This window comes from Photobacterium sp. SKA34 (genome assembly GCF_000153325.1).
Taxonomy (GTDB): Bacteria; Pseudomonadota; Gammaproteobacteria; order Enterobacterales; family Vibrionaceae; genus Photobacterium.
In genome coordinates this window covers 318,465-376,135 of the sequence record NZ_CH724144.1, presented here as the reverse complement: position 1 = coordinate 376,135, position 57,671 = coordinate 318,465, and the positions used below count along the sequence as shown (strand labels likewise).

Below are 57,671 nucleotides of genomic sequence, written 5' to 3'. Positions count from 1 at the left end.
TCCCTCACTACAAGCAGATGGTAAAACATATCAAAGACGTAGTAACCGATGTTGAAAAAGAGACCGGCTTAGCGCCTGAGTTCTTAGCTTCTAAAAAGCAGATCCACCAAGTATTATCTTGGGCATGGAAATATCAACGTCAAGATGAAAAACGACCTGAGATGTTGAAAAACTGGCGTCGTGATTTATTTGAACAACGTGTATTAACGCTATTAGACGAAAAAGCATAATTGTTTATTAGCATGCACTGGAAAAGAAAAAACCCGCTATTGCGGGTTTTTCTTTATTAACGTTCTTCGTCTGGTAACGTCACGTTAAGTTCGAGTACTGATAAATCTTCTTCTTTATGATCAAGGTTTACAGATACTTGATTTGGGTCGATTTGAACGTACTTACTGATCACATCTAAAATATCTTGCTTTAATTGAGGCAAGTAGGCTGGAGCCGGTTGTCCAGCACTACGACGTTCAGCGACGATAATTTGTAGTCTTTCCTTCGCTACGTTCGCCGTTTTCGTCTTTTTCGGGCGGAAAAACTCGAGCAGTGCCATATAAAGTTAGCCTCTAAATAAGCGTTTTAGGAAGCCTTTCTTCTCTTCCTCTAAGAATTTAAACGGGCGTTCCTCACCCAATAAACGAGCAACAGTATCTTCATAAGCAATACCTGCGTCAGATTCATTATCGAAAATAACGGGTTCGCCCTTATTAGACGCGTTTAGCACTGCTTGGCTTTCAGGAATAACACCTAAAAGAGGGATATGCAAAATTTCTTCAACATCTTGAACGCTTAGCATTTCACCTTGTGTTACACGTGTCGGGTTATAGCGTGTTAGTAGCAAGTGTTGTTTAACTGCGTCTTTGCCTTGCTCTGCACGGCGTGACTTAGAATCTAGAATACCTAGGATACGGTCAGAGTCACGAACAGAAGATACTTCAGGGTTAGTTGTTACAATAGCTTCATCAGCAAAGTAAAGCGCCATTAAAGCACCGGTTTCAATACCTGCTGGAGAGTCACAGATAATGAAATCAAAATTCATTTTATCCAAGTCATTAAACACACGCTCAACGCCTTCACGAGAGAGTGCGTCTTTATCACGAGTCTGAGATGCAGGTAAAACAAAAAGGTTGTTAACACGCTTATCTTTAATTAATGCTTGGTTCAGATTCGCTTCGCCGTTGATAACGTTTACGAAGTCATAAACGACGCGTCGCTCACAACCCATAATGAGATCAAGGTTACGTAGACCAATATCAAAATCAATAACCGCCGTTTTTTTACCGCATAAAGCTAGACCAGACGCAATGGCTGCGCTTGAAGTTGTTTTACCAACGCCGCCTTTACCTGAAGTAACAACGATAATTCGTGCCATTTACTAAATTCCTTATTAAAACTTTTATAAAGCAAGGTGCTCGATGTTAAGCGTATTATCAGTAATTGAAATTACAACACCCTTGCCCCAGAACTCATCCTGAATGTTATCACTTAGCCAGTAGTTTCCTGCAACTGATATTAGTTCAGATTGCAAGTTCTGACAGAAAATTGTCGCTTCTTGGTCTCCGTTCGCTCCAGCTAATGCTCGACCACGTAACGTACCGTAAATATGAATACAACCATCAGCAATAATTTCAGCACCCGCACTTACATGGTTGAGAATAATAAGATCACGATTTTTAGCATAAATCTGCTGACCAGAACGAACAGGAGTGCGAATGATAAGTGCGGATTCTCGGCCTTGCACTTGCTGAGAAGAGGGCTCTGCTTCAATAGATTCTGCTGTTGTTTTTTCTTTCACCGTGCGTGCGGCATTCATAATAGCAAATCCAGCAGATTTTGCTTGATTTTGTAACGCTTGTTCTTTACAACCGCTGATACCTACAGGGATCATGCCCGCGTCGACAATTGCTACTTTTAATTGCTCAAAATTAATATCTTTGCCTGCATTAGAGATATCGATAACAACGGGAGCTGATGCAAAGAAATTAGGTGCGAGTTCAATTTTTTCTTTTAGGTGATTGGTCGCTTTTTTGATATCACCATCAATTAAATGAAGTGCAGAGAGCGTAAATGAGCTCCCTTTAAGTTCAGTTGTCTTGGTCATGGCATTATTATGGTTAATATTTAAATTAACCATTCTTGTTGATTATCACAAAGGTACTAACATGGTATATTCCCTAGCAGTAAGGGGCAAGTTATCCTTGCTTTGACTTTGGAAATTCAGACAAAAGTCTCATCCTGTATGGTGAAAAATAAAACAATAGGGAATGATACGTTAAAATAGCTGTCTGAAAGAATAAGCTTTAACAAATAGGTGAATTGAAATGTTGTGTGCAATCTATAAAAGCTTAAAAAAAGATAACACATATTTATATGTAAATAAGAAAGATGATTTCTCCGATGTGCCTGAAGTATTAATGAATACATTTGGTAAACCGCAATTTGTTATGGTGATAAAGTTAGAAGATAGAAAATTAGCCTTGGCCGATGTTGAAAAAGTAAAAGAAGCATTAAATACTGTTGGCTTCTATCTTCAGGTTCCACCGCCAGTAACAAATTTATTGGATCAATATAAAGCCGAAAAAGCCGGCAGAGCTAATTAAGGTTATTATGCATAAGCGTTTTATATCGGCCGTTGTGGCCTTAGGATTAGGGATTTCCTCAACAGCTTATGCTGCTGATGAAGGGTTTAACGCATATATAAATAAACTAAAAGCAGAAGCGCGCAGTAATGGTATTTCTGAGCCTATTCTCGATTCTGCTTTTAAAGGCATTACATTTACTCATCGTGCAGTAAAAGCGGATAAAAACCAACCTGAGAAAAAATTAACATTAGATCAATATATTCCACGGGCTGTCACTGATTGGAAAGTCAAACAAGCACGTCGTTTATATCAAGAGAATAAAACAACGTTAGATCGTATTGGTAAAGAATACGGCGTACAGCCACGTTTTATTGTCGCGTTGTGGGGTGTTGAAAGTAACTTTGGCAAATTACAAGGTAATTATCATGTTGTTGAAGCATTAACCACGTTAGCTTATGAAGGCCGTCGTGAAGCTTTATTTCGAAAACAAGTGATGGCAGCATTACAAATCCTTCAAGAAGGTCATATTACAATTGATGAGATGAAAGGATCATGGGCAGGGGCGATGGGTCAATGTCAATTTATGCCAACATCTTATTTAACCTTTGCCGTCGATGGAAATAATGACGGTAGAGCGGATATTTGGAACACTAAAGCGGATGTTTTTGCATCTGCAGCAAATTACCTAAAAAAATCAGGTTGGAACGACAAATATACTTGGGGACGTCAAGTTAAGATCCCATCATCATTATCGGCTGATTTAAAAGGTACGGGTGTAGAAAAAACCAAAACACTAGCGCAATGGCAAACACTGGGTGTTCGTACTATGAGTGGTGGGAATTTACCAAAAGAAGACATTGATGCGTGGTTAATTCAACCTGATGATGAACATGGGCGTACTTACCTTGTTTATGGTAATTACCAAACATTAATGAAATGGAACCGTTCTCACTATTTTGCATTAGCTGTCAGTCACCTCGCTGATCGTATTTAATAGCTCTAACCAATAATAGATTAGGTTATCTGCATTGAAAGTCAGGCCCTGTTGCCTGGCTTTTTTATTTAAGGATGTTTTATCTATATTTAAAAATTAATAAAGATTTGCTTAGATATACCTATAAGCAATGTTAAAATTTATTTTTTAGATTGATGTCTGTAATTTTTGGTTTATGAAAGTATAAAAAAAGCCCAACTAAGTTGAGCTTTTTAAATATATGGCAGTAAATTAGATTTCAAATTCTTCTAAAGATTTACCATTTTCAAGTGCTAGCTTAAGCGCGCTTGGTGTACGGCCTTGGCCTGTCCACGTTTTTTCTTCACCGTTTTCATCGATGAATTTATATTTAGCTGGACGTGCAGCGCGTTTTGCTTTTGGTGCTTTTGAAAGGCTTGCTAACAATTCTTCAGGGTCGATACCATCAGCTAATAGCATTTCACGATATTGAGCTAATTTTTCATTACGCTCATTTTCTTTTGCTTGTTCTTCTTCTTCAGCTTCAGCACGTTCTTGAACAACGGTAGTTAATTTCTCTAAAGCTTCTTCTAGTTGCTCTAAAGTATATTCACGAGAAAGCGCACGAAGACTACGAAGGTTTAAAAGTGCTTTCATTGCATCAGACATTTTATATTTCCTGTTATTTTTAACTAACTGTAAATAATAATAGCAGTGTCGAATCATTTATTACAATAGTAATGCTTTTATTCTTTATGTCAAAACACTTTAAACATTCTTTATTCTTTATTGTTAATAAATCCGACATTCGTATTTTTATAAAAATACGAATGTCGGATTTATGCTTAATAGATGTTTACATAGTTACAAAATGAAACATATCTGCTCATAGGTTCATACTATTTAATGAATGAAGCTATACAGAGATAAAATTTATTTATAAAACAGTGTCATTTGATGTGTTGTTAAATGTTTCACGTGATGTTGTTGCAAATAATGAAACATGACGTAGAATAATCGCAACCTTGATGTAAGGTAGAGGCGCATTATTTATTAGTAATTAACAAGAGGGTGAAACCAATGACGGTTAATGAAAGGAGCTAATGCCGAAGAAAAAGTGACGTCAAATCCTTTTTCTGGGGTTGTATTGAATAAGTGCAACACTGCCATAGTATATAATCATATTCACTATGGAGCGCTACTGTGAAAGAGAAGAGCTAAGATGTTCTTCAAATATGGTTAACAACCATGTAATCCAGTAGATCTCCAACCTAATTCGGTTGTCTTTGAGATCATGAATTTAGTAGATTACTCCCATTCATTAGTATCCATTATTCCTCCTATTGTTGCATTAGGGTTAGCGATACTTTCTCGGCGTGTGTTAGTTTCTCTTGGTGCGGGTATCGTATTAGGAGCACTTTATTTAAATGATTTTTCATTTAATCATTCAGCTTCTTATTTAGGAGACACAATACAAAACTTATTCATATCTGATGGTGGTATTAACACCTGGAATATGAGTATTGTTTTATTCCTCATTATATTAGGCATGACGACAGCATTGTTAACATTGTCTGGTGGTACTCGTGCATTTGCTGCATGGGCACAAACAAAAATTAAAACGAAAAGGGGGGCGAAACTGCTTGCCGCCTTTTTAGGTGTGTTTATTTTTGTTGATGATTACTTTAATAGTTTAGCGGTGGGTTCTATCGCTCGTCCTGTTACGGACCGCTATTACGTTTCGCGTTCTAAATTGGCTTATATATTGGATTCAACAGCCGCTCCAATGTGCGTACTAATGCCTGCATCGAGTTGGGGAGCGTATATAATTACATTAATTGGCGGTATTTTAGTTACTCATGAGGTAACAGAATATACACCTTTAAGTGCCTTTTTGACGCTAGCGCCAATGAATTTCTATGCTATTTTTGCCTTAGCTATGGTTTTTGTTGTGTCTTGGTTCCAATGGGACATTGGACCAATGAAAAAACATGAGATGGCTGCAATGCACTGTCGTGGATTTGATGAAGGCAGTGATGTTGATGAACAAGCAAAAGATTTAACGGACGAATTAGAAATTGTTGAAAGTACGAAAGGTAAAGTTGGCGATTTAATTTGGCCGATTATTATTTTAATATTTGCCACGTTCTTTTTTATGATTTTTACAGGCTACCAAACATTAGCAGCAGACGGTAAACCTTTTGCTCTGTTAGGTGCGTTTGAAAATACCGATGTGGGTAAGTCACTTTGCCTTGGTGGTTTATTTGGCTTAGTTGCCGCGATTATTCCAGTCATTCGACAGCGTATTGCATTTAATGAAGTTATTCGTACGTTATGGATTGGTGCTAAATCCATGTTTGGTGCGATTTTAATTTTATTATTTGCTTGGAGTATTGGTAGCGTTATTGGTGATATGAAAACGGGTCAATATTTATCAACGCTCGTACAAGGGAATATTAACCCTATGCTATTACCGATGATCTTATTTTTATTATCAGGAGTGATGGCATTTTCTACAGGTACTTCATGGGGTACGTTTGGCATTATGTTACCTATCGCTGGTGATTTAGCTGGGGCGACCGATATTACGTTGATGCTACCAATGTTAGCGGGTGTATTAGCAGGCTCTGTATTTGGTGATCACTGTTCACCGATTTCAGATACCACGATATTGTCTTCAACGGGGGCACGTTGTCATCATATTGATCATGTCGCCACGCAACTTCCTTACGCGGTTTCTGTCGCTTTTGTCTCTACCATTGGTTTTCTTGTGCTAGGTATGACTGATTCATTACCCGTAGCCTTCATCGCGGCTATAATTACTTTTATTATGGTTTGTATATTGTTTGCTTGGTTATCACGACGAACTTATATCCTAACAGTAAAAAGCTGATTTTATCTCTGTTCTCTGAAGCCCATACACTTTTAATAAAAAGGGTATGGGTTTTTTTGTAACTAATGTGTACTTGTTAAGTCTATCACTTTTCATTGTGAGTGAATTTCTGTAGCATCGGCGCAGTTTTTTTAAACCAATCGTATTACTAGGGAATCCTCATGGCCCAAATGTATTTCTATTACTCTGCTATGAATGCAGGGAAATCGACCACATTATTGCAATCCTCATTTAATTATCGCGAAAGAGGAATGACCCCCGTTATTTTTACTGCTGCGATTGATGATCGTTTTGGTGTGGGTAAAGTCAGCTCTCGCATTGGTTTAGAAGAAGAGGCTGAGTTATTTAATGCAGAAGATGATTTATTCGAACGATTAAAAGCGTTATCGGATAAAGGCAAAATTGATTGCGTATTAATTGATGAATGCCAGTTTTTATCTAAAGCGCAGGTTTATCAATTAACCGAAGTGGTCGATAAACTCGATATTCCAGTGTTGTGTTATGGGTTAAGAACGGATTTTTTAGCTGAGCTATTTGAAGGTAGTCGTTACCTATTATCGTGGGCTGATAAACTTGTTGAATTAAAAACAATTTGTCATTGTGGTCGAAAAGCGAACATGGTGATCCGTCAAGATGAAACGGGTCGTGCTATTGCTGATGGTGAACAAGTTGAAATTGGTGGCAATGCTCGTTACGTATCGGTATGTCGATTACATTACAAAGAGGCATTAGGCCGTTAATTTTGTAACTTGTCTATAGTGTTTTTTCATTATATGTTTACATAAAAAAGCCAGTTAAATTTTAACTGGCTTTTGTTTTATTGGGACTAATAAAAATATTATTTCTTATTATGACGCTCTTGTAGTTTGTCAGTGATATCAGACAGTGATAGATCTTGATCTTGAAGCAGTACAAGCAGGTGATAGATCAAATCCGCTGACTCACACACTAATTCCGCTTTGTCACCCGACGTTGCCGCAAGCGCGACTTCAACGCCTTCTTCGCCCACTTTTTGCGATATACGCTTGGTGCCACGGGCGTAGAGGCTAGCTGTATAGGAAGACTCAGGATCTGCACCTTTACGGCTAGCCAAGAGCTGTTCAAGTTGATGAAGGAAAACCAGTGACGGTGGCTGTACACCGCTTTCATCAGAATCAAAACAGGTGGTCGTGTTTAAGTGGCAAGTTGGACCAATCGGATCTACTTGAACTAATAAGGTGTCTTGGTCACAATCAAGCTGAATACTTTTGAGTTGCAGTACGTTGCCTGATGTCTCACCTTTCGTCCACAGGCGCTCTTTGGTACGAGACCAGAAAGTGACTTGTTTAGTATCAAGTGTCTTTTGAAGAGCATCTTCGTTCATGTAGCCAAGCATTAGAACTTGACCACTGGCATTATCTTGAACAATAGCAGGGATCAGTCCGGCTACTTTTTCCCAATTGATTTTGGTTAATAAACTCATAGTCGGATCTCCACATTTTGCGTTTTCAGAAATTGCTTTAAATCACCAATGTTAATGATTTGTTTATGGAAAACAGAGGCAGCTAAGGCGCCGTCTACATTCGCAAGCTTAAAGGCATCGCTAAAGTGCTGCATTTCACCCGCACCACCAGAAGCAATTAAAGGTACGTTACACACACTGCGTACTATGTTGAGTTGCTCTAAGTCGTAACCATTACGCACGCCATCTTGGTTCATCATGTTCAGTACGATTTCACCAGCGCCACGACGTTGAACTTCTTCAACCCAATCACGTGTTTGCCATTGGGTAGCTTTGGTACGCTTTTCATCACCAGTAAATTGGTATACCTGATATTGACCTGTTTCAGCGTCAAAATAGGAATCAATACCGACAACGATACATTGCACACCGAACTTATCAGCTAATGTGGAGATTAATGTTGGATCTGCCAGAGCTGGAGAATTGATAGAGACTTTATCTGCACCAAATTGAAGAATACGGCTTGCATCGTCAGCAGACTTAATACCACCGGCTACACAAAATGGAATATCAATTACTTCTGCAACGCGAGATACCCAGCTTTTATCAACAACACGACCGTCACTTGATGCAGTAATATCGTAGAAAACCAGTTCATCTGCGCCTTCTTCAGCGTAACGTTTTGCCAGTGGTACAATGTCGCCAATGATTTCGTGGTTACGAAATTGGACGCCTTTTACAACCTGACCATCACGTACGTCTAAACAAGGAATAATACGTTTAGCTAACATTGTGGTCTCCTTAATTGTTCCAGCATGTAAAGGCTTGCTCGGCAGTAAACTTACCGTCGAGTAGGGCACGACCGACAATAACGCCAGCTACGCCGGAGCCTTTTAACGCTGCAATATCATCAAGCGAGCCAATGCCGCCAGATGATTGAAATTGTACTTGCGGGTATTGACGACAAAGATCGATATACAACTCTACATTAGAGCCTGCCAATGTGCCATCACGAGAAATGTCAGTACACAAAACGTGTTTTAAACCCACTTTTAAGAAATCTTCTAATAGCGCCTCAATAGTAACGCCTGAATCTTCTTGCCAACCAGAAACAGCAACAATGCGGTTACCATTGTCATCAATATTAATATCCAGTGCCAATACAATGTGTTCAGCACCGTATTTTTCCATCCAACCTTTTACCATCTCTGGTTGTTTAACGGCGGTTGAACCTATCACTACGCGTTTAGCACCTGCGTTAAGCAGATCTGCGACGTCTTGTTCGGTGCGTACGCCACCACCAATTTGTACATTTGCTAGTGTGCTTTTGAGTAGTTTTTCAATAAGGGATAACTGACGGGCTTGCGTATCTTTTGCGCCCGTTAAATCAACCAAGTGGAGCCAGTTAGCGCCTGCTTGGTGGTAAAGATTAAATTGCTCTGCGGGATCGACTTTGTATTCTGTTACTTGACCATAGTCGCCTTGGAATAAACGAACGACTTGGCCTTCAATCAGATCTAATGCAGGAATAATCATAACAAGTCCTTTGTTATCGTTATAGTTCGAGGAAGTTTTGAATTAATTTCGCGCCAGCTTTACTTGAACGCTCTGGGTGAAATTGCACCCCGTAGTAATTGCCGCTTTGCACTGCAGCGGTAAAGCTTTGGCCATATTGGGCGTTGGCGATAGTTTTGCCACCTTGTTGCGCGGTATTATCAAATACAGGCATGGCGTAACTATGAACGAAATAAAAATAGCTTCCCGCAGGAATGCCATTAAATAGTGGGTGATTATCTTCCGGTGTAATAGTGTTCCAGCCCATATGTGGCAGCGGTAAACCCTCTGCTTGGATTTTCTCTACAGAAGCATCACACAAATCTAGACAGGGAATAATTTCACTGCCATTTAGCCCATGCTCTTGCGACGCTTTACCAAGTAATTGCATACCTAAACAGATCCCCAACAACGGTTTAGTCACTTGTTTTACTAAGTTAACTAAATCACGCTGTTGTAGGTTCTGCATTGCTTCACTGGCTGTACCGACCCCCGGAAGAAAAAGTTTATCGGCAGCAAGTACAACTTCTGGATCTTTGCTGACTTCCACTTGATAGCCAAGACGTTCAATAGCAAAGCGAACAGAAGAGACATTGGCACAGCCTGTATCAATAATGACGACGCGCTGTTGAGTATTGATTGCGGTCATTACAACACTCCTTTACTGCTTGGTAGCTCGTTACCTTCTACTTTAATCGCTTGGCGTAATGTGCGCCCGAAAGCTTTAAATAGGCTTTCAACAATGTGGTGATCGTTATTACCTGTTGATGATAAGTGCAGAGTACAAGCGAGCGTATCAGTTAAAGAGCGGAAGAAGTGCGGCACCATTTCCGTTGATAGGTCACCTACTTGATCACGACTAAATTGTGCATCAAATTTCAAATATGGACGACCAGATAGATCTAATGCGCATTGTGCTAAACACTCATCCATCGGTAGGCTAAAACCAAAGCGGCCAATTCCACGTTTATCACCTAAGGCTTTTTTCAATGCTTCGCCTAAGGCAAGTGCGGCATCTTCAACACTGTGGTGATCATCGATGTGTAAATCACCATCAACGGTTAAGGTCATTTGGAAACCACCGTGCGTGGCGATTTGATCTAGCATGTGATCAAAAAAACCAAGGCCAGTTGAAATCGTATTACCGCCCGTTTGATCTAAATTCACTTTAACACGAATGTCAGTTTCTTTGGTGGTTCTTACAACTTCAGCAATACGAGGTTGGGTGGTTAAATCAGTTAAGATCTGCATCCAATTCATGGTTTCAGGGTTGTACTGAATACCACGAATCGCCATGTTTTCAGCCAGTTGTAGATCAGTAATCCGATCGCCAATGACTGCTGATGTTTCAAAATCTACACGACCTTGCTGGAGGTACTCTTTGACCAGCCCAAGCTTAGGCTTACGACAACTACAACCTTCGTTATCAAAATGAGGACAAATCAGCACATCGCTAAATACAACACCTTGTGATTCGAAGATTTCCATCATCATATTATGTGGTGCGTCGAAATCTGCCTGTGGGTAGCTATCTGTACCTAAACCATCTTGGTTTGTCACCATCACTAGTTTGTAGCCTGCGTTTTGCAAAGCAAGTAGGGCAGGAATGACATTTGGTTCAAATTTAAGTTTGTCTAAACGGTCTACTTGAAAGTCTACTGGCGGCTCAACAATTAAGGTGCCGTCACGGTCAATAAATAAAATCTTTTCCTTGCTCACAATCAATGTCCTTATTGTTGTTCTAATTGGCTACGAATAAAGGCGAGAGTCTTCTCACACTCATCACGGTTACCTACACTGATTCGAATACAGTTTTCAATCGGAGAGCGGCGTAAAATAATGCCGTTATCCCATAATGCTTTAAAGAGTTGATCTGCATTAGGGAATTTAATCAGTAGGTAATTACCGTAGCCATCAAATACGGTTACGCCATCTAACATGCTTAAACCCGCTTGTAAGTAAGCGCGGTTAGCACTGATATCAAGCACTTGAAATTTTGTACGTGCACGACCTGCTTCTGATAGGGCTTGGACTGCAATTTCAGTGACAGGTACAGGTACTGGGTATGGTGCAATCACTTTAAGCAAAACATCAATGATGTCGCTATTGGCAATGGTAAAGCCACAGCGTAACCCCGCTAGTGCAAACGCTTTTGAGAGGGTGCGTAAAATGACCAAATTAGGGTAGCTTGACAGTAAATCACTGGCACTTTCTTCTAAGCAGAAATCGATATAGGCTTCATCAACCACGACTAGAGATGAGTTTACTGTCATATCGAGCAGGGCTTTAATGTCTTTACGTGCTAACAAGTTACCTGTTGGGTTATTCGGGCTACAGACGAAAACAATTTTTACACCATCGAGGTTTTGTGAAATAGCCTCTAAATCTAATTGCCACTTGTTTGTAAGCGGAACAACTTTCGCATTGACATCGTAAGTTTCAGCACTGATCGCGTACATACCGTATGTTGGCGGACAATATAAAATACTGTCCTGGTTTGGCTCACAAAAAGCGCGGATCAGAAGCTCAATACCTTCATCTGCACCACGTGAGGTTAACACTTGCTCAGGTTTTACCTTGGCATAGTCTGCGTAGGCATTGATTAATGCTGGTGGCTGACATTCACTGTAACGGTTTAGTCTTGCAAGGTTAATACTGTACTCGTTATCAAATGGGGATTCATTAGCGTTTAACCAAATATCCCCACTGCCACCAAGTCGACGGGCTGATTGATAAGGGGTTAATTCACGTACTGTTTTACGTGCTAGTCTTGCCATCGTCATGATTTATCCCTCACGCTTAGCCGTTAATTTTTCAACGCGTATTGTTACTGCACGTTTGTGGGCATCAAGACCTTCAGCATCGGCAATCGTCGTCACTGTTTTAGCTAAACCTAGCAGACCATCTTCAGATAGTTCTTGTACCGTCATGCGCTTAGAAAAGTCAGCTAAGCCTAAACTTGAGTAAGTACGTGTGTAGCCATAGGTCGGTAATACGTGGTTAGTACCAGATGCATAATCACCAACAGACTCTGGTGACCAGTTACCTAAGAAAATAGAACCTGCGTTATCAAGTAATGGTACTAAATCACGTGGAGTATGGGTTTGAACAATTAAGTGCTCAGGCCCATAGTTGTTAGAAATCGCAATACACTGCGGTAATGTTTCTGCCACAATTAAGAGGCTTGAGCCTAATGCTTCTTTAGCAATATCTGCACGTGACAGCTTAGCTAATTGACGTTGAATAGCATCTGCTGTTTTATCTGCGATTACAGGATCAGGCGTAACCAAAATGACTTGAGAATCAGGACCATGTTCAGCTTGGCTAAGTAGGTCCGCTGCAATAAAGTCAGGATCTGCGTTGCTATCTGCAATCACTAATACTTCAGAAGGGCCTGCTGGCATATCAATGGCAGCACCGCGAAAATCATTGCTGACTTGGCGTTTAGCTTCCGTTACAAAGGCATTGCCAGGGCCAAATATCTTATCGACTTTAGTAACGGTTTCGCTGCCGTAAGCCATAGCAGCTACCGCTTGTGATCCGCCTACATTGTAAACTTCATCGATGCTGCATAATTTAGCAACGTATAAAATTTCATCAGCAATCGGTGGTGGAGAGCATAGCACCACTTTTTGGCAACCTGCTATTTTAGCGGGAACACCTAGCATTAACACGGTTGATGGTAGTGGTGCACTGCCACCTGGAATATACAAACCAACTGAATTAACGGGGCGTGTCATTTGCTCACAGATTATACCTGGCTGTGTTTCTACACGAAGAGTCGGTTGCTTCTGTGCCTTGTGGAAGGTACTGATATTGTCAAAAGCTTGTTGTAGCGCTTCTTTCATCTCTGTACTTAGTCGAGCACATGCATCATCGATTTCTGCATTACTGACTTTGATCGATGCTGGACGAATACCATCAAATTTTTCTGTCAGTTCAAGTAAAGCTTCATCACCACGTTCACGAACATCGCTAATAATGCCAGAAACAATAGCGCTAATATTAGCGCCATTATTGACGGCTGGTCGAGCAAGAAGATTTTCTCGCTGACTTTCACTTAAGGATTGCCATACAACTGTCTTCATCGATTACTCCATCATTTTCTCGATTGGCAATACTAGAATAGAGCTTGCGCCTAATTCTTTTAGCTGTTCCATTGTTTCCCAGAATAGGTTTTCAGAACTCACTAAATGGATAGCAACACGAGATTTGTCTTCAGCAAGAGGAAGTACTGTTGGATCTTCAGCACCAGGTAGTAGGTGTTTAATTTGCTCTAGGCGATCAGTGGGTGCATGCAGCATAATGTATTTTGATTCTTTTGCTTGGATCACACCTTGCATACGGGTCAGTAAACGTTCAATTAATGCTTGTTTTTCAGCATCAAGTGTCTGTGTTGACTGGATCAGTACCGCTTTTGAACGCAGGATCACTTCTGTTTCTTTAAGACCATTCGCTTCAAGTGTGGCACCGGTTGAAACCAAATCACAGATAGCATCAGCAAGCCCTGCTCGTGGAGCAACTTCAACCGAGCCGTTTAGCATACAAGTGCTAAATTTAACGCCTAGCTCATCCATATAACGTTTTACTAATTGCGGATAAGTCGTCGCAATGCGTTTACCGTTTAAATCTTGAGGGCCGTTGTACTCAGCATCTTTATCAATCGCGATAGATAGGCGGCAACCACCGAAATCTAGACGACGCAGTTTTTTGTAATCTGATGGTTCACCGCGAGCCGCACGTTCAAGGCCGACTTCTTCAAGTTCATTTTCACCAATCACACCTAAATCAACCACACCATCCATGATAAGACCAGGAATGTCATCATCACGAACAAGTAGCAAGTCGATAGGCATGTTTTCAGCGTGAACAACAAGACGTTCGCCTACCATGTTAAATTTCACACCACAGCGTTTCAGCAGTGTTTGACACTCTTTACTTAGACGGCCTTTTTTCTGAATCGCAATGCGTAATCGTTGTGTTTGCATAGTCATTTCCCTGTCCTAATTCACTTAATTCAAAATCTGGTATTAAAAAACCCCCGGAAGCTTGTATCTTCCGAGGGTCTGAATTTGATTATTCCTTGTGACCACTGGAAGAGTATGTTGTCTTCCAGGGTGAGGCGTATCCTCCCGAAAGACTAGTCAGGATGGTGATGAATATGATTGTTAGTCATTTGGATACGCATAATAAAATCTCGTTAATACATAATGGTGTTATTTTCTTGTTATCCACACTAACCAAGAGTGTTGGATAATGCAACATTAATTTTAACCTTTTAACTGTTTTATTTTTCTTTTCGAAAATAGTTTCGGCGATGTCGAAATTGTAAGAATAAATCCCCTAACTTGTTGAGTTTTAGATAGTTAAATTAATTATGCCGAAAGATATAAGGGGAGGTTAATTATTGGATTAACATATAGTTTTATGTGAGATAACATACTTAAATAAGAAAAACCGATCTTAGATCGGTTTAAGAGATTGGAATGTTAACGATATATTAACCACAACATTTTTTATACTTCTTGCCGCTACCACATAAGCAAGGGTCATTACGACCAAGGGTTTTAGGACTTTTTACAGGGACAGGTGAAGCTGATTGCTCTACAGGTGCTGGCTCTGGGTATTCACCATCAATGTAAAACCAACATAGTTTGCTATCTTTTTCTTGTTGTAAAAAGCGTGAACGTTCTTGCAGGATATATTCATTGCCTGCTTCTTTGTACATAGCTTTAAATTCAACAAAACCTTCGCCGCTTTCAGCTATTTCGCTGTTTAGAATATCTAACCCTAACCATGTTAAATATACTGATTCTGCAATTGCATCACGGTGTTGTTCTGCTTCACAGCTTGGATGGTAAGTTTGAATAACGAAATCAACTAATCCGAGTTCATGGGCACTGTAACGTGCACGCATCAGTTGTTCTGGGTGTTGTGCTTTTGAATGATCAAGATGGATAGGTTTACAGCACTCAATAAGGGGCTTATTGCTTCCACAAGGACACATTGTCGTGTTTTTAGACATGTTTATTTAGCCGAGGTTTGCTCATATTCAGTAGACCATTTTACTGACTCTAAATAGTAGTCTGCAATGCTTGATTCATTGATTTTCAATGCAGCACTGTATTTTCTAACTAATGGCCAATTTGCCTGATCGTAAGCATCGGTTAAGTTTAATATTACTCCTAAAGGGCCAGCACGTTTAGTTAATGCTAACTTAACCTGTTCACTTAAAGGAAGGAGCTCTATTAGCTCTTCTAATGGTTGATCAAGCAAAGAGTCTAATAAGGAAAATAACCCAGTAAGGAAGGCTTGGTTGCCATGATCTTTGGGGACTCGTGTTCGGTATAGCTGCTCACAAAAATGTGCACGTTGGAGTGATAAGTTATAAAGAGATTGAGGTTTATTTTCAACCGCATGAGATGTCGCGACAAACGTAACAAAACGTCGTAGCTGATCTTCACCAAGAAAAATTAACGCTTGCTTAAAAGAGGTAACTGGCTTTGAACGTATTGATGTTAGTGCATTGACGTGACGAAGTAATTTGTACGATAAGGTCAAATCAGTCGCAATAATTTGCTCAATTTTGTCAAAATCGACATCTGCGGCACAAATTTCTTTAAACAAACGTAATGTTGTTAAAGATGAGGGTTTTAATGATTTTCGTTGGATCATTTCTGGCTTACTGAAAAAGAAGCCTTGAAAAAGATCAAAGCCCACATCATAAGCTTGTTGATATTCTTCTTGTGTTTCTACTTTTTCGGCTAAGAAACGTAGTTTTGTTTTTTCTTTATATAATTGAATAAATCGTGCGGCTTTTTCAATACTGATAATACGAATATCGAATTTAATAATATGGATATAGGGGAAAAAACGAGTCCATTGTTTATTAGGGATAAAATCATCAAGTGCGAGTGTGTAGCCTTTTTGATGAAGTTTCTTTATTGCTTCAAAAAGTTCGTCAGTTGGTTCACAACTTTCAAGTATTTCGATGATAAAACTTTGTTTTGGAAAAAGAAGAGGTGTACCTGAGACTATTGAGCTATGAGGGAAATTAACAAATGCACGTTTACCTGATGTTAATTGAGCTTCTCCAGCAGAACTGAAAAAGTTATCGTTAAGCAGACGGTTTGTGGCTTGTTCATCATCAATATTTGGAAAGCAGTTATCTGGACCATCCCTAAATAAAAGTTCATAGCCAACAGTTTGCTTATTTCTATTTAAAATAGGTTGTCGAGCAATATATGAAAACATTGTTATCTACAGAAGAGTCCAAAAAATAAAATCAATTTAGTATTGTTGTTATAAGCTAAAGCATACCAAATTTATATAATTCACAAAGTGATGTTTTTAACACTATTTAAATAAAGCATCGAAGTATAAACACATTGTAATTACATTTAGTTTAAAAAATTACATATTATCAATATATTAGTCAATAAGGTTGTTATGTGTAATAAAAATGGAGTGTAATCTATTTTGAGTTCATAATAGCAGAGTTTCAACAATTCACCCTTGGAGTGAATTGTTTGAGCTACCTACTTAATTTTTTATCATTCGTTTTTGTACTATTTATGTCTATATTTACCTTGATACAAGCGGGATTGCTTGTTGGTGGTAGTGTTTTTATTGTTATGCTTTTGATGGCATGGCGGAAAAACCGAAAGCAGGAAGCAGATACACGAGTTATTCCCATTGCCTTAATTGGTGGTTTTGCAAACTTCTGTGACACTTTAGGAGTAGGGAGCTTTGCCATTATGACGGCAGGCTATAAACAGTTTAAGCTCATTGATGATCAAGTTCTTCCCGGAACAATGAATTGCCAAGCGGTGTTAGCTACCGTTGTTCAAGCGCTTATTTTTCTGACTGCAGTAAATGTAGATTCAATCACCTTATTAAGTCTTGTCGTTTCAGCGTGTTTAGGGGCAACAGTTGGTGCGCGTTTAGTCTCTAATTGGGATCGCCAACATATACGTCTTGTGATGAGTGGTGCGCTGTTGGTGGTGGCAGGCTTGATGCTTGCGGGTCAATTAAAGCTATTTCCACTAGGTGGTACGAGTTTAGGGTTGAGTGGCTGGAAATTAGCGATTGGCATTGCCGGTAACTTTTTATTTGGCGCCCTTATGACTGTAGGGATAGGTTTGTATGCTCCGTGTATGACGATGATCTTCATGTTAGGTATGAATCCGCTTGCCGCATTCCCTGTGATGATGTGCTCATGTGGATTTTTAGGTTTCTTTTCTGCTGGTGGTTTCTTACGTCGAGATAAAATTAATAGTCGAGCGTCAGTGGCGGTTGCAATAACAGGACCTATTGGTGTGGTGATTGCAGCCTATTTAGTGAAATCGCTAGATATGAAGTTGTTGGCTTGGCTTGTTTGTGGGGTTGTCTTATATACCTCTTTGACGATGTATCGTTCTTGGGCGGCTGATCGAAAAGAGCTCAAGCAAGTCAATCTTGAAGAAAAGATCGCATAATGAAGAAAGGTACGCATTGCGTACCTTTTTTATTGCTGCTGATTAGTATCAAAATTACGGGTTTCTAGCTGATAGCCATCTGGCGTAACGACTAATACCGAACCATGCTCATACCAATCACCGAGGACAATACGTGAGGCTGGCTTATTATCAATGGTGAGTGAATGAATATCTGGTCGATGGGTATGACCATGGATCATTTGATCAACATGGAAGGCTTGCATCAATCGAATCACTTCACTTTGTGTGACGTCCATGATGGATTGGCTCTTCATCTGGTTATTCTTACTACTCTTACTTCTAAACTTCTCACCAATTTTAATACGACGAGAAAGAGGAATGCGGAAGAATAACCATTGAATAAACTTGTTATGCACTTTTTTACGGTAACGTTGGTACGCTTCGTCATCTACACATAAAGTGTCACCATGAAGGATTAAGGTTGGTTTTCCGTACAGTTCAACAATGCAATGTTCAGGAAGTAACTGAACCCCCGTTTGTTGGCTAAAACGTTTACCAATTAAAAAGTCGCGGTTACCATGGATAAAATAGCAAGGAACCCCTGAGTCAGTGAGGGTTTTAAAGGCCTGTTTGATTTGTTGTAAAAAAGGTGAGTCTTCATCATCACCAATCCACATTTCAAACAAATCCCCGAGCACGTATAAGGCGTCAATATTTTTGGTGTCTTCTGCCATAAATCGCAAAAAACATGCAGTCATATCAGGACGCTCAGCACTTAAGTGCAGATCTGAAATAAATAGTGTAGTCATAATAGAAAAGGGCAACAAACGCTACCCTTAATATCAATGAAGACTTATTCTTCGATTGTTACGTTTTCAATAATAACATCTTCAACAGGTACATCTGAGTGGTAACCGTTACGGCCTGTTTTCACAGCCTTAATCTTGTTAACTACGTCCATACCTTCAACGACTGCTGCAAATACACAGTAGCCCCAGCCGCTCATGTTTTCGCCGGTGAAATCTAGGAAGTTATTGTCTTTAACGTTGATGAAAAACTGAGAGCTTGCAGAGTGAGGAGCGTTAGTACGCGCCATTGCAAGTGTGCCTGTTTTATTGCTTAGGCCATTATTTGCTTCGTTTTGAATTGTAGCGCGAGTTTCCTTCTCTTCCATACCTGGAAGCATGCCGCCACCTTGAACCATGAAACCATCAATAACACGGTGGAAAATAGTACCGTTGTAGAAACCATCACGGCAGTATTGAAGGAAGTTTGCACATGTTTGAGGTGCTTTGTCTTCGAATATGTTAATTTTGATGTCACCAAAATTTGTGTGAAGGGTAATCATGATCTTTTCCTTTAATGGAGTATTTTTCTTTGAGTATTGAATATTAACTTACCATAGCCTGCTCAGACAAACATTACCCGATTAATCGAAGGCTAATGGTTAAAATAGCATTCATTAAAGGATTTTCCTTGCCAACAAAAGGCATAAAAGGTGTAATTACCCTTCAAATTTGTAATCCTACTACTATGAGTAATGAAGAGACATGTTAAAGATCTATAACTCGCTCACACGACAGAAAGAGGCATTCACCCCAATCCAGCCTGGTAAAATAGGCATGTACGTTTGTGGAGTAACGATCTACGATTTGTGTCACATCGGACACGGTCGTACGTTTGTATCTTTTGACGTGGTTTCTCGTTACCTACGCTATTCTGGTTATGATTTAACATTTGCTCGTAATATCACTGATATCGACGATAAAATCATTAAGCGTGCCGCAGAGAATGGCGAAAGTTGTGATTCATTAACTGAGCGTTTGATTGGTGAAATGCATGCGGATTTCGATGCGTTAGGTATGAAACGCCCAGATGTTGAACCACGTGCGACACAGTTTATCGCAGAAATTATCGCGCTTTGTGAGCGCTTAATTGAGCGTGGTTTTGCGTATGTTGCTTCTAATGGCGATGTCATGTTTGAAGTGAGCAAGTATGAAGATTACGGTCGTTTATCTAAGCAAGATCTTGACCAACTTCAAGCAGGTGCGCGTGTTGATATTGATATGGCAAAACGTAGCCCACTCGACTTCGTATTATGGAAAATGTCTAAGCCAGGTGAACCTACATGGGAATCGCCATGGGGTCCTGGCCGTCCAGGTTGGCACATTGAATGTTCAGCAATGAACTCTGCAATATTAGGCGATCACTTTGATATTCACGGTGGTGGTTCAGATCTTCAATTCCCACACCATGAAAACGAAATCGCACAATCTTGCTGTGCACACGATACCCAGTATGTAAATACTTGGATGCATAGTGGCATGGTAATGGTTGATCGCGAGAAGATGTCTAAGTCATTAGGTAACTTCTTCACTATTCGTGATGTATTAAATCATTACGATCCTGAAACGGTACGTTACTTCCTAATGTCTGGTCACTACCGTAGCCAGCTAAACTATAGCGAAGAGAACTTGAAACAAGCACGTTCTGCACTAGAGCGTCTATACACCTCACTTCGTGGTTTAGACACATCTATTGAAGCGGCTGGTGGTGAAGAGTTTGTTGCTCGCTTTAAAGAAGCAATGGATGATGACTTTAATACACCTGAAGCGTACTCAGTAATGTTTGACATGGCGCGTGAAATTAACCGCTTGAAAACAGATGATGTTACTAAAGCCTCAGCATTAGGTTCACGTATGCGTGAGCTTGCTGATGTACTTGGTCTTTTATCTCAAGAGCCTGAAGCTTTCCTACAAGGTGGTGCTGGTGAAGATGATAATGTGGCTGAAATTGAAGCATTGATTCAACAACGTCTAGATGCGCGTGCAGCAAAAGATTGGGCTGCAGCAGATGAAGCTCGTGATAAGTTATTAGCGATGGGCATTATCTTAGAAGATGGTGCACAAGGCACAACATGGCGTCGTAAGTAATTACATCCCCATAAGAAAAAACCGAGCTTAGTGCTCGGTTTTTTTATATTACTGATATAAATACGAATTAACCATCGGTACTTTTGAGCGCGATCGCGGGTGGTCTTATACCGTTACGTGCAAATTCTTCCATTACACGCAGTGTAATATCAGTTTCAAATAACTTTTCATATTTGGTATCAACTACATAAGCTTTACAAGTCAACATGATAGCGAGGTAGTTATCCGTAATAGTTTGCTTTACTAAAACCGTCACAGGTTTGGGTAGGTGAATATAACGGCTTGATGATGCTGCTTCTTGGATTAAATCACGGGCTAACCGGATATCTTGATCCATACTGATATAGAAGGGGATCACCACCTGCATGTCTAGCTCGCCATAGTTACCACTGACGGTGACTTCACTTAAGAATTTGTTGTTTGGTATAGTGATAATATCGTCATTTAAGGTGCGCATACGTACAGAGCGCAAACCAATAGTAATAATGTCACCATAATTGCCTTCAAATGTTACACGATCGCCAACTTGGAAAGGTCTATCAATCATCACGGTTAAGCCTGCAATGAACGAGGCAGCCAAGTCTTTAAGGGCAAAACCGACAGATACCGCAATAGTACCGCCAATCAAAGCTAAGATACGATCATCAACACGGAAGCTCATCATAAAGACGGCAATACCCGTCGACATATAAATGAAGAATTGGAAGAAAGATTGCAACTTTTGTAGCAACATTCTACGTTGAGCAAATTGGCTACTGATACCATCAACAATCGATTGAATGAATCTCAGTAGTATCCAAGCGGCACAAACCGTTAATGCTGAAAAGAGCACGCCACTCCAACGAATCAGGCTAGCAAATTGTTGCAAACTTTCAATATTTGGCATGTCATCAGCAAAAACTGCCGGTGAAAAACTTAGAAGTATTAGGCTAAATAGACAGAATAAACGCTTCATTTATTTCACCAATAAGTGCTGACGGTGGAGAACATTAGTTATATGACGGAACCAGTGATCGGAGATTTTAGCTTTATCATCTGACCATTCAATAAAACCACGACTTTGGAAGTAACGTAACGTACCAATAACTTCATCAAGGCTGAGCTGGGTACACTCAGAGAGCTCTTTTGGGGATGCGACTTCTAACTGAACAATAGAACGTAACACTGCTAACATCGGCTTTGGCATTTGTTCTAAATCTTCAGATTGTGGTGCTTTAAATAAACGTACCAGTACTTTATCTGTGTCTTTATCTCGTTGCAGAGAGAAGCGGAAGAAACGTACAGCAACCGTAGGGTTACCATCAGAGTAATCCCACAGAATACGATAGAAGCCTCTTTGAGCACGTTCTTCTTCTGTGATGTCATCCTCATCCCACTGACGAGGCAGAACTAGGCCTTCAAAGCTGATTGCAAACTCCCCTTCGGAAGAGGTACGGGTTTTTAATAAGTCGCCAATTTGCTGTTCACTCCAGCGTGGCATAAAGGTGACTAAATCAAACAGTAAACGCTCACCACGAGCACGATCAACAAAACGCCAACATGATTTTTCAACCGCAATAATCGCACGATGACTTTTTCGTGTTTTACGCAATAAATTTGTGATACTCATTAGATCTTTTAATCCACCGACTTTAGGCGTCACCAATCGTTGGGCGTTATCGATGGCAATTAAATAGGTTGTTTCACTATTACGTAAGTATTCAAGAATATCATCTTCACAACTGTCACTTGCAAGCCCAAGTGCAGTAGAAAACTGTTGTAGTAATTCTGCGTAGCCATCATAAGGACAGTTAATGTATATCGGTGTTGCGTTTTTAACTTTGTGTAATAAGCGACGAAGAAGTGTCGTTGTGCCAATGCCACGCTCACCAGAAACAACACAAACAGCGGGTTTATCTGTTAATAAGTACCCTGAAAGCTGTTTAATTTCTTCTAACGCATAGTCTTCAATGATTGAGCTATCGTCACTGCCTGGTTTTACATATTCATAAGTAGCGGCACCTTTGATACGAACCATATTGAGTTGTTCGCGTGAGGTTTCTGTTTGTTTAGCAACTTCAATACGGAATAGATAGGCGAGTGCATGACGAAAGAAAATGTACTTTGATAAGTTAGCAACCAGTGTATGTTGAAAGCGGCGTAAGGTAAGCCATGCAGCGCCTAGTGCTGTTGCCGGAATCGACAGTAATAATTTATCTTTATGTTTGAGTGCCCATTTAATAGAAAGGGGCAGATGTGTCGCGCCTTCTAAACGCTTAAAGACGATATGTCGCCAACGGCGAAGCGTAATTAAGGTTAATAATATGAAACCAAAAAAGATAATTGACCAAATCCACGCATAGATGGTGCCTTGCCCCAGTGTACGCGCTGAAATTTGCAGAATAACGCCTGCGGTAATAAATCCCCATACGTATTGGCGAATAGTTGAAAGACGCAATGCGACAACTTCAGCATCACTATTATTGATACTATTACGACGCGTAAACTCGAGAATAAAGCGCACTGCAATTGAGCCACCAAGAATCCACCAGGTGAATATTTCCAAGTAGATCAAGTGATGCAAGCTTGGTAATTGAGAAACAACACGAAGTGAAAGCGTGATTGCAATTAACCAACCGATTGGTCGGTGCGCTCGACTAATATACCAAATTGCACGAAATAAAAGGCTGGGGTGTGGGTTATGTTCGAGCTGTGTTTATCTAAAATGTTCGATTAAACGTGCGCTATTACGCTGCCACCAAAAAAGTAAAAATAAAATAGCGAAAACTTTTAAGGCTACCACAAGAATGGGTACTGGTGAGATCAGCATATCTTTTAGCAAATCATGGAAACTGCGTAATTGATATAAGACTATGTATTGTAAGTTAAGTGCTGTGATTGATAGCTCTAACTTAAATTGTTGAACGCCAAAAGGGCCAAACCCTGTCACCTTATCTTGGATAGCAGATGAACTTAAATTGAGAAGGCGCTCTTTATCTTGGCTAATGCTTAGAAGTGAACTGTAAACCGATGACAGTTCTTCCCACGCTTGTTCTTTATTACCACTTTTATGGTATTCATTTAGTACTGTTGCTAGTAAATTTTGGTGTTTCTTTTGTTGTGAGAGTGTCTTAGACAGTAATGAATTAACTTTTTTAACATCATTATGAGTGAGTAAGTGCTGATCAGGTAGCTGATTAATTGCAGTATTTATGCTCATTGCTGCTTGGGTTAATTCAGGCTGGTCTGTTTCAAAAAGCGTTAGCGTAGCAGATGCTGAAGCACTAAATATCAGAATGAAACTACAGAGTAATGAGTATATCGTTAATCGCATTAATTTTTCATATTTCCTAAATAATGAAGATAATGGTAGACCAAATAAGACGCGAATAATTGTTGTCTTGTAAAAGTAAGAATTAGATCACGTCATAAAGATCATATAGTTAATAGTCGGCTTTAATAATAATTAGATATTTTCAGGGAGTTGTGTTCCACACTTTTTGCAGAAATCAGCATCCACTTCATGACCGCTGGTCGCACAATTAGGACACCGTCTCAGGTTTCGGTGTGTTTTCATTTCTTGATTGAGTTCTGCGGTCAAAATACCGGTAGGAACGGCAAGAATGGAATAACCGAGTAACATAGTTAATGAAGCTAACGCCTTACCCATCACGGTCTGCGGCACAATATCGCCATAACCAACGGTTGTAATAGTCACGACTGCCCAGTAAATACTTTTAGGGATACTGGTAAAGCCATTTCTCAGGGCCTTCAATTAAGAACATTAACGAGCCAAATACGGTAACTAGAATTAACACAGAACTAAAGAAAACAAAGATTTTACGCTGGGCATGGCGTAGTGAACGTAAAAGGATATTGGAGTCTTGTAAGAATCTAGCCAGTTTTAGCACGCGGAAAATACGTAAAACACGGATTAAACGTACGATCAGTAAGTAGTTTGAACCTGGGACAAAGAAAGAAATGTAAGCGGGTACAATGGCAATTAAATCAATGATGCCATAAAAACTGCGCGCGTAAGCGAGAGGGCGCGGTGAACAATACAAGCGCAGAATATATTCTATTGTAAATAAGATCGTGAACAGCCATTCAGCACCTAACAACACTGTGGAGAATTTTGATTCAATACTGGCAACAGATGAAATGATTAGGATCAGTTCAGAGCTAACAATAGCGATTATTAAACCAATATCGAATAGCTGTCCAGCGCGTGTAGAGGTACCAAAAATAATTTGGTAAAGACGTTGTCTTTGGGTCAGTTTAATCATAATTAAGTGTTAGTTAGCCGTAAGCTTACGCAGAAGTAGGTTATTATTTTGTATGGCATATCAATCAGCAATCCAGTATAGCAAAAATAGTACTAGGTAAGTGCGTTAATAATGGACGTAGGTTCTTGATAATAAAAAGTCCCGAAAAAATCGAGACTTTATATTTAATTATTATCTTTTATTAGCGAGGTGTTTATTTTGTGACGCTTAAACTAGGCCTGGTAGCATCACTTTTAACCCATTAATAATAAATTCAATACCAAGTGCGGCCAGAATCAAACCCATGATACGAGTAATGACGTTAATACCTGTTTGACCTAGGAAGCGTACAATTAATGGTGCAGAGCGAAACAGTAACCAACAGCCAAAAGCAAAAACAACGATGGTAATGGCAATGCCAATCGTTGATGTCATTGTTGGATACTTAGAACCATAAACAATGGTTGAACTGATAGCACCTGGCCCTGCCATTAAAGGCATTGCAAGTGGAACCACACCTACTTGTTCACGAATGGCTGACTCTGATTTCTCTTCCTTATTCTGTTTCACCTCACCAATCTTACCGCTCATCATTGAAAAAGCGATACTCAGTAATAGCAAGCCGCCAGCGACTCGGAACGAATTAATAGAGATACTAAAGAGATCCAATAAGTGTTGGCCTGCAACGAGAGCCACTACCAATATAATAACAACAGCGGTATTGGTTGTTAACGCAGTTTTATTTCGCTCTTCAGGGGTCATTGAACCTGTTAATGACACGAAGACAGGCATAATGCCAACAGGGTTTACCGTAGCAAAAAGCCCGACAAAAAAGTGTAAAAATATTCCAAATTCAATGGCTTGCATGGTTTTCTCGGTTAGGTTTGCTATGTGTAAGTCATGAGAATAGTATTAATCAATACAGTTGATCTCAGAGTAAAAAAGCCTCGTATATAAGGCGTAGTTAATAACTTAACAATCAGGCTGTGCACGCTAATTTTTTGATAATTAAAACAAGTGTTAATTAATCACCCAGTAATATTTTAATCTTAAATTATTAGCCTAACCACAAAAAAAAGCCTGCTTTTAAAATTTTAGGAAAATATTTCTCCATTGATATTAATTAACTTTCATTATTGAAAACATGAACTACTATGTTGAAACGAAATGCTTATCAAGAGTAACGGCTCAATATTGACCAATTGGCATATAAAAAGGTGATAATTATCACAAGTGGATAAATATAGGGCTAGCAAATGTATGTTTATTACGTAATATTTCTCCTTGTTAATTGAATGGTTATTGTCGCTAATATGTGAAACATTAGTTAAAACATTGATACTAAAGTTTAAGTGTTTGTTTTTTATCCAATTTGATGGATTTTATATATAAGTTAAACATCATACATAATAGTGATCTAAATCAAATCTTTTTAGAATGTGAATAAATATAATCAATTTTGAAAGTTATTTACTAAGTGTGTGAATTTCTTAATTCGAAAAAGTTAAGAATGAAAGAAATGAAGCCGTATCCTTACTAAAAAGTTTTCAATCTTAAGGTAGGAGTTTACTATGCCTGTTACAAATATCACTGAATTAGATGCAATGGTTGCTCGTGTAAAAGCGGCACAAAAAGAATTTGCCACTTACTCTCAAGAGCAAGTGGATAAAATTTTCCGCGCTGCTTCTCTTGCTGCAAACAACGCGCGCATTCCTCTAGCTCAGCAAGCTGTTGCTGAATCTGGTATGGGTATCATCGAAGACAAGGTTATTAAAAACCACTTCGCTTCTGAATTTATCTACAACAAATACAAAGATGAAAAGACTTGCGGTATCTTGGAAGAGAACGAAGAGTTCGGCACCATGACTATCGCTGAGCCTGTAGGTATCATTTGTGGTATCGTTCCAACAACGAACCCAACATCTACAGCTATTTTCAAATCTTTAATCTCTCTTAAAACACGTAACGCGATTATCTTCTCGCCACACCCACGTGCTAAAGATTCAACTAACGCTGCTGCTAAATTAGTATTAGATGCCGCTGTTGCTGCAGGTGCACCAAAAGATATTATTGGCTGGATTGATCAACCATCTGTTGAGCTATCTAACGCACTTATGAAGCACGATGATGTCAACCTTATCCTTGCTACTGGTGGTCCAGGCATGGTTAAAGCGGCTTACTCTTCAGGTAAACCTGCTATTGGTGTTGGTGCGGGTAACGTGCCTGTTGTTATCGATGAAACGGCTGATATCAAGCGTGCTGTTGCATCTGTTCTTATGTCAAAAACGTTTGATAACGGTGTTGTTTGTGCCTCAGAGCAAGCAGTAATCGTTATGGACGAAGTATATGACGAAGTGAAAGAGCGTTTTGCGTCTCACAACGGCTACGTTTTATCAAAAGATGAAGCGAATAAAGTTCGTAAAGTTCTTCTTATCAACGGTAATCTTAATGCAGATATCGTAGGTCAGCCAGCAACTAAAATTGCGGAAATGGCAGGTGTGAAAGTACCAGCTGATACTAAGATCCTTATCGGTGAAGGTGAGCAAGTTTCTTTCGATGACGAGTTCGCACATGAGAAACTATCTCCTACATTAGGTATGTTCCGCGCGTCTTCATTTGAAAATGCAGTTGATCAAGCAGTAACAATGGTTGAGATTGGTGGTATTGGTCATACATCTGGCTTGTACACTAACCAAGACACTAACGCTGACCGTATTAAGTACTTCGGCGACAAATTGAAAACTGCTCGTATTCTTGTAAATATCCCAACGACTCATGGTGGTATCGGTGATCTTTACAACTTTAACGTTGCACCTTCGCTAACTCTAGGTTGTGGTTCATGGGGTGGTAACTCTATCTCTGAGAACGTAGGTCCTAAGCACCTTATCAACAAGAAGACAGTAGCGAAGCGAGCTGAAAATATGTTGTGGCATAAACTACCTAAATCAATCTACTTCCGTCGTGGTAGCCTTCCAATTGCGCTGAGTGATCTAGAAGGTAAAAAGCGTGCGTTCTTAGTAACAGACCGTTTCCTATTTAATAATGGTTACGCAGATGAAATCGTATCTTTGCTTAAAGCACAAGGTATCGAAGTTCAAACATTCTTTGATGTAGAAGCGGATCCAACACTGTCTGTTGTTGAGAAAGGCGCTGAAGCAATGAAGAGCTTCCAACCTGATGTGATTATTGCACTCGGTGGTGGTTCACCAATGGATGCTGCGAAGATCATGTGGGTAATGTACGAGCACCCAGAAACGCACTTCGAAGAACTAGCAATGCGCTTTATGGATATTCGTAAGCGTATTTACAAGTTCCCTAAAATGGGTAAGAAAGCTGAGCTAGTATGTATCACAACAACATCTGGTACAGGTTCTGAAGTAACACCATTTGCGGTTGTAACGGACGATAAAACAGGTGCGAAATACCCACTAGCAGATTATGAATTAACACCTCACATGGCTATCGTTGATGCGAACCTTGTGATGAACATGCCTAAGTCGCTAACAGCATTTGGTGGTTACGATGCAGTAACTCACGCATTAGAAGCTTATGTATCAGTTCTTGCTAACGAATACTCTGATGGTCAAGCTCTTCAAGCGCTTAAGATGCTTAAAGAGTACCTACCATCAAGCTATGCAAATGGTGCTAATGACCCAATCGCACGTGAGAAAGTACACAATGCGGCAACTATCGCTGGTATCGCGTTTGCTAACGCATTCCTAGGTGTTTGTCACTCAATGGCACACAAGCTAGGTGCTGAGTTCCACGTACCACATGGTCTTGCTAACGCATTGTTGATTTCTAACGTTGTGCGTTACAACGCGAATGATAACCCAACCAAGCAAACAGCATTTTCACAGTACGCAAGCCCACAAGCGCGTCGTCGTTATGCAGAAGTTGCTGATCACTTAGGTCTATCACGCGAGGGCGACCGTACAGCACAGAAAATTGAGCGTTTATTAACTTGGTTAGACGAACTGAAAGTAAATCTTCAGATCCCTATGTCAATCCAAGAAGCCGGTGTTTCAGAAGCTGACTTCCTTGCGAAAGTTGATGAGCTAGCGGTAGAAGCGTTTGATGACCAGTGTACTGGTGCAAACCCACGTTACCCTCTAATCTCTGAGCTTAAAGATGTACTAATGGCATCTTACTACGGTAAGCCTTTCATTGAAGGCGAAGCGTTTGAAGGCACAACAGTGATTAAAAAATCAGAGCCAGTGAAAATCACTAAAGGTAAAAAAGCAAAAGCTTAATACCTAGCATTGATTGAAAAAAGCCCGCTAACTTAGCGGGCTTTTTTATATCTTTTAGATGTTTATATCAAACACTCTGCTTCAAGTATCCGGCCATTGAAGGAATCATTAGTGATAATGTATTCCGTGCAACTGACTATTTCTTCTTGTAATCGTGTATGGATCATTGTCTGTTTATCTGAAGTAATTGGAATAATGGCACCCACTCGGATATTGAAAGAAGATAATTCTTTAGACCAGCCAAAGGTTAAGCCTTGTATCACTGATTTACTGGTATCGGAAAGATGAGACTGATGGCTAGATGGTTGTAGCGCTAAATTAATAATGACGGCAGGTTGTTTGTTATCTTGCATCATGGTTGCTGCTATTTGCCCAACGCTAAAAAAAGTTGTTGCGCTGTTACACATTACATCATTGAAATCATTAATCGCATTGGGTTCAAGAAGACTATGTGTATTCGTACATTTAGGCCATGTATTGAGTAGGACATTAAATGTACCTAGTTGGCGCTGAATATTGGTAAATACTTGTTTAATAGAATGTGGTTGGGTGTTTTCTAAATGAAAGGTGTTGATATGATGAGAAAATTGAGAACATGCATCTTGTGTTGCCCCTAAATTTTTGATGTCATTATCAACGAGAGCAAGTTTCGCTCCTAATGATGCGAAATGAAGAGCCATGGCTTTACCGATGAGAGTACCTGCCGCAGTGATGACTATTACAGATTGATCAATAAGCATAGTAGTATCATCCAAAAATTATCATATTAATATGGCATTAACTGATCACATCTAACAGTCGTTAAATATCATATTAGTTAGCGCAATTCACAATAGAATAATTAGATGTGGCAATGTTTGATTGCGCTCACAAAGATATCTATTGAGTATTATTGCTGGCTTGTCAGATAGTTAAACGAACATTAAGCAGCGTGATAAAGCTCAGAAGTTCGCTTGGCATGAATAAGCGAAGCATATAAGTTTTTTGGTGATGCAGAGATAGGGCGAGGCTCTTCTGGTGGAAGCTTGCGACGTTCGTGTACAGAAAGGTTATGAAAGAGATTTTCAGGTAATCCTTTGGTGTTCACTGCTGGGAATGTTAAAGCTGTGGGTTGCAGACCCTGTAGTAAACGGGTACTTGCAATGCCTGATTCATGAAAAGCTTTTGCCTGATCCGCAGAGCGTTGATAACAAGACTCTGATGTGGTTAGTGGCTGAGGAGAGGATAGCTCAAAATAAGCACGCAGTTGTTGCTCAGTTTTAACCTGCTCAGGTTCGTTATCCTGCGGTGTATTTTCCATTAATTCTGAAGATAGTAATGCAAGCATTAATGAGAAATCAGCACGGCGACCAGATTCAACCGCTTGGTTGAGTCCTGTGCCTAGCTGGATCTCATTGATCAGCATATTATCTAAAGAAATGTGTTGCATGGAAAAATAAGCCTTAATCATAGTGATAGTCTTTATATCGACATTAAAACCAAGAGCTTTAATTTTTTTATGCTATCGATAAAATAAAAAAGCCCTGTCGTAATAACACGATAGGGCTTTCAAAAGGTATTAACTGTTAGGATTAAAACTTAGGTTTGACACCAAACTGGTGAGCAGAATAAGCGACACGCTCTTCAGGTGTTGGTGTATGTGCAGAGGTACCGATATTTTCAATATGGCGAAGGCGAGGGAGCAAACCACAACCATTCGCAATTTGAATGGCTAACCCTGGTCGAGCATTGAGCTCTAAAACCATAGGGCCTTTCACTTTGTCTAACACCATATCTGTACCCATGTAGCCTAAGCCTGTCATTTCCCAAGCACTTGCAGCAAGCGTCAGCAGCTTGTTCCAATTAGGTACTTGAAGCTCGCTGAGTAAACGATCAGTATCAGGATGGTGTTCAATTGGCTGATTAAATTGAACTGCTCGTACCGCTTTACCTGACGCAATATCAATCCCTACACCGACAGCACCTTGGTGCAAATTTGCTTTACCGTCGGAGGCTGATGTTGAACAACGCATCATCGCCATCACAGGATAGCCTTTAAATACGATGACACGAACATCAGGTACACCTTCAAAACTAAAGCCATCAAAAACATTATCAAATTGGATCAAGTTTTCGACCATAGCGACATCATTTTTACCACCCAACGAGAACAGTCCCGCGAGCGTATTGGTAATATGACGTTCAACATCTTGTTTATTGATTTCAGCACCAGACGGTTTTACATAAATACCGTCTTTGTGCTTAACAATAACTAAAATGCCTTTACCGCCCGAGCCTTGTGCGGGCTTAATCACAAATCCAGGCCAATCTTTTACCATATCGTGGATTTTTTTTACTGAGCCTTGGCTATCGATAACACCGATCAAATCAGGAACGGTTGCACCAGCTTGTTGGGCGATAAATTTTGTTTTTAATTTATCATCAACAAGAGGATAAAGGCTGCGATCATTATAGCGACCAATGTAGCTATGATTACGCTTGTTCATCCCCATGATGCCACGTTCTTTTAGCTTCTGGGGGGAAGTTAAACGTGAAAAGAGATTCATCGATTAATCCTCAGTTAACGGCTTAAAACGACGAAGTTCACTTAAACGATAACCAGTATAGTTACCCAGCATTAGGATCACAGCTAGGATAATGAACTGAACACCAATAAAGTTAAATGTGAGGTGACGAATCATCGGATTAGTCATTGCAAGGTAAACCAAAATTGCGGTTAGTAGTGAACCACCACCCTGAACGAATACTTCTTTTGCCCCTTCTTCTTCCCATAGTATCGACATACGTTCGATAGTCCATGACAAGATGATCATTGGGAAGAAGGTAATGGTTAGACCTTCAATCAGACCAATCTTAAAGGCAACAACCGTGAATATTGAAATAATCAATATGACGGTAATAATCACCGCGGATATTCGCGAGACTAAGAGTAAGTTCAACTTCGATAAATAACTTCGAATAATTAAACCTGTACCAACAATCAATAAGAAACCGACAATACCCGTTAATAATTGTGTTTGAACAAACGCAACCGCGATTAACACTGGCATGAAAGTACCAGAGGTTTTCAAACCTATAATGACGCGAAGGAATACCACAATCAGTGCACCAATAGGAACAAGCATAATGGTTTTAAACATTGCTTGTTCTTCTAGCGGTAATGAGTGGATCGAGAAGTTTAATAAATCTTCGGCTTTAATTTTCTCTTGCGTGGCACGTTGTGGTGTGATGTCTTGAGCAATAATAGAGAAACTAATGTTAGAATTTCGACCACCAACAACATCTAGCATTGCACTGCCTTGTTGGTTCCAAATCATTACATCCGATGGTTTGCCTTCTTCACCAGTGGTAAGATTAAAGAGTTTCCAATTATTGTTATCCCACACTTCTACCATCGGCATCACGGTTTGGCGACGACGACCATCTTCAAGTTTTAAGCCGCTAACAATACGTGAATGAATACCTTCAAGTGAAAGTAAACTCGTAATGGCTTCTTGCAGACTCATAGAATCAAGTAACACGGATGCGTTTTGGTTTTGTTTATCTTGTAATTGGCGAATAAGTTCACGGGTAAAAGTGGTGTTATTCGCAGATAAATTACGTGCCTGTGTTAACAGTGCTGTTGCTGCTGTTTGTTGTGGGTTGCTTAAACTGACCGCTGCAGGTTCACCTTTAGGTGGAGTCTCTTTGTACTGCGCTTGATCATCAACAAGTAGCTGGGTTTTGTAGTAAAGCACTTGCTTACCCATTGCGGTGCGTGTAGCCCAGTCAGCTTGGTGGCCTTCTTTCGTATCATGAATAAGTACTGAGTAGCCCGGAGGAGACGAAGTACTTTCATCAATTAAGGTAAAGCCTTCCTGTGTTTCAGGCGTAGCCATTTTAACTTGTACAGGATCACCAACAGCATCGAATTGAACACGTGCTTCAACTTCCCATACTGCACGCTCATCGCCTTGTGTCCACGGCACACCGTAGACATCGTGGCGATACATACTCAGCCCTAAACCTGCAATAATAAGCAGTGAAATAAGGATATAAAAAGGTACTCTAGATGTCATGACATCCTCATCATTTATTTATTAGCACTAACTGGCTTAGGTTTTGGCTCAGTTTTTCCTTGAACAAATTCTCTACCAACATCAACAAGTGCAATGTCTTTAAAGAACTCACGACCTAATAAAATAGGGAAATCCATCTTAGTTCGATCTGCAAGCGTGAATTGCGCTTTTTCATGCAAATTGCCAAGCGTGATCCAGGCTTCAATTACAGGGCGACGTACCGCATCTTCTGACGTTGATTGGCGTATACGAACCCAGCGCAGAATAGGTGCTTCGATAGTTTCCGGTGTTGCTTTATCGTTTTGTGCTTTTTCTTCTGGTGTATCTTCTGCTGAATCATGACTCAGATTAAAACGTACCCATTCTTTACCATCTCGTTCAAAAGTTTGTACATCAATAGCATTTAAAGAAGAGGTGGTTGCACCTGTATCGACACGTGCTTTAAAGAATGATTTAACCGAATCAAGCCAAACCCACTCTTCTTGACCAAGGATAGCTTTACCATTGGCTTGGGTTGGATTAGCTTCAATTTTAGGCTCAATAGGCACTCGAACAATTTGTTTTTCAACAATAACTTTAGGCTTTTCTAAGCTTTTTTGCTTAATAAACTTTAGATCTTTAGATATAGACGCTAATTTACTTTCTAGCTCGGTAATATATTGTTGTTGTGAATCCATTCGGGTAGAAACAGTATCGAATCGAGAAGTAATATTCTGTTCTACGTTGCTGATCGCAGCTAAGGTTTCTTGATGATCTTGAGGCTGCGTTGTTGAACACCCAGCCAGTATTGCAATTGTGATTAATGGTACGCTGAAGCGAAGCATCATATCTCCTATGTGCGTCTATTTTCCAATGTCGACCGTAGTTTACCTTACAAAAAGGGATGCGAACAGCATCCCAGTGTTAGTTACTAGTCAGGATTTCGAGCTACTAAAACTGCACGTTTGGGCGCTGGATATCCTTCGATAGTTTTTGACGGATTTTCTGGGTCTAAATATTCTGGGAGGGAATTATTTGTCATCCAATCTGTCGTTCTTTGCTCATCTGTTGTCGTTGTATTCTCATCAACAATACGCACGTCCACAAAGCCACATTTTTCCATCCACACTTTTAATGCTTTTGCTGATGGGAAAAAATAAACATTATGCATTTGGGCATAGCGGTGAGTTGGAACCAATACCGCATTTTCATCACCATCAATCACCAATGTTTCTAGAATGACTTCACCACCTTTACGCAACTGGTTCTTTAACTGAATAATGTGATCGAGCGGCGAACGGCGGTGGTATAGGACTCCCATACTAAATACCGTATCAAATGCTTTCAATTCTGGCAGATCTTCAATACCTAATGGTAGCAAGAATGCGCGATCATCGTTGCCCATTAATCGTTTAATGGCTTCAAATTGAATTAAAAATAAGCTTGATGGGTCGATACCGACGGTGAGTTTTGCACCTTCTCCCAACATACGCCACATATGGTAGCCATTGCCACAGCCTACATCTAATACGCTACGGCCTTTTAGTGGTGTAATGTGAGGTAGTACACGATCCCACTTCCAATCTGAGCGCCATTCAGTATCGATATGAATATCGTGCATGGTGAATGGGCCTTTACGCCAAGGGTGAAGTAAACGTAATAGACTTTCTAAACGCTTCTTTTCACCATCGGCAATCGGGACTTCATTACGAACACTGACTTCATTTTTTAAATCAATAATATCGGGTTTATCGGTTGGGAACTTTTGTAATGCGCGAACCCAACGAGCCATATCACCGTGCTCTCTATTTTCCCAATCACTTAATTGTTTAGGTAGAGTATTTAGCCATGGACGTAATGTTTCATGCTGGGCAAGAAGCTGATAAAAATCAGAAAAACTAAACATATGGAACAAAAAACCTTATTTAATCGCAAACATTGAGCCGAAATTGAAGCACTGGAACCATACTTCAGAACTAGAAAAGCCTATTTTCTTGAAACGTGTTTTGTGGGTTTCAATACTGTCAGGGCGCATCACATTTTCTATTGCGCTCCGCTTTTGGCTGATTTCTAGTTCGCTATAGCCATTCGCTCGTTTAAAATCGTGGTGTAAATCAATCAATAATTCATTAGCACGTTCATCATCGAAAATATATTTCTCAGACAAAATTAAAATGCCGCCAGGGCGTAAACCGGCATAGATTTTTTCTAATAGTGCTTGGCGATCTTCCGGCACTAAAAATTGCAGGGTGAAGTTTAAAACCACGACTGAGGCGTCATGAATATCAACATCACGGATATCAGCTTCAAGTACTTGCACTGGTGTGTCAGAGCGATATGCGTCCACTAATAATCGGCATCGTTCAACCATAGCAGCAGAATTATCAATTGCTAATATTTCGCAACCTTCTTGCTGAATATGGCGACGCATAGAAAGAGTAGCTGCTCCTAAAGAGCAACCAAGATCAAAAACTTTAGAATGAGGCTTGGCAAAGCGCTCAGCTAACATGCCAATTGCTGAGATGATATTACTGTAACCCGGCACAGAGCGTTGGATCATATCAGGGAAGACTTCAGCAACACGTTCATCGAACGTAAAATCACCGAGTTTTTCAATTGGCGCAGCAAAAATATTGTCGTGGCCTGCCATTTCTCACGAACCTCATAATATATAAAGAACAGGGATCCATTGTATGTATTGAGTATCAAACCTTGCTGATACTCAGGCGATCCATCACCTTTGAAAGGTCGCGTATTGTAGAGAAAATAGCACCATTTGTCTTTAATAATTGTTGTTCACATATTTAACCGGGACATTTTAAGGAGCGGATGTGAGGCTTTGTACAGTTTGTAGTTTGGATATTATTTCTAGATAGAAACTATGAGCTGATTTGTTCAAATAACCAACGTTTAAAAGTAATGTGTTGGACTTTTTCTTGTTTTGCTTCAAGACGTGTTAGCCAGTAACCACCTTTATTTAAATAAATATTAAAGGGTTGCACTATTTGACGTTGGATGATTTTTTCATGGAAAATTTGTGGTGGTGCTAACGCAATACCATATCCTTTAATTGCTGCTTCAACCATTAAGATTGTTGAGTCAAAAGTGATTGTCTGGGATTTACTAATATTTGTTTTTAAGCTGGCTTGTTTTAACCATTGCTCCCATTCATGAACATCATAAGACTGGAGTAGGGTATATCCAAGTAGATCTTGGGGATGATGCAATCGGCTTGCTATCGATGGGTTACACAGGGGAGTAAAAGGGGCATTAAACAATAATTCAGCTTCAGTGCCATGCCAGTGACCACGACCAAAGCGAATAACGTAATCTAGCCCTTCGGAAAAAGCATCTGCAATGTTGTTATTGGTAGATATTCTCAAGTCAATATTAGGGTAATGATGATAAAAATCATTCAATCTTGGAAGTAGCCAATTCAGTGCAAATGTACCAACAACACCAATATTAACTAGCTCTCTTGTACAACCAAATTTGAGGTTATCAAGGTTAACCGTGAGCTCTAAAAACACTTTTTCGACAACAGGATAGAGTTTTACCCCCTCAGATGTCAGGCTAATTCCTCTAGGCATACGATTAAATAAGGTTACCCCAAGTCGACTCTCAAGAGTCTTGACTTGTTGGCTTACAGCGGTTTGAGTCACAAAGAGTTCATTTGCAGCTTTCGTAAAGCTTTGATGCTTCGCTGATGCATAAAAAGCGCGTAATGAATTTAATGGGAGTTGATTTAGATTCATGGTGTTCTGTGAGCCAACTTGCGTAAAAAGCATGATATTTTTGAGGTATTTTAAGGCAATGTCAAAGTTAATCTAGCTATTTAGGCCTAAGAAAAACTTGGATCTATTAGTAGAAATGGTGTGTTGTGATGAATGTTATCAATTGATTAATATTTGCTTTCACGAAGTTATTCTCGGAAATATAACAATGAAAAAGTTTTTTTTATTCACTTTGATCTCTTTATGTTCATGTTCAGTTTTGGCCTCAGAATTAAATATCACATTACGTCAAATGGAAAAGCAAATTGACGGCAACATTGGGGTTGCTGTTTTTGACTCACAAACAAATACATCCTGGAATTTTAATGGAAATAAAAGGTTTCCAATGATGAGTGCATTTAAAACGTTGGCTTGCGCTAATGTGTTATATGACGTGCAACAGCATAAGTTAAGTTTGACCAATAAAATCAAGGTAACCAAAGCCGGTCTTATTAATTGGAATCCTGTTACCCAAAATTTTGTTGGTGGTCAAATGTCACTGAATAGTGTTTGTGGGGCTGCAATGTTAATGAGTGATAATTATGCGGCTAATTTAGCATTGGGTCAGGTGGGGGGTCCGCATGGAGTGACTAAGTTTTTACGAATGATTGGTGATAAAACAACGCGCCTTGATCATTTTGAACCTAAGTTAAACTATGTTGAAAAAGGGGCGGAAAATGATACGACCACGCCAATTGCCATGATGAATACCATTAAAAAATTACTAACAGGAAAAGTGTTAGATAGTGAAAGTAAAGTCCAATTAAAATTTTGGATGACCAATAATATGGTATCTGATGGTTTGGCACGAGCAGTATTACCTACAGGGTGGAAGATCGCTGATCGTAGTGGTGGCGGTGTTAATGGCTCACGAACTCTGACGGCAATGGTATGGAATAAACATCATCAGCCATTGTTTATTGGAATATTTATTTCTAATTCTAAGCTTGAAACATTACCAGAACTAAACCAAGTGGTTGCTAGTATCAGTGCGAAAATTTTCAATAAATATAACATTGTTGAGCCACACTGATAGCTCGCGTTAGTAAGTTATTATAGAAGTTTAATTTGCTGATCCTGTTGGTGATGTAATGGTAATTTAACATCAGGCAGAGCAATGATTGATGATATTTGTTGCTGTAAGCTTTTATATATACGCAGAGCCGATTCTGGCGCCCGATTATTATCGGGTGTATGAATAAATAAATACGGTGTTTTACCTTCAGCTATCCACAGCGGTAGACGCTGTAACCAATTAACAAAGAAAGGATCGTTACAAGCATCATCAGGATGACCAATAAAGCGGATCACAGGATTATTAGCGGTTGCGATTGCATGGACTGGCACGCGAGGTTTCTTACGTTGTGCATCAATCACCGCTTCTGTATTCGCTATGGCTGAAAAGACAGGACGGCTATCCATAATAATGCGGTTACTGCCTTTTTCTAACAGCATTCGATTAGTGCTTTTTCCTCTTCACCTTTAGCGAAAAATGCCGGATGACGCACTTCAACACCAGTCGTAACGTGTTTAGGGAATTGATCTAGAAAAGCATCAAGTAATGGCAGATCGTTAGGTGCAAAACGTGCTGGGAGTTGGATCATCCAGCAACCAGTTTTTTCCTCAACCGGCGACATGGTATTGAGAAAATCCACCAAGCTTTGATTACTATGACGAAGCTGCTGCTGATGGGTGATGGTTTGGGGAATTTTAAAGGTAAAACGAAACGATTCTGGTGTGGAATCGTTCCAGTTCTTTACTGTTGTCATACTTGGAATAGCATAGAAGGTGGTATTACCTTCCACTGTATGAAATATCTCAGCATAGCGAGCTAAACGGTCACCATTTTTACAGCCCTTACCGTATATGCTTTGCTGCCAATGATTGTGTGACCATTGAGATAACCCAAGATATAACGGTAAAGATAAATCAGAAGATGAAGACATAATAATACTTGGGCTTATTAAGTAGAGATTGATGATTTATCTTACGTGATTTTGTTTGTAAAAGTCTAAATCGCCGTAGATATTTACTCATAATAAGACTTTAAAGTCGTCATAACGAATTGGTGATGAATTACCGTCGGATCACTTCGCTTATTGAGGCTGTTTGGGTATAATGCCTCGTTATTTTTGCCTCTTGGCCTTCTTGCTATCCAATTTAGACGATAAATTAGACAGCAAGCGGTCGGGATTGAATTCACCTGACGTTTAGCGTTATCGACACTAAACGCAGGAATGTAAAGTATATAGATTGGGAATTTCTTATGCGCACCCATTATTGTGGACACCTGAACAAGTCCCTTGCAGGACAAACAGTCGATTTATGCGGCTGGGTAAACCGTCGTCGTGATTTAGGCGGCCTTATCTTTATTGATATGCGTGATCGCGAAGGTGTGGTTCAGGTTGTTATTGATCCTGATATGACTGAGATCTTCACACTAGCAAACCAATTACGTAACGAGTTTTGTATTCGTCTAACGGGTGAAGTGCGTGAGCGTCCTGAAAGCCAATGTAATAAAGACATGGCAACAGGTGAAGTTGAGGTTTATGCAACTGGCCTTGAAATCATTAACCGTTCTGAAGCATTACCGCTTGATTTCAATCAGAAGAACTCTGAAGAGCAGCGTCTAAAGTACCGTTACTTAGATCTTCGTCGCCCAGAAATGAGTGATCGTATTAAGCTACGTGCAAAAGCATCAAGCTTCGTTCGTCGTTTCTTAGATGACAATGCATTCCTTGATATTGAAACACCAGTACTAACAAAAGCAACGCCAGAAGGCGCGCGTGATTACTTAGTACCAAGTCGTGTTCACAAAGGGAACTTCTACGCATTACCACAATCACCACAGCTATTTAAGCAGCTGCTAATGATGTCTGGTTTTGATCGTTACTACCAAATCGTTAAGTGTTTCCGTGATGAAGACTTACGTGCTGACCGTCAACCTGAATTTACTCAGATCGATATCGAAACGTCTTTCATGACAGCTGAAGAAGTACGTGCTGTAACTGAAAAGATGATCACTGAAATGTGGAAAGAGCTACTAAACGTAGATCTAGGCACATTCCCAATCATGTCTTTCGAAGAAGCAGCGCGTCGTTTCGGTTCTGATAAGCCAGATCTACGTAACCCACTTGAACTAGTTGATGTTGCAGACATCGTTAAAGATGTTGATTTCAAAGTATTCTCAGGTCCAGCAAACGATGAAAAAGGTCGTGTAGCGGTTATCCGTGTACCTGGTGGTGCTGAGCTAAGCCGTAAGCAAATCGACGAATACACTAAGTTCGTGGGTATCTATGGCGCGAAAGGCCTTGCATGGATGAAAGTTAACGACCGCGCAGCAGGTTTTGAAGGTGTTCAATCTCCTGTTGCTAAGTTCCTTAACGAAGAAGTGGTTGCTAATCTTCTTGAGCGCACTCAAGCAGAATCTGGCGACATCATCCTATTCGGTGCTGACAACAAGCGTGTTGTAACAGAAGCGATGGGCGCACTTCGTCTGAAACTAGGTGAAGATCTAGATCTAACAGACAAGTCAGCATGGAAACCACTTTGGGTTGTTGATTTCCCAATGTTCGAAGAGAACGAAGATGGTTCACTATCTGCAATGCACCACCCATTCACATCACCACTAAACCTAACACCAGAAGAGCTAGCGGCTAACCCTGCAGCGGCGCTTTCAAATGCGTACGATATGGTAATCAATGGTTATGAAGTGGGTGGTGGTTCAGTACGTATCCATAACTCTGATATGCAATCAACAGTATTTGATATTTTAGGTATCTCTGCTGATGAGCAGCGTTTGAAGTTTGGTTTCCTACTTGACGCTCTGAAGTTCGGTACGCCACCGCACGCAGGTCTTGCGTTTGGTCTTGACCGTCTTGTAATGCTTCTTTGTGGTACAGACAACATCCGTGATGTTATCGCGTTCCCTAAAACAACAGCAGCAGCATGTCTATTAACTGATGCGCCAAGCCTAGCAAACCCAGCAGCACTAGAAGAATTATCTATTGCGGTTAAAATTGCTAAGAAAGACGAAGAAGCAAAAGACGCAGAGTGATCTGATTAATTTGTTGTAATAAAAGCCGATGACTTATTTGCCACTTTTTAGTGAAAGCTTATAAGACATCGGCTTTTTTGTCTTTTGTTGATCACTTTCTGCTGTATACCTGATTTGGTAAAAGTGTTTTGTTCGCTTTAAGGTCTTATTTGGTTTATGTTTTCATGCAAGCAAAAAAATTAACATTGCCTGATTGGAGATAACATGGCTGGACACAGTAAATTTGCCAATATAAAACATCGTAAAGCCGCTCAAGATGCTAAACGCGGTAAAATTTTTACTAAGTTAATTCGTGAAATTACCGTAGCCGCTAAAGAAGGCGGCAGTGAGCCAGAAAATAACCCTCGATTACGTGCAGCCATTGATAAAGCACTATCAAATAACATGACTCGCGATACCATCAACCGCGCAGTTACACGTGGCGCTGGTGGTGAAGGCGATGATGGTGTTGAGACTGTCATTTATGAAGGTTATGGTCCTGCGGGTACGGCGGTAATGGTTGAGTGTTTAACTGATAACCGAAATCGAACCGTATCCGGCGTACGTCATGCTTTCTCTAAAGCGGGTGGCAATCTTGGAACGGATGGCAGTGTAAGTTACCTTTTTGATAAAAAAGGCGTGATTTCTTATGCGGTGGGTTTAGATGAAGATGCCATTATGGAAGTCGCGTTAGAATCTGGCGCTGACGATATTGAAACTAATGACGATGGTTCAATCGATGTTTACACTACGCCAGCTGATTTTGGTGCGGTAAAAGATGCATTAGATGCCGCAGGTTTTACAGCAGAAAATGCAGAAGTAACCTTAATGCCATCAACGAAAGCTGAGTTAGATGCAACAACAGCACCTAAATTATTACGCTTAATTGATGCATTAGAAGATTTGGATGACATTCAAGAAGTCTACCATAACGGTGACATGTCAGATGAAGTAGCAGCTACGCTTGAATAATTGCTACTGATAGTAGTGAAAAATGTCAATAATTTTAGGTATAGACCCAGGCTCTCGTATTACGGGGTATGGGGTAATTCGTCAGGTTGGACGTAATTTAGAGTATTTAGGAAGCGGCTGTATTCGCACTTCAGAGCCTGGTATTCCTGGACGATTAAAGCAAATCTATGCAGGAGTGTCTGAAGTGATCACTCAATTTCAGCCTGATTTTTTTGCTATTGAAGAAGTGTTCATGGGCAAAAATGCCAGCGCTGCGATTAAATTAGGTCAGGCGCGAGGTAGTGCAATTGTTGCTGCGGTAAATGCAGATTTGCCGGTAAGTGAATATGCTGCAAGGTTAATCAAACAGGCGGTAGTGGGAAACGGTGGTGCTGATAAAGCGCAAGTACAACATATGGTTTGTTCCGTATTAAAGCTAGCAGGTAAGCCTCAAGCTGATGCTGCTGATGCTTTAGCTGTTGCGATTTGTCACGCGCATACCCATAAAACCTTAGTGGCTATGGCAGGGAAAGCGACGGGTGCACGAAAGGGGCGTTATCGTTAAGAGGTTTACTATTATTAAAGATGAGACATTTAAGACATATATTTCTTAAGATATTTGTTATAGAAATGTTAACTATCTATAGTGGTCAGAGGTCTAATGATAATAAGCAAGGAAGTGATTATGAACCCTGCCACTTTATGGCGCAGTATATTTATGCCGCGCCAGCCTCAATGGACAACAGCACAACAACGCCAAGCCGATATCCTCTTTTTATTTACTTTTATAGCTTTTCTCGTTGGTATCTATAGTTTTATTAAATGGTCAAACCATGGTCATGATAATCTTGTTTTTACTTCTGTCATATTGATCGTATTAGAATTCCTTGTTATTTCTAGCCTGCGTTGGCTTCAGCAGCCTTTAATGTCTTTAAATTTAGGCTTCATTGGTATGGCAATCCACGCGCTGAATATCATTTATCAAAGTGGTGGTGTTGTTGATTCAACACAGACTTATTGGGTGCCTTTGTTAGTTGTCTCTTTCTTCCTCTCGGCAACTCGCCTTATGGCTATTCTTTGGAGTAGCTTGATCATTTGTGTTTCGGCTTACATGACTTACCAACACATTCAGGGAGTTTCATTTCCACAGCTTTCTTTATCTCAAACAGCACAGCAAATTGAGGTTTGGTCTGGGACCGTATTGCCATTGGTTGTTATTTGTATTGCACTAGCTTTTACGGCGAAACAACGTGATATAGCCATTAATCGTGCCGAAAAAGCAAAGCTAAAAAGTGAATCAGAGGCCAGTAAAGCAACGCAAGGAGAATTACGTCTATCTGATGTATTACTCCAAGCGAATAATAACTCTGAACAGTTAAAACAAGTGTCCTATAGCTTAGCTAATCAATCGTCGCAATTAGATATCCAAGTCAACGAACTTAATATTAATAGTGAATCACAAGCCAGCGCTGCTGAACAAATGAGCCATCAAGTACACCAAATGGTCCTCGGAATTGAGAGCTCAAGTCAGTTTGTTGAGGAGTTACGTGAAAAAAGCGACGTGGTTCATGAATTAGCTCAAAAAAGTTCGACGCATTTAGAAAATTCAACTCAAGCGATCAGTCAGATCATTAATAGTCATGATGAGATTATGAAAGTGGCAGACTTAATTACGTCTGTTGCTGAACAAACAAATTTGCTTGCACTAAATGCCGCGATAGAAGCAGCGCGTGCAGGAGATCAGGGAAGAGGGTTTGCGGTTGTCGCAGATCAAGTTCGGGAGCTTTCAGCGAAAAGTAGTGAATCCGCAGTTGAGATCCGCCATCTATTGGATCGTAGTGAGCAGGAAGTGCGGCACGGTCAGGGGGTGATTAATGCCAGTACTGAACGGATGAATAACATTATTCAACAAGTCACAACGATTTCTCAAGATGTGCAAGGGTTATCGGGTTTGATGGCTGCTCAATCAACCGCATTAAAAGAGCTGGATGAAGCGAGCAGTGAAGTTGCTAATAGTGTGGTGAATACTCAAAGTGTGGCTGCAATAGTTGCACAGCACGGTACGGAATTAAATCAGCAAGTGGTTGCCGTTCGTCATTTAACACAACAACTTGATCAGGTTGTTTCTCACTCTTCGTAAATTCGATAAAGAACTGGATGTCTATCCAGTTCTTTACTATTCTAGTGCCAGTTTAAATTCACTATAGAGATGATGTTTTGATTGGTCGACTACGCGGAATTGTAATTGAAAAGCAGCCACCTGAAGTATTACTTGAAGTCGGTGGCATTGGTTATGAAGTACAGATGCCGATGAGCTGTTTTTATGAGTTACCACAGATCGGCCAAGAAGCCATTATCTTTACTCACTTTGTGGTACGAGAAGATGCGCAACTACTGTATGGCTTTAATAAGAAAAGTGAACGTGAGTTATTCCGTGAAGTAATTAAAGCGAACGGTGTTGGGCCTAAATTAGGCTTAGCAATTCTATCTGCTATGACTGCAAGTCAATTTGTTCGCAGCGTTGAATTAGAAGATGTGACTACGCTAGTTAAAATACCCGGTGTCGGCAAGAAAACAGCAGAACGTTTAGTTGTTGAAATGAAAGATCGCTTAAAAGGGTGGGGTGAAGGTGACTTATTTACGCCTACACTTGATACCGCAGCATCAAATGCGCCGATCCAAGATCCATCCAATCAAGCTCGCGCTGAGGATGAAGCGGTGAGTGCATTGGTTGCATTGGGTTATAAACCACAAATTGCCGCGAAAGTGGTTTCTCAAGTCACACAACCAGAGATGAGTAGTGAAGCGATTATTCGTGATGCACTACGCTCAATGGTATAACCCTGTAAGTTGGGTATAGGCATTAAAGATGATTGAAGCTGATCGACTGGTTTCTGGTAATTTCGAAACAACCCGTGAAGACGATATAATTGATCGCGCAATACGACCTAAATTACTTGATGATTATCAAGGACAGGATCATGTTCGCGATCAAATGGAAATATTTATTAAAGCGGCAAAGATGCGTGATGAAGCCTTAGATCATTTATTGATCTTTGGCCCTCCGGGGTTAGGTAAAACAACGCTTGCAAATATAGTAGCCAATGAAATGGGGGTAAGTATTCGTACAACCTCAGGCCCTGTACTTGAAAAAGCCGGTGATTTGGCAGCACTGCTCACTAACCTTGAAGAAAACGATGTGTTATTTATTGATGAAATACATCGTCTAAGCCCTCAGGTTGAAGAAGTACTGTATCCTGCAATGGAAGATTACCAATTAGATATTATGATTGGTGAAGGCCCAGCAGCACGATCGATTAAAATTGATTTACCTCCCTTTACCTTAATAGGTGCAACGACTCGAGCAGGCTCATTAACTTCGCCTTTACGTGATCGTTTTGGTATTACCCAGCGCTTAGAGTATTACAAAGTAGAAGATCTCAAAGACATTGTAGGCCGAAGTGCTAAATGTTTAGGATTATCAATGGAAGAGGGCGGCGCAATGGAAATGGCCATGCGTGCTCGTGGTACACCACGTATCGCTAATCGTTTATTACGCCGTGTGCGAGATTATGCCGAAGTAAAAGGTAACGGACATATTTGCCCTGATATCGCCAACAAAGCATTAGATATGCTTGATGTTGATAGCAGCGGTTTTGATTATATGGACCGTAAACTCCTATTAGCTATTATTGAAAAGTTTATGGGAGGTCCTGTTGGTTTAGATAACTTAGCAGCAGCTATTGGAGAAGAGAAAGATACAATTGAAGATGTACTTGAACCGTATTTGATTCAGCAAGGTTATTTACAACGGACACCAAGAGGACGTATAGCGACACATCGTGCATATCTTCATTTTGGTTTAGACCTCCCGGAAAGTACGAAGTAGCAAAAACTAATCAAGAAAAATAAAGCGTGGCGATTAAAGCTACGCTTTTTTTGTTTAATAATTTTGTCATATTGTGAATTTATTGTTATTTTAATTTGGTATTTATTTGTCGTGTTAGTAATTTAAATATCAATTAGATTGTTTGTTCATAATTCAAATAGTATTTATATATTTTAGTTATTATCAAAAATATGATTATAGTTTTCATTTTTATTAGGTGAAAACTTATAATAAATATAAAACGAGACAATGTCACAAATTCGGAACGCTTAATCTGTATTGTTTTGGCGGTTTGATTTTATACATTAATAGGCTGATATTTATTAAAAAATAAAAAAGTTACGTTTAACATAGATATTTGAACGTCAGTCACGATACCTTATATGAAAATGAATGATATTATAGAGGGCGATTTGATAATCTTCTTAGATTATTCATAAATTTTATCAAGTTATAACAAAGACAAAGCAAAAGATTGATTCACCACATTGAGCTATCATAATTAATTAAGTACAGGAAAAAGAACAATATTTCACCATAGGAGCAATTATAATTCATTGTTTTATACTTCCAAATTCACTCTTCCTATCAAAATCTTTCGTAAATTGATCTAAATCAAATATAAATGCGTACTGACTACCAAGCTCATTTTTTATTGATATTTGTCAAAGCAAAACGCGTAATAAACTCTTTGAAGATTGCAATTAATATCTGTAATATTAGCCACGACTAAATTAGCTGTAGAATTACGTATTTTTAAATTTATTTAAACAATATTGCAACACAACATGGATGCTTGTAATTATTAGCAAGTGATCAGGAAGGTCGGCAAGATTGCAATAAGTTTTCTACATGAAGCTAAACCCAATAATCGGTACATATGAAGTACTGTCACCAGTCAGCTGGTGAATAAAGGAGTTATCAATGTTAACTGATGTCGTCGAACTATCGCGGTTACAGTTCGCTCTAACAGCGATGTATCACTTTTTGTTCGTTCCATTAACTCTAGGTATGGCTTTTTTATTAGCCATCATGGAGTCCGTTTATGTAATGACCGGAAAGCAAATCTACAAGGACATGACTAAGTTCTGGGGTAAGCTTTTCGCGATTAACTTTGCTCTTGGTGTGGCTACCGGCCTATCTATGGAGTTCCAGTTTGGTACAAACTGGGCATACTACTCTCACTATGTTGGTGATATCTTCGGCGCGCCGTTGGCAATCGAAGCACTAATGGCATTCTTCTTAGAATCAACGTTAGTCGGCATGTTCTTCTTTGGTTGGGATCGCCTATCTAAGCGTCAGCACCTTGCTGTTACTTGGTTAGTCGCTCTTGGCTCAAACTTCTCCGCACTATGGATTCTTATTGCTAACGGTTGGATGCAAAACCCAGTAGGCGCTGATTTCAACTTTGAAACAATGCGTATGGAAATGGTGAGCTTTGCAGATGTGATACTTAACCCAGTAGCACAGGTGAAGTTCGTTCACACTGTAGCATCAGGTTATGTATGTGGCTCAATGTTTATCCTGGGTGTTAGTGCATACTACATGCTGAAAGGCCGTGATATTGCATTCGCTCGTCGTTCATTTGCAATTGCTGCTGCATTCGGTATGGCATCTATTGTATCTGTAATGATTCTTGGTGATGAGTCAGGTTACGAGCTAGGCGACGTTCAGAAAACAAAACTTGCAGCGATTGAAGCAGAATGGCACACAGAGCCAGCACCTGCGGCATTTACTGCATTTGGTTTCCCTAATCAAGAAACAATGGAAACTGATTACGCAATTAAGATCCCTTACCTAATGGGTATCATTGCAACACGTTCTCTTGATACACAAGTAACGGGTATCCGTGATCTTAAGAAAGAACACGAAGTACGTATTCGTAACGGTATGGTTGCATACGGCCTACTAGAGAAATTACGATCGGGTGATAAGACACCAGAAAACATTGCAGCTTTCGATGAAGTGAAAAAAGACCTAGGTTACGGTTTACTACTTAAGCCATACACCGACAAAGTTGTTGATGCGACACCTGAACAAATTCAAAAAGCAGTCGATGACTCAATCCCTGAAGTATGGCCGCTATTCTTTAGCTTCCGTGTCATGGTGGGTGCTGGTTTCTTAATGTTCGTAATTATTGGTGCTGCATTTATCCAGTCTTGTCGTCATAAGATCACGGGTAATAAACTCGTACTAAAAGCTGCGTTATTTGGTATTCCACTACCTTGGATTGCAATTGAAGCCGGTTGGTTTGTTGCAGAGTATGGTCGTCAACCATGGGCTGTAGGTGAAATTTTACCTGTTCACATGGCTGCTTCTAACTTGGCTCCATCTGATATTTGGTTCTCACTAGCAGCAATTTTAGCGCTTTACACAGCATTCCTAGTTGCTGAAGTTTACCTAATGGTTAAATTCGCTCGTCTTGGTCCAAGTAGCTTGAAGACAGGTCGTTACCACTTTGAACAAAATGACGCACCACAAGATGTGGTTTCACGTCAGGTTGAAGCGTAAGCAGGGAGAAACAAGTAATGTTTGATTATGAAAGCTTGCGACTAATTTGGTGGTTACTAATCGGTGTACTATGTATCGGTTTTGCAATCACTGATGGTTTTGATATGGGGGTAGGTATTCTATCTCATATTATTGGTAAAACAGATAATGAACGTCGAGTAATGATCAACTCGATTGCGCCTCACTGGGATGGTAACCAAGTATGGTTAATCACCGCTGGTGGTGCATTGTTCGCAGCATGGCCACTAGTTTATGCAACAGCATTCTCTGGTTTTTATGTTGCAATGATCCTGACGCTAGCTGCACTTTGGCTTCGTCCTCTTGGCTTCGATTACCGTTCAAAGCTGACAGATCCAAAATGGCGTAGCCTTTGGGATAAAGCAATCTTCGTAGGTAGCTTTGTACCACCTGTGATCTTCGGTGTTGCGTTCGGTAACCTAATGCAAGGTGTTCCATTTGAGCTAAACGAGTACTTGATCCCAACTTATAAGGGTTCATTCTTCGGTCTGCTAAATCCATTCGCATTATTGTGTGGTGTGGTTAGCTTACTGATGATCGTGACTCAAGGTGCGACATTCTTACAGATGAAAACAACAGATGCTATTCACGCACGTTCTCGTAACGTGGCTGCAATGTCTGCTGTAGCGATGGCTGTAGTGTTTGTGATTGCTGGTTTTGTTGCTCACGGTGTTAATGGTTACGTGATCACATCTGAAATAGTGAAAAACGCGCCTTCAGATCCAACAACGAAAGATGTAGTTCGCGAAGTGGGTGCACTGTTTATAAACTACGCAAACTACCCTGCATTATGGATTGCACCAATCTTAGCAGTAGTTATGCCGTTACTAACTGCGCTTTGCTCACGTGCTGACCGTGCAGGTTTTGCGTTCCTATTCTCAAGCCTTACAGTTGTAGGTGTGGTATTAACGTTTGGTTTTGCAACATTCCCATTCATTATGCCTTCAAGCCTAGATCCAAACATCAGCTTGACTATTTGGGATGCAACATCATCTGAGCTAACACTTAAGATTATGACTGTAGTTGCCTTTATTATGGTTCCAGTGATCTTGGCTTACACCTCTTGGTGTTACTACAAAATGTTTGGTCGTCTAGATACTAAATATATCGAAGACAACAAAACTTCACTGTACTAAGGAGTAGACGAACAATGTGGTATTTTGCTTGGATTTTAGGTGTTCTACTGGCCTGTTCTTTTGGTATCGTCAACGCGTTGTGGCTTGAAACGACCGAAAACCTGGATAACGACAGTGAGTAATATGGATCGTGCGATAAAAGCAATACATGCACCATTGATGTTGTTGCCACTAAAATTATTAGCGATTGCAATGGCAGTGACTGTTGCAGGGTTAGTTATGTGGGAGCCACACCAGTTTGCTGATGCAATTGGTGGCTTTGGCCCTGTGATTGCGCCGTTGATGATTTGGGCAACATGCAGTGCCATGGTTTTTGGTATGAGTTTTGTGCCTCATCGCTGGTATTGGCAGTTATTTTTCTCGCCAATCATCGCACTTCCGATATTAATGTATGTTCTTAAATTGTACTTTTTTTAATAAAAGGCGATTTGTAGAATAATCAAACGGCTTACTACTGTGGTAGTAAGCCGTTTTTTTATAAATATTAGGTAGGAACTACATTCATTTAGTTTGTTACGCACGGTATGTGAACAGAAATGTGATTTGATTGTCAGAATGGACACGGAAGCGTTAATTTTCTATAAAATAGCGTCTTGAAAGCATCACTCATTAACAACGTTATATTAAGTTGATGTATAGTAGCAGCAATATATTTTTGCATATATGAATGATAGCCACGGCTCAATGGTAATAAAATGAAACAACTTAATGTTTTTAAGTGGCCAGTAACCATTTACTATGAAGATACCGATGTTGGTGGGGTGGTATACCACGCTAACTATTTGAAGTTTTTTGAGCGAGCACGAACAGAATATTTGAGAAAGGTTGGTCTAAATCAGCAACAGTTGTTCTCACAAAACATGAGTTTTGTTGTGCGCAGTCTAAATATTGATTTTCTTCGTGGTGCAAAGCTTGATGATCAATTAATGGTACATACAGTGGCGCAAAATACACGACGAGCTTCAATCGAGTTTAGCAAAGAATTAGTAAACAATAACAACGAAGTGCTGTGTAAGGTATTGGTGAAAATTGCTTGTGTCGATCCGACAAAGATGAAGCCTATTGCACTTCCTGAACAATTAAAACTGGAGATAAATTAAGTGAACTCAGAGTTGACGGTTTTAGATATTATTCTAAATTCAGGTGCGCTTGAAATTATGGTTATGCTTATTTTGTTAGGCATGTCGATTGCATCATGGACAATGATCATCAAGCGATCTCAAGTATTGTCAGAGGCTAGCCGTAAAGCAACAAATTTTGAAGATCGTTTTTGGTCAGGTATTGATTTATCTCAGTTGTATAAAGAAGTACAAGCACGCAAAGATGACCTAACGGGTTCTGAACAAATTTTCTATTCAGGTTTCAAAGAGTTTGCACGTCTACACCGAAGTAACGATAAAGTGCCAGAAGCTGTGATGGAAGGTACAAGTCGAGCAATGCGTGTATCACTTTCAAAAGAAGTTGATGAATTAGAGACAAATCTACCGTTTTTAGCAACGGTGGGTTCAATTAGTCCGTATATTGGTTTATTTGGTACTGTACTGGGTATTATGACTGCATTTATCGCACTTGGTGCTATGAAACAGCCAACATTAGCAACTGTTGCGCCAGGTATTGCAGGGGCATTGATTGCAACGGCGATGGGCTTATTTGCTGCGATTCCTGCTGTAATGTTCTACAACCGTTTAACGAATAAAGTATCAAAGCTAGAACATACATACGCAACGTTTATGGAAGAATTTTCTAGTATTTTACACCGCCAAGCATTTGCCGCTAATCAGGAGAAGTAAGCAATGGCTTATCAACCGAAAAAGCGCAAAATGACAGCGGAAATTAACGTTGTTCCCTATATCGACGTTATGTTGGTATTGCTTATTATCTTCATGGTAACAGCGCCGTTTGTTAACCAAGGTGTAGATGTGGATCTACCACAAACCACCACGGCAGAAACAGTGGCAGAGTTGAATAAAGATAGCGATATTCCACCAATTATTGTGGAAGTCAATAAAGATGGACTCCTTGGTGTCAGTATCGACAATGCGGACATGCAACGGGGCTTATCGCTTCAAGAAGTGCTTGCTCGTGTGAAAGCGCAAATGGCAGCGCAGCCAAAAACGTTAGTGATGGTAGGAGGTGATGGTCGTACACCTTATGCACATATTATCGAAACATTGGATGCCTTAAACCAAGCAGGTGTCGGCTCTGTTGGCCTAATGACTGAGCCTCTTGAGCAATAAGGTTAAAGAATGAAAAATAACAATTACACAGGTTCCACCGTTATATCGTTATTTATTCATGCGCTGTTGATTGGATTATTGCTCTGGGGCGCTGATTTTACGAAGAAAAAAGCAGATGTCGGCGGCAATACAATTCAAGCGGTGGTTGTCGATCCTGCAATGATTCATCAACAAGCGACGCAAATTAGAGATCAACGGGAAGCGGCTAAACGAGCTGAACAAGAGAGTAAAAAAAAGCTGGAAGATCAGGCTGAAGCGGCTGAAAAGCAAAGAAAAGATGAAGCTGAACGTGCTAGACAGTTAAAAGCCGACCAGCTAAAAGCTGAGAAAGAAGCACGAGAAGCTGAGAAACAACGTAAATTAGTCGCAGAGCAACAAAAACAAGCGGCGGAAGAAAAACGTAAAGCCGATGAAGCTGCAAAAGTAGAAGCTGAGCGTAAAGCAAAACAAGAGGCTGCAGAAAAAGCGGAACAAGTTCGTCAACAAAAACTTGAAGAACAACGTAAAGCGGAAGAGGCAAGTCGACAAGCTGAACTTGAACGTCAAAAGCAAGTAGCAGCAAAGAAAAAAGCACAAGAAGAAGCAGCAGCTAAAGCTGAAGCGAAACGTAAAGAAGCTGAAGCTAAGAAAAAAGCAGAAGCTAAACGTAAAGCAGCAGAAGCCAAGAAAAAAGCAGAAGCAGAAGCTAAACGCAAAGCAGCTGAAGCGAAGAAGCTCGATCAGCAAAAAGAAGCAGCATTGAATGATATGTTTGCAGGTCTTGAAGCTGAAAATGAGCAGCGTGGTGGTGCTAAAGGGCAACATATTGCTGATGAAGTGGCACGTTATGGCGCAATATATAAACAGATGATTCAACAAAATTTATTGGTTGATCAAAGTTTTAAAGGCCAAGAATGTAATTTGACTATGCGTTTGTCTGCTGATGGTTTAGTACTGGATGTTACTCAATCTCGTGGTGATGGTGCATTATGTCGCGCGGCAAAATCTGCTGTCGTAAAAGTTAGCCAATTCCCAATGCCTGATGATCCAGAAATTGCGAAAAAATTAAGAAATATCAAACTTTCAGTCACGCCACAGTAAATGATTTGTGGTGCAACATAAAATAGGAGCGATGGATGAAACGTTGGATAATGGGCTTATGTTTAGCTCTATTAAGCGTTAGCCAATTTGCACATGCTGAACTTGAATTAGTGATCACTGATGGTGTGGATTCTGCACGCCCAATTGGTGTTGTTCCTTTCCAATGGGAAGGTGAAGGTAAACTACCCACTGATATTTCTGCAGTTATTGCATCAGATTTACAACGAAGTGGTAAGTTTAGCCCGGTTCCGGAAAGTAAATTGCCACAGTTACCTCACAATGAAAGTCAAATTGATTACTCTGCATGGAGTAAAATGGGGGTTGATGCGGTTGTAACAGGGACAATTGTTAAGAATCAAGATGGCAATTACACCGTTAATTATCAGCTAGTCGATATTGTTAAAGGCAAACTGGCAGCAGGCACTGAAGGGGCTGCAAAAGGCGATTATTTACTATTGAATAATCAAGCGTCAGTGAAGCCTAACCGTATGCGTCAATATGCTCACCGTATTTCTGATTTAATTTACCAGAAGCTAACAGGTGAACGTGGTGCGTTCTTAACGCGTATTGCATACGTTGATAATAATCGTTCATCGAAGTTTCCTTATCAATTACGTGTTGCTGATTACGATGGCTATAACGAACGTGTAGTATTGAAATCAAAACAACCGCTAATGTCTCCAGCATGGTCGCCAGATGGCAGTAAGTTAGCTTATGTCAGCTTTGAAAGCGGAAAAGCGCAAATCTATGTTTTAGATATTTATAAAGGTACGCGTGAAGTGGTTGCTAATTACCCTCGCCATAATGGATCACCACAGTTTTCACCTGATGGTACTAAATTAGCGATGGTACTTTCTGAAAGCGGTAGCTTGCAGATCTACATTAAAGATCTGAAAACCAAGCAATTGCGCCAACTTACTCATGGCCGTGCTAACAACACGGAAGCGGTATGGGCACCTGATGGTCAGTCTCTTTACTTCACCTCTGATCGTGGCGGTCGTCCACAGGTTTACCATTTAGATTTAGCGACTGGCGATACGCAACGTGTAACATGGCAAGGTGCTCAGAACATGGGGCCACAAATTACACCTGACGGTCGTTACCTTGTCGTTGTAAACCGTTCAGATAGCGGTTACAACATTGCGAAACAAGATCTTAAAACAGGTGCAATGCAAATTTTGACAAAGGCACGCCTTGCTGAGTCACCAAGTATTGCTCCTAACGGAAGTATGATTATTTATAGCTCAGCGCAAAATAGTGGTACTTACGAACTTTCTTTGGTATCCATTGATGGTCGTTTCCAAGCACGCTTACCATCAACAAGTAAACGTGTACGAGCACCTTCTTGGGGCCCATTTTTATAATTTGAGTTAATTCTCATTTGCCTTTTGAGGCACAACTGAGTTTAAAAAGGAAATATAGATGCAACTGAACAAAATTTTAAAAAGTTTAGCCATTGCGTTACCAATGATGACATTGGCAGCATGTAGTTCAACAGATAGTGCAGACAGTTCTGCAGCAAACCAAAATGGTACTAATGGTGGCGGTACTTCACCTGATCAAACAATTGTTACTCCGGTTGATCCATCTGGAAGCATGAGTGAAGAGCAGTTGCTTGAGCAGCAACTGCAGCAATTACGTCAAGAACAAACCATTTTCTTTAAGTTTGATAACTCAGAGATTCAACCTGAGTATCAAGCAATTTTAGAAGCACATGCTGCGTACTTACGTGACCACCCGAGTATCAAAGTAATTGTTGAAGGTCATGCTGATGAGCGTGGTACGCCAGAGTACAACATTGCGTTAGGTGAGCGTCGTGCTAATGCGGTAGCACAGTACCTGCAAGCATTAGGTGTACCAGCATCTCAACTTTCGATTGTTAGCTACGGTGAAGAGAAGCCATTAGTATTAGGTCACACTGATGCTGATTATGCGAAAAACCGTCGTGCAGTTTTAGTTTACTAATCTAATGTAGGTAAACCCAATATGAGCAGTAACAAAGTAATGCGAAAACTTGCATTAGTGTTGCTGATGAGCGCGGCGACCCAAGTGGTCGCCGCGCCTGTATCGGCAGCGAATTTAGATAGCTTAGAGCGTATGCTTGAGGCGCAAGGGCAGGTGCAGTTACAAATGCAGCGTCGCTTAGAGCAGATGTCGTCAGATCTTGATGAACTTCGAGGCAAAGTTGAGCGCAATACCTACGAAATAAAAAAAGTGGTTGATCGTCAGCGTGATATTTATCGCGAAGTTGATAATTTGAGCCGCCAACCAGCGAAAGCTGAGCCTAAGGACGCTAAAAAAGAAGCGACATCAAGTGAAGCTTTTTCACGTAATACAGATGAAAATGCGGCCTATGAAAAAGCGGTTAATCTGATCTTAAAAGAGAAAGATTATAAAGGCGCAACAAAAGCCTTCCAAAGTTTCTTAACGGCTTACCCAAATTCGGTCTACAAGCCGAATGCTAGCTATTGGTTGGGGCAATTATTCTTTGCTCAGAATCAGTTAGCAGATGCAGCAACGAACTTTAAAGTGGTTGCAGATACCAAAGACTCAAGTAAGCGCGCTGATGCGTTGCTGAAACTTGGTGTGATTGCAGAACGTGGTAATGATATTGCGGCGGCAAAAACATATTATCAAGAAGTGATCAAAGCATACCCGAATTCAACGTATGCTAATCAAGCTAAAACAGCGCTTACTAAGTTAAAATAAACGCAGTTACGGTTTGATTTTAAAAGCCCACAGAGAAATAGTTATTTCTGTTGTGGGCTTTTTTGTTTCTGTGAAGTCGAAGCTGTGTTGGTTAAAGGTGAAATTTGGAAAATCCAGCGTATAATGTCCGGACACTAAAGGAATGCTAATGAGCAAGTGAAAAATGAGTATTACATTTGATCCATCAGAGATGGTATATCCGTTTCCACCAAAACCAGCCCGACTAACTGATACTGAAAAACAGCAATATATCGAGCAAATTAAACAATTGCTAAAAGAAAAAGATGCAGTATTAGTGGCGCATTATTATACCGATCCTGAAATACAAGCATTGGCTGAAGAAACTGGCGGTTTTGTTGGTGATTCACTGGAAATGGCTCGTTTTGGTAATCAACATCCAGCCACCACCTTAATTACTTGTGGTGTACGCTTTATGGGAGAATCTGCCAAGATCCTAACACCAGAAAAGCATGTATTGATGCCAACCTTAGATGCAGAATGTTCGCTTGACTTAGGTTGTCCTATTGATGCATTTAGCGAGTTTTGCGATGCTCACCCCGATCATACTGTTGTTGTTTACGCCAACACTTCAGCTGCAGTAAAAGCACGTGCTGATTGGGTTGTAACGTCGAGTATTGCACTTGAAATTGTTGAGCATTTAGATAGCGAAGATAAAAAAATCATTTGGGGACCAGATCGTCACTTAGGTTCTTATATTCAGAAGAAAACAGGTGCGGAGATGCTGTTGTGGCAGGGTGAATGTATTGTTCACGACGAGTTTTCTGCCAAAGCCCTACGTGATATGAAGCATTTATATCCTGACGCCGCTATTCTTGTTCACCCAGAATCACCAGCGAGTGTTGTTGCATTAGCTGATGCTGTGGGTTCAACAAGCCAGCTTATCAAAGCTGCGAAAGAGCTACCTAATCAGAAGCTTATTGTTGCAACTGACAAAGGTATTTTCTTTAAGATGCAGCAAATGGTGCCAGAGAAAGAATTAGTAGAGGCTCCAACAGCGGGCGCTGGGGCAACATGCCGTAGCTGCGCACATTGTCCGTGGATGGCAATGAACGGATTGAAAGCGATTTATACCGCATTAAATGATGGTGGTGAGCAGCATGAAATTTTTGTTGATGAATCGCTACGTGAAAAATCACTGATCCCGTTAAACCGAATGCTAGATTTTGCGGCTGAATTGCAGTTAAAAGTAAAAGGTAATGCTTAAGCTTATTGCTTAATTAGCGACGATTAGTAACAAACGGTCATAAAAAAGAAGGCGAACAGAGATGTTCGCCTTCTTTGTTTTTGGGGGAATGTGTATATTGCTAGTCTTGAACTAACATTGCGCCACGTTGTGTTAAGCCACATAGCATTACAGGAATGGCATTAAATATCTCTTCAAATTGCGCTAAGGCATCAGCTTCTTGTTCTTTTAATGCTTCAAGTGCTGTTTCAGGATCAAACAGTAGGCTGAAAGAAAGCAATACGCCACCCAGTAGGGCATTATCTTCACTTTCTGGTGGCATAATGGTTTCCCAATCATCACGAGCAAGTTGCCAACCCTGAAGCATACCTTCACAGAAGTTACTGGTCGCTTCGGTAACAATTTGGCTGTCGTCTAGTGCACAGCCTTCAGGCCATTGCCAAGTGTTGTCAAAGAGAGTTGTACGTGCTTCATTTAAAATATCGATGACTGCATTGGCATAGTTTTCTAATTCTTCATGCGTACTAAAAGGAGATGTTTCTTCTCCACCCCATAAAAAAGCTAACCATTCTGTTGGGGCAATAATATTAGGTGCTGCAGCCATTGCAGTGATAAAGCCACGTGTCTGCGCTTCGTTGAGCAGTAGTTCGGCAAGCTGTTGATCTTGCAAAATGACGCTAAGTTTTGAAGACATATAAAGAGTCTCTATTTAATCATTGTTAGGATATTCCTTGACCTATTTAACGATCAACGAAAGAGTAATCAGGTATTAGTTACTTATTGTAACAGCCTCGTTAGGTCAA

54 protein-coding genes, 3 pseudogenes, 1 riboswitch and 1 other annotated feature (1 of these 59 only partly in view) are annotated in these 57,671 nt (G+C 40.2%); of the genes and pseudogenes, 27 read left to right on the top strand and 30 right to left on the bottom strand.

From position 1 onward, the window contains the following. A protein-coding gene (gene rnd, locus SKA34_RS18055) for a ribonuclease D (protein WP_083784425.1) crosses the window boundary here: on the top strand, positions 1–230 show its end. It extends 859 nt beyond the left edge of the window; 230 of the gene's 1,089 nt are visible here — the last part of the coding sequence; its start codon lies beyond the left edge, outside the window; the stop codon is at positions 228–230. A 56-nt stretch (positions 231–286) separates the two neighbouring features. On the opposite strand, the gene minE is transcribed toward rnd, so the two are convergent. From minE to minC, 3 genes are read right to left on the bottom strand one after another with little or no spacing between them, the layout of a single operon-like run. Continuing rightward, positions 287–550 (bottom strand): cell division topological specificity factor MinE, encoded by a 264-nt coding sequence (gene minE, locus SKA34_RS18050; RefSeq protein WP_005370595.1) that lies wholly within the window; start codon positions 548–550, stop codon positions 287–289. Between the two features lie 6 nt (positions 551–556). Continuing rightward, complete coding sequence (gene minD / locus SKA34_RS18045; RefSeq protein WP_006646961.1) at positions 557–1,369, bottom strand: septum site-determining protein MinD; 813 nt, start codon at positions 1,367–1,369, stop codon at positions 557–559. A gap of 24 nt (positions 1,370–1,393) precedes the next feature. Beyond that, a complete protein-coding gene (gene minC, locus SKA34_RS18040) occupies positions 1,394–2,098 on the bottom strand; it encodes a septum site-determining protein MinC (protein WP_198138505.1) in 705 nt (234 codons plus the stop codon). Positions 2,099–2,318: 220 nt separating this feature from the next. Between minC and SKA34_RS18035 the strand changes: the two genes are divergently transcribed. Beyond that, entirely contained in the window at positions 2,319–2,597 is a 279-nt protein-coding gene (locus tag SKA34_RS18035; RefSeq protein WP_006646959.1) for a YcgL domain-containing protein, read from the top strand. 7 nt (positions 2,598–2,604) lie between these two features. Further along, the gene (locus SKA34_RS18030; protein WP_006646958.1) at positions 2,605–3,573 is read left to right on the top strand and encodes a lytic transglycosylase domain-containing protein; all 969 of its coding nucleotides are present in this window, start codon (positions 2,605–2,607) and stop codon (positions 3,571–3,573) included. A gap of 231 nt (positions 3,574–3,804) precedes the next feature. Here the strand turns inward: SKA34_RS18030 and SKA34_RS18025 are convergent, their stop codons facing one another. Beyond that, on the bottom strand, positions 3,805–4,200 hold the full coding sequence (locus SKA34_RS18025) for an H-NS family nucleoid-associated regulatory protein (RefSeq protein WP_006646957.1): 396 nt from the start codon (positions 4,198–4,200) through the stop codon (positions 3,805–3,807). Positions 4,201–4,559: 359 nt separating this feature from the next. Next, a riboswitch (Lysine riboswitch) is annotated at positions 4,560–4,740 on the top strand. A gap of 85 nt (positions 4,741–4,825) precedes the next feature. Between SKA34_RS18025 and SKA34_RS18020 the strand changes: the two genes are divergently transcribed. Together SKA34_RS18020 and SKA34_RS18015 are read left to right on the top strand one after the other, a co-directional pair. Further along, a complete protein-coding gene (locus SKA34_RS18020) occupies positions 4,826–6,424 on the top strand; it encodes a Na+/H+ antiporter NhaC family protein (RefSeq protein WP_006646956.1) in 1,599 nt (532 codons plus the stop codon). Positions 6,425–6,585: 161 nt separating this feature from the next. Continuing rightward, positions 6,586–7,164 (top strand): thymidine kinase, encoded by a 579-nt coding sequence (locus tag SKA34_RS18015; protein ID WP_006646955.1) that lies wholly within the window; start codon positions 6,586–6,588, stop codon positions 7,162–7,164. A 98-nt stretch (positions 7,165–7,262) separates the two neighbouring features. Here SKA34_RS18015 and hisIE read toward each other — a convergent pair whose 3' ends face one another. The 10 genes from hisIE to SKA34_RS17965 all read right to left on the bottom strand — a co-directional run bounded on the left by hisIE (position 7,263) and on the right by SKA34_RS17965 (position 16,673). After that, the gene (gene hisIE / locus SKA34_RS18010) at positions 7,263–7,886 is read right to left on the bottom strand and encodes a bifunctional phosphoribosyl-AMP cyclohydrolase/phosphoribosyl-ATP diphosphatase HisIE (RefSeq protein WP_006646954.1); all 624 of its coding nucleotides are present in this window, start codon (positions 7,884–7,886) and stop codon (positions 7,263–7,265) included. Further along, positions 7,883–8,656 (bottom strand): imidazole glycerol phosphate synthase subunit HisF, encoded by a 774-nt coding sequence (gene hisF / locus SKA34_RS18005; protein ID WP_006646953.1) that lies wholly within the window; start codon positions 8,654–8,656, stop codon positions 7,883–7,885. Before hisF ends, hisIE begins: the two co-directional genes overlap by 4 nt. Before the next feature lie 10 nt (positions 8,657–8,666). Beyond that, complete coding sequence (gene hisA, locus SKA34_RS18000; protein WP_006646952.1) at positions 8,667–9,401, bottom strand: 1-(5-phosphoribosyl)-5-[(5-phosphoribosylamino)methylideneamino]imidazole-4-carboxamide isomerase; 735 nt, start codon at positions 9,399–9,401, stop codon at positions 8,667–8,669. 19 nt (positions 9,402–9,420) lie between these two features. Further along, the gene (hisH, locus tag SKA34_RS17995; protein ID WP_006646951.1) at positions 9,421–10,068 is read right to left on the bottom strand and encodes an imidazole glycerol phosphate synthase subunit HisH; all 648 of its coding nucleotides are present in this window, start codon (positions 10,066–10,068) and stop codon (positions 9,421–9,423) included. Continuing rightward, positions 10,068–11,138, bottom strand: a complete 1,071-nt coding sequence (gene hisB, locus SKA34_RS17990) for a bifunctional histidinol-phosphatase/imidazoleglycerol-phosphate dehydratase HisB (RefSeq protein ID WP_006646950.1) — start codon at positions 11,136–11,138, stop codon at positions 10,068–10,070. The genes hisH and hisB overlap by 1 nt, the downstream gene beginning before the upstream one ends. Before the next feature lie 11 nt (positions 11,139–11,149). Next, complete coding sequence (gene hisC / locus SKA34_RS17985; protein ID WP_039860885.1) at positions 11,150–12,196, bottom strand: histidinol-phosphate transaminase; 1,047 nt, start codon at positions 12,194–12,196, stop codon at positions 11,150–11,152. Positions 12,197–12,205: 9 nt separating this feature from the next. Next, the gene (hisD, locus tag SKA34_RS17980) at positions 12,206–13,507 is read right to left on the bottom strand and encodes a histidinol dehydrogenase (RefSeq protein ID WP_006646948.1); all 1,302 of its coding nucleotides are present in this window, start codon (positions 13,505–13,507) and stop codon (positions 12,206–12,208) included. A 3-nt stretch (positions 13,508–13,510) separates the two neighbouring features. Then, complete coding sequence (gene hisG, locus SKA34_RS17975; RefSeq protein WP_006646947.1) at positions 13,511–14,407, bottom strand: ATP phosphoribosyltransferase; 897 nt, start codon at positions 14,405–14,407, stop codon at positions 13,511–13,513. A 41-nt stretch (positions 14,408–14,448) separates the two neighbouring features. Beyond that, positions 14,449–14,584 (bottom strand) — a sequence feature (His leader region). A gap of 335 nt (positions 14,585–14,919) precedes the next feature. Beyond that, the gene (locus tag SKA34_RS17970) at positions 14,920–15,444 is read right to left on the bottom strand and encodes a YchJ family metal-binding protein (protein ID WP_006646946.1); all 525 of its coding nucleotides are present in this window, start codon (positions 15,442–15,444) and stop codon (positions 14,920–14,922) included. A 2-nt stretch (positions 15,445–15,446) separates the two neighbouring features. Beyond that, a complete protein-coding gene (locus SKA34_RS17965) occupies positions 15,447–16,673 on the bottom strand; it encodes an EAL and HDOD domain-containing protein (RefSeq protein ID WP_006646945.1) in 1,227 nt (408 codons plus the stop codon). Positions 16,674–16,993: 320 nt separating this feature from the next. Between SKA34_RS17965 and SKA34_RS17960 the strand changes: the two genes are divergently transcribed. After that, the gene (locus SKA34_RS17960; RefSeq protein WP_039860881.1) at positions 16,994–17,896 is read left to right on the top strand and encodes a sulfite exporter TauE/SafE family protein; all 903 of its coding nucleotides are present in this window, start codon (positions 16,994–16,996) and stop codon (positions 17,894–17,896) included. Positions 17,897–17,925: 29 nt separating this feature from the next. Here the strand turns inward: SKA34_RS17960 and lpxH are convergent, their stop codons facing one another. Next, a complete protein-coding gene (gene lpxH / locus SKA34_RS17955) occupies positions 17,926–18,666 on the bottom strand; it encodes a UDP-2,3-diacylglucosamine diphosphatase (protein ID WP_006646943.1) in 741 nt (246 codons plus the stop codon). Positions 18,667–18,710: 44 nt separating this feature from the next. Continuing rightward, the gene (locus SKA34_RS17950; protein ID WP_006646942.1) at positions 18,711–19,205 is read right to left on the bottom strand and encodes a peptidylprolyl isomerase; all 495 of its coding nucleotides are present in this window, start codon (positions 19,203–19,205) and stop codon (positions 18,711–18,713) included. A gap of 202 nt (positions 19,206–19,407) precedes the next feature. On the opposite strand from SKA34_RS17950, the gene cysS reads away from it, so the two are divergent. Further along, entirely contained in the window at positions 19,408–20,790 is a 1,383-nt protein-coding gene (gene cysS, locus SKA34_RS17945) for a cysteine--tRNA ligase (RefSeq protein ID WP_006646941.1), read from the top strand. Positions 20,791–20,857: 67 nt separating this feature from the next. Here cysS and SKA34_RS17940 read toward each other — a convergent pair whose 3' ends face one another. From SKA34_RS17940 to SKA34_RS17925, 4 genes and pseudogenes are all read right to left on the bottom strand, one after another. After that, positions 20,858–21,745, bottom strand: a complete 888-nt coding sequence (locus tag SKA34_RS17940) for a mechanosensitive ion channel family protein (protein ID WP_006646940.1) — start codon at positions 21,743–21,745, stop codon at positions 20,858–20,860. Next, positions 21,746–24,103 (bottom strand): annotated as a pseudogene (locus tag SKA34_RS17935) (AAA family ATPase). Between the two features lie 132 nt (positions 24,104–24,235). Further along, a pseudogene (locus SKA34_RS17930) lies at positions 24,236–25,055 on the bottom strand (ion transporter). Positions 25,056–25,262: 207 nt separating this feature from the next. Continuing rightward, positions 25,263–25,901 carry a YchE family NAAT transporter gene (locus tag SKA34_RS17925; protein WP_006646934.1) on the bottom strand — a complete coding sequence of 213 codons (639 nt, stop codon included), beginning with the start codon at positions 25,899–25,901 and terminating at the stop codon, positions 25,263–25,265. Between the two features lie 704 nt (positions 25,902–26,605). On the opposite strand from SKA34_RS17925, the gene adhE reads away from it, so the two are divergent. Then, positions 26,606–29,287: a bifunctional acetaldehyde-CoA/alcohol dehydrogenase gene (gene adhE, locus SKA34_RS17920; protein WP_006646933.1), complete on the top strand. Its 2,682-nt coding sequence runs from the start codon at positions 26,606–26,608 to the stop codon at positions 29,285–29,287. Positions 29,288–29,349: 62 nt separating this feature from the next. Here adhE and SKA34_RS17915 read toward each other — a convergent pair whose 3' ends face one another. The 8 genes from SKA34_RS17915 to SKA34_RS17880 all read right to left on the bottom strand — a co-directional run bounded on the left by SKA34_RS17915 (position 29,350) and on the right by SKA34_RS17880 (position 37,079). Next, positions 29,350–30,027, bottom strand: a complete 678-nt coding sequence (locus SKA34_RS17915) for an SDR family NAD(P)-dependent oxidoreductase (protein WP_006646932.1) — start codon at positions 30,025–30,027, stop codon at positions 29,350–29,352. A 182-nt stretch (positions 30,028–30,209) separates the two neighbouring features. Further along, the gene (locus tag SKA34_RS17910; protein WP_006646931.1) at positions 30,210–30,716 is read right to left on the bottom strand and encodes a VC2046/SO_2500 family protein; all 507 of its coding nucleotides are present in this window, start codon (positions 30,714–30,716) and stop codon (positions 30,210–30,212) included. Positions 30,717–30,858: 142 nt separating this feature from the next. Further along, positions 30,859–31,833, bottom strand: coding sequence for an alpha-L-glutamate ligase-like protein (locus tag SKA34_RS17905; RefSeq protein WP_006646930.1), 975 nt, complete (start codon positions 31,831–31,833; stop codon positions 30,859–30,861). A 3-nt stretch (positions 31,834–31,836) separates the two neighbouring features. Beyond that, on the bottom strand, positions 31,837–33,345 hold the full coding sequence (locus tag SKA34_RS17900; RefSeq protein WP_006646929.1) for an inactive transglutaminase family protein: 1,509 nt from the start codon (positions 33,343–33,345) through the stop codon (positions 31,837–31,839). Positions 33,346–33,359: 14 nt separating this feature from the next. Further along, a complete protein-coding gene (locus SKA34_RS17895; RefSeq protein WP_006646928.1) occupies positions 33,360–34,169 on the bottom strand; it encodes an ATP-dependent zinc protease in 810 nt (269 codons plus the stop codon). An 86-nt stretch (positions 34,170–34,255) separates the two neighbouring features. Beyond that, on the bottom strand, positions 34,256–35,230 hold the full coding sequence (cmoB, locus tag SKA34_RS17890) for a tRNA 5-methoxyuridine(34)/uridine 5-oxyacetic acid(34) synthase CmoB (RefSeq protein ID WP_006646927.1): 975 nt from the start codon (positions 35,228–35,230) through the stop codon (positions 34,256–34,258). Between the two features lie 15 nt (positions 35,231–35,245). Beyond that, positions 35,246–35,974, bottom strand: coding sequence for a carboxy-S-adenosyl-L-methionine synthase CmoA (gene cmoA / locus SKA34_RS17885; RefSeq protein WP_005370656.1), 729 nt, complete (start codon positions 35,972–35,974; stop codon positions 35,246–35,248). A gap of 229 nt (positions 35,975–36,203) precedes the next feature. Further along, positions 36,204–37,079, bottom strand: a complete 876-nt coding sequence (locus tag SKA34_RS17880) for a LysR family transcriptional regulator (RefSeq protein ID WP_039860822.1) — start codon at positions 37,077–37,079, stop codon at positions 36,204–36,206. A 97-nt stretch (positions 37,080–37,176) separates the two neighbouring features. Here SKA34_RS17880 and bla point away from each other — a divergent pair, with 97 nt between their 5' ends. Then, on the top strand, positions 37,177–38,130 hold the full coding sequence (bla, locus tag SKA34_RS17875; RefSeq protein ID WP_232284291.1) for a class A beta-lactamase: 954 nt from the start codon (positions 37,177–37,179) through the stop codon (positions 38,128–38,130). A 20-nt stretch (positions 38,131–38,150) separates the two neighbouring features. Here the strand turns inward: bla and SKA34_RS17870 are convergent. After that, positions 38,151–39,043 (bottom strand): annotated as a pseudogene (locus SKA34_RS17870) (DUF72 domain-containing protein). A 320-nt stretch (positions 39,044–39,363) separates the two neighbouring features. Here SKA34_RS17870 and aspS point away from each other — a divergent pair. From aspS to nadA, 18 genes are all read left to right on the top strand, one after another. Next, positions 39,364–41,154, top strand: a complete 1,791-nt coding sequence (gene aspS, locus SKA34_RS17865; RefSeq protein WP_006646922.1) for an aspartate--tRNA ligase — start codon at positions 39,364–39,366, stop codon at positions 41,152–41,154. Positions 41,155–41,358: 204 nt separating this feature from the next. Beyond that, positions 41,359–42,105: a YebC/PmpR family DNA-binding transcriptional regulator gene (locus SKA34_RS17860; RefSeq protein ID WP_006646921.1), complete on the top strand. Its 747-nt coding sequence runs from the start codon at positions 41,359–41,361 to the stop codon at positions 42,103–42,105. A 22-nt stretch (positions 42,106–42,127) separates the two neighbouring features. Beyond that, complete coding sequence (ruvC, locus tag SKA34_RS17855) at positions 42,128–42,649, top strand: crossover junction endodeoxyribonuclease RuvC (RefSeq protein ID WP_006646920.1); 522 nt, start codon at positions 42,128–42,130, stop codon at positions 42,647–42,649. A gap of 120 nt (positions 42,650–42,769) precedes the next feature. Continuing rightward, complete coding sequence (locus tag SKA34_RS17850; RefSeq protein ID WP_006646919.1) at positions 42,770–44,224, top strand: methyl-accepting chemotaxis protein; 1,455 nt, start codon at positions 42,770–42,772, stop codon at positions 44,222–44,224. A 77-nt stretch (positions 44,225–44,301) separates the two neighbouring features. After that, positions 44,302–44,925 carry a Holliday junction branch migration protein RuvA gene (ruvA, locus tag SKA34_RS17845; protein WP_006646918.1) on the top strand — a complete coding sequence of 208 codons (624 nt, stop codon included), beginning with the start codon at positions 44,302–44,304 and terminating at the stop codon, positions 44,923–44,925. Positions 44,926–44,953: 28 nt separating this feature from the next. Further along, complete coding sequence (ruvB, locus tag SKA34_RS17840) at positions 44,954–45,973, top strand: Holliday junction branch migration DNA helicase RuvB (RefSeq protein ID WP_006646917.1); 1,020 nt, start codon at positions 44,954–44,956, stop codon at positions 45,971–45,973. Positions 45,974–46,897: 924 nt separating this feature from the next. Next, positions 46,898–48,484, top strand: a complete 1,587-nt coding sequence (gene cydA / locus SKA34_RS17835) for a cytochrome ubiquinol oxidase subunit I (protein ID WP_006646916.1) — start codon at positions 46,898–46,900, stop codon at positions 48,482–48,484. A gap of 17 nt (positions 48,485–48,501) precedes the next feature. Then, positions 48,502–49,638 carry a cytochrome d ubiquinol oxidase subunit II gene (gene cydB, locus SKA34_RS17830; RefSeq protein ID WP_006646915.1) on the top strand — a complete coding sequence of 379 codons (1,137 nt, stop codon included), beginning with the start codon at positions 48,502–48,504 and terminating at the stop codon, positions 49,636–49,638. A gap of 14 nt (positions 49,639–49,652) precedes the next feature. Continuing rightward, positions 49,653–49,760, top strand: coding sequence for a cytochrome bd-I oxidase subunit CydX (cydX, locus tag SKA34_RS22680; RefSeq protein ID WP_006646914.1), 108 nt, complete (start codon positions 49,653–49,655; stop codon positions 49,758–49,760). Between the two features lies 1 nt (position 49,761). Next, positions 49,762–50,055, top strand: a complete 294-nt coding sequence (locus SKA34_RS17820; RefSeq protein ID WP_006646913.1) for a cyd operon YbgE family protein — start codon at positions 49,762–49,764, stop codon at positions 50,053–50,055. Between the two features lie 278 nt (positions 50,056–50,333). After that, positions 50,334–50,738: a tol-pal system-associated acyl-CoA thioesterase gene (gene ybgC, locus SKA34_RS17815; RefSeq protein WP_006646912.1), complete on the top strand. Its 405-nt coding sequence runs from the start codon at positions 50,334–50,336 to the stop codon at positions 50,736–50,738. Beyond that, on the top strand, positions 50,739–51,428 hold the full coding sequence (tolQ, locus tag SKA34_RS17810; protein ID WP_006646911.1) for a protein TolQ: 690 nt from the start codon (positions 50,739–50,741) through the stop codon (positions 51,426–51,428). A 3-nt stretch (positions 51,429–51,431) separates the two neighbouring features. Then, positions 51,432–51,875 (top strand): protein TolR, encoded by a 444-nt coding sequence (gene tolR / locus SKA34_RS17805; RefSeq protein ID WP_006646910.1) that lies wholly within the window; start codon positions 51,432–51,434, stop codon positions 51,873–51,875. A gap of 9 nt (positions 51,876–51,884) precedes the next feature. Continuing rightward, entirely contained in the window at positions 51,885–52,955 is a 1,071-nt protein-coding gene (tolA, locus tag SKA34_RS17800; protein WP_006646909.1) for a cell envelope integrity protein TolA, read from the top strand. A gap of 35 nt (positions 52,956–52,990) precedes the next feature. Then, positions 52,991–54,319, top strand: a complete 1,329-nt coding sequence (gene tolB / locus SKA34_RS17795; protein WP_006646908.1) for a Tol-Pal system beta propeller repeat protein TolB — start codon at positions 52,991–52,993, stop codon at positions 54,317–54,319. A gap of 58 nt (positions 54,320–54,377) precedes the next feature. Continuing rightward, positions 54,378–54,920, top strand: a complete 543-nt coding sequence (pal, locus tag SKA34_RS17790) for a peptidoglycan-associated lipoprotein Pal (protein ID WP_005370689.1) — start codon at positions 54,378–54,380, stop codon at positions 54,918–54,920. A 21-nt stretch (positions 54,921–54,941) separates the two neighbouring features. Next, complete coding sequence (ybgF, locus tag SKA34_RS17785; protein WP_006646907.1) at positions 54,942–55,664, top strand: tol-pal system protein YbgF; 723 nt, start codon at positions 54,942–54,944, stop codon at positions 55,662–55,664. A 163-nt stretch (positions 55,665–55,827) separates the two neighbouring features. After that, a complete protein-coding gene (nadA, locus tag SKA34_RS17780) occupies positions 55,828–56,889 on the top strand; it encodes a quinolinate synthase NadA (RefSeq protein WP_006646906.1) in 1,062 nt (353 codons plus the stop codon). Positions 56,890–56,989: 100 nt separating this feature from the next. Here nadA and SKA34_RS17775 read toward each other — a convergent pair whose 3' ends face one another. Then, positions 56,990–57,562, bottom strand: a complete 573-nt coding sequence (locus SKA34_RS17775) for a UPF0149 family protein (protein ID WP_006646905.1) — start codon at positions 57,560–57,562, stop codon at positions 56,990–56,992. Between the last annotated feature and the right edge of the window lie 109 nt (positions 57,563–57,671).

Excerpts from the sequence above, each read along its gene's own strand:
- SKA34_RS17820 (WP_006646913.1), top strand. The coding sequence starts at position 49,762 with ATGGATCGTGCGATAAAAGCAATACATGCACCATTGATGTTGTTGCCA.
- aspS (WP_006646922.1), top strand. The coding sequence starts at position 39,364 with ATGCGCACCCATTATTGTGGACACCTGAACAAGTCCCTTGCAGGACAA.
- minE (WP_005370595.1), bottom strand. The coding sequence starts at position 550 with ATGGCACTGCTCGAGTTTTTCCGCCCGAAAAAGACGAAAACGGCGAAC.
- SKA34_RS17910 (WP_006646931.1), bottom strand. The coding sequence starts at position 30,716 with ATGCAACACATTTCTTTAGATAATATGCTGATCAATGAGATCCAGCTA.
- SKA34_RS18020 (WP_006646956.1), top strand. The coding sequence starts at position 4,826 with ATGAATTTAGTAGATTACTCCCATTCATTAGTATCCATTATTCCTCCT.
- tolR (WP_006646910.1), top strand. The coding sequence starts at position 51,432 with ATGGCTTATCAACCGAAAAAGCGCAAAATGACAGCGGAAATTAACGTT.
- ruvB (WP_006646917.1), top strand. The coding sequence starts at position 44,954 with ATGATTGAAGCTGATCGACTGGTTTCTGGTAATTTCGAAACAACCCGT.
- hisH (WP_006646951.1), bottom strand. The coding sequence starts at position 10,068 with ATGACCGCAATCAATACTCAACAGCGCGTCGTCATTATTGATACAGGC.
- hisF (WP_006646953.1), bottom strand. The coding sequence starts at position 8,656 with ATGTTAGCTAAACGTATTATTCCTTGTTTAGACGTACGTGATGGTCAG.
- SKA34_RS17850 (WP_006646919.1), top strand. The coding sequence starts at position 42,770 with ATGAACCCTGCCACTTTATGGCGCAGTATATTTATGCCGCGCCAGCCT.
- adhE (WP_006646933.1), top strand. The coding sequence starts at position 26,606 with ATGCCTGTTACAAATATCACTGAATTAGATGCAATGGTTGCTCGTGTA.
- SKA34_RS18030 (WP_006646958.1), top strand. The coding sequence starts at position 2,605 with ATGCATAAGCGTTTTATATCGGCCGTTGTGGCCTTAGGATTAGGGATT.
- tolB (WP_006646908.1), top strand. The coding sequence starts at position 52,991 with ATGAAACGTTGGATAATGGGCTTATGTTTAGCTCTATTAAGCGTTAGC.
- pal (WP_005370689.1), top strand. The coding sequence starts at position 54,378 with ATGCAACTGAACAAAATTTTAAAAAGTTTAGCCATTGCGTTACCAATG.
- SKA34_RS17925 (WP_006646934.1), bottom strand. The coding sequence starts at position 25,901 with ATGCAAGCCATTGAATTTGGAATATTTTTACACTTTTTTGTCGGGCTT.
- cydX (WP_006646914.1), top strand. The coding sequence starts at position 49,653 with ATGTGGTATTTTGCTTGGATTTTAGGTGTTCTACTGGCCTGTTCTTTT.
- SKA34_RS17970 (WP_006646946.1), bottom strand. The coding sequence starts at position 15,444 with ATGTCTAAAAACACGACAATGTGTCCTTGTGGAAGCAATAAGCCCCTT.
- SKA34_RS17940 (WP_006646940.1), bottom strand. The coding sequence starts at position 21,745 with ATGAAGCGTTTATTCTGTCTATTTAGCCTAATACTTCTAAGTTTTTCA.
- hisA (WP_006646952.1), bottom strand. The coding sequence starts at position 9,401 with ATGATTATTCCTGCATTAGATCTGATTGAAGGCCAAGTCGTTCGTTTA.
- SKA34_RS17880 (WP_039860822.1), bottom strand. The coding sequence starts at position 37,079 with ATGAATCTAAATCAACTCCCATTAAATTCATTACGCGCTTTTTATGCA.
- cydA (WP_006646916.1), top strand. The coding sequence starts at position 46,898 with ATGTTAACTGATGTCGTCGAACTATCGCGGTTACAGTTCGCTCTAACA.
- cmoB (WP_006646927.1), bottom strand. The coding sequence starts at position 35,230 with ATGTTTAGTTTTTCTGATTTTTATCAGCTTCTTGCCCAGCATGAAACA.
- SKA34_RS17915 (WP_006646932.1), bottom strand. The coding sequence starts at position 30,027 with ATGCTTATTGATCAATCTGTAATAGTCATCACTGCGGCAGGTACTCTC.
- SKA34_RS17965 (WP_006646945.1), bottom strand. The coding sequence starts at position 16,673 with ATGTTTTCATATATTGCTCGACAACCTATTTTAAATAGAAATAAGCAA.
- tolA (WP_006646909.1), top strand. The coding sequence starts at position 51,885 with ATGAAAAATAACAATTACACAGGTTCCACCGTTATATCGTTATTTATT.
- ybgF (WP_006646907.1), top strand. The coding sequence starts at position 54,942 with ATGAGCAGTAACAAAGTAATGCGAAAACTTGCATTAGTGTTGCTGATG.
- hisIE (WP_006646954.1), bottom strand. The coding sequence starts at position 7,886 with ATGAGTTTATTAACCAAAATCAATTGGGAAAAAGTAGCCGGACTGATC.
- SKA34_RS17950 (WP_006646942.1), bottom strand. The coding sequence starts at position 19,205 with ATGATTACCCTTCACACAAATTTTGGTGACATCAAAATTAACATATTC.
- hisC (WP_039860885.1), bottom strand. The coding sequence starts at position 12,196 with ATGGCAAGACTAGCACGTAAAACAGTACGTGAATTAACCCCTTATCAA.
- minC (WP_198138505.1), bottom strand. The coding sequence starts at position 2,098 with ATGACCAAGACAACTGAACTTAAAGGGAGCTCATTTACGCTCTCTGCA.
- minD (WP_006646961.1), bottom strand. The coding sequence starts at position 1,369 with ATGGCACGAATTATCGTTGTTACTTCAGGTAAAGGCGGCGTTGGTAAA.
- nadA (WP_006646906.1), top strand. The coding sequence starts at position 55,828 with ATGAGTATTACATTTGATCCATCAGAGATGGTATATCCGTTTCCACCA.
- hisG (WP_006646947.1), bottom strand. The coding sequence starts at position 14,407 with ATGCAAACACAACGATTACGCATTGCGATTCAGAAAAAAGGCCGTCTA.
- SKA34_RS18035 (WP_006646959.1), top strand. The coding sequence starts at position 2,319 with ATGTTGTGTGCAATCTATAAAAGCTTAAAAAAAGATAACACATATTTA.
- cysS (WP_006646941.1), top strand. The coding sequence starts at position 19,408 with ATGTTAAAGATCTATAACTCGCTCACACGACAGAAAGAGGCATTCACC.
- lpxH (WP_006646943.1), bottom strand. The coding sequence starts at position 18,666 with ATGACTACACTATTTATTTCAGATCTGCACTTAAGTGCTGAGCGTCCT.
- cydB (WP_006646915.1), top strand. The coding sequence starts at position 48,502 with ATGTTTGATTATGAAAGCTTGCGACTAATTTGGTGGTTACTAATCGGT.
- SKA34_RS17900 (WP_006646929.1), bottom strand. The coding sequence starts at position 33,345 with ATGACATCTAGAGTACCTTTTTATATCCTTATTTCACTGCTTATTATT.
- ruvC (WP_006646920.1), top strand. The coding sequence starts at position 42,128 with ATGTCAATAATTTTAGGTATAGACCCAGGCTCTCGTATTACGGGGTAT.
- SKA34_RS17860 (WP_006646921.1), top strand. The coding sequence starts at position 41,359 with ATGGCTGGACACAGTAAATTTGCCAATATAAAACATCGTAAAGCCGCT.
- SKA34_RS17775 (WP_006646905.1), bottom strand. The coding sequence starts at position 57,562 with ATGTCTTCAAAACTTAGCGTCATTTTGCAAGATCAACAGCTTGCCGAA.
- ybgC (WP_006646912.1), top strand. The coding sequence starts at position 50,334 with ATGAAACAACTTAATGTTTTTAAGTGGCCAGTAACCATTTACTATGAA.
- SKA34_RS17905 (WP_006646930.1), bottom strand. The coding sequence starts at position 31,833 with ATGAATCTCTTTTCACGTTTAACTTCCCCCCAGAAGCTAAAAGAACGT.
- SKA34_RS17960 (WP_039860881.1), top strand. The coding sequence starts at position 16,994 with ATGTCTATATTTACCTTGATACAAGCGGGATTGCTTGTTGGTGGTAGT.
- cmoA (WP_005370656.1), bottom strand. The coding sequence starts at position 35,974 with ATGGCAGGCCACGACAATATTTTTGCTGCGCCAATTGAAAAACTCGGT.
- hisD (WP_006646948.1), bottom strand. The coding sequence starts at position 13,507 with ATGAAGACAGTTGTATGGCAATCCTTAAGTGAAAGTCAGCGAGAAAAT.
- SKA34_RS18015 (WP_006646955.1), top strand. The coding sequence starts at position 6,586 with ATGGCCCAAATGTATTTCTATTACTCTGCTATGAATGCAGGGAAATCG.
- SKA34_RS18025 (WP_006646957.1), bottom strand. The coding sequence starts at position 4,200 with ATGTCTGATGCAATGAAAGCACTTTTAAACCTTCGTAGTCTTCGTGCG.
- SKA34_RS17895 (WP_006646928.1), bottom strand. The coding sequence starts at position 34,169 with ATGCTTCGCTTCAGCGTACCATTAATCACAATTGCAATACTGGCTGGG.